Origin of the sequence: Pseudomonas sp. I8001 (assembly GCF_013385345.1) — a bacterium.
GTDB lineage: Bacteria > Pseudomonadota > Gammaproteobacteria > Pseudomonadales > Pseudomonadaceae > Aquipseudomonas.
In genome coordinates this window covers 56570-114240 of record NZ_JACAQC010000011.1, presented here as the reverse complement: position 1 = coordinate 114240, position 57671 = coordinate 56570, and the positions used below count along the sequence as shown (strand labels likewise).

47 protein-coding genes and 5 tRNA genes (1 of these 52 cut by a window edge) are annotated in these 57671 nt (G+C 61.1%); 26 read left to right on the top strand and 26 right to left on the bottom strand.

The genetic code is table 11. The features are described 5' to 3' along the window. Positions 1-116: 116 nt before the first annotated feature. The 9 genes from HX839_RS11560 (at position 117) to HX839_RS11520 (ending at position 12720) form a co-directional block, all read left to right on the top strand. Complete coding sequence (locus tag HX839_RS11560; RefSeq protein ID WP_177067067.1) at positions 117-1718, top strand: ABC transporter substrate-binding protein; 1602 nt, start codon at positions 117-119, stop codon at positions 1716-1718. Positions 1719-1976: 258 nt separating this feature from the next. Beyond that, the gene (locus HX839_RS11555) at positions 1977-3605 is read left to right on the top strand and encodes an ABC transporter substrate-binding protein (RefSeq protein WP_003216000.1); all 1629 of its coding nucleotides are present in this window, start codon (positions 1977-1979) and stop codon (positions 3603-3605) included. 364 nt (positions 3606-3969) lie between these two features. Further along, on the top strand, positions 3970-5514 hold the full coding sequence (locus HX839_RS11550; RefSeq protein ID WP_371135981.1) for an ABC transporter substrate-binding protein: 1545 nt from the start codon (positions 3970-3972) through the stop codon (positions 5512-5514). A 171-nt stretch (positions 5515-5685) separates the two neighbouring features. Beyond that, entirely contained in the window at positions 5686-7083 is a 1398-nt protein-coding gene (locus HX839_RS11545; RefSeq protein ID WP_003215995.1) for an OprD family porin, read from the top strand. An 81-nt stretch (positions 7084-7164) separates the two neighbouring features. After that, entirely contained in the window at positions 7165-8763 is a 1599-nt protein-coding gene (locus tag HX839_RS11540) for an ABC transporter substrate-binding protein (RefSeq protein WP_102369916.1), read from the top strand. A gap of 74 nt (positions 8764-8837) precedes the next feature. After that, the gene (locus HX839_RS11535) at positions 8838-9848 is read left to right on the top strand and encodes an ABC transporter permease subunit (RefSeq protein WP_003215992.1); all 1011 of its coding nucleotides are present in this window, start codon (positions 8838-8840) and stop codon (positions 9846-9848) included. Between the two features lie 10 nt (positions 9849-9858). Beyond that, entirely contained in the window at positions 9859-10770 is a 912-nt protein-coding gene (locus HX839_RS11530) for an ABC transporter permease subunit (protein ID WP_003215991.1), read from the top strand. A gap of 10 nt (positions 10771-10780) precedes the next feature. Continuing rightward, entirely contained in the window at positions 10781-11749 is a 969-nt protein-coding gene (locus tag HX839_RS11525; RefSeq protein WP_003215989.1) for an ABC transporter ATP-binding protein, read from the top strand. Next, a complete protein-coding gene (locus HX839_RS11520) occupies positions 11749-12720 on the top strand; it encodes a peptide ABC transporter ATP-binding protein (RefSeq protein ID WP_003215987.1) in 972 nt (323 codons plus the stop codon). The genes HX839_RS11525 and HX839_RS11520 overlap by 1 nt, the downstream gene beginning before the upstream one ends. Before the next feature lie 113 nt (positions 12721-12833). Here HX839_RS11520 and HX839_RS11515 read toward each other — a convergent pair whose 3' ends face one another. Together HX839_RS11515 and HX839_RS11510 are read right to left on the bottom strand one after the other, a co-directional pair. Continuing rightward, a complete protein-coding gene (locus tag HX839_RS11515) occupies positions 12834-13109 on the bottom strand; it encodes a hypothetical protein (protein WP_003215984.1) in 276 nt (91 codons plus the stop codon). A gap of 168 nt (positions 13110-13277) precedes the next feature. After that, positions 13278-14861 (bottom strand): peptide chain release factor 3, encoded by a 1584-nt coding sequence (locus HX839_RS11510; protein ID WP_003215978.1) that lies wholly within the window; start codon positions 14859-14861, stop codon positions 13278-13280. A 331-nt stretch (positions 14862-15192) separates the two neighbouring features. Between HX839_RS11510 and HX839_RS11505 the strand changes: the two genes are divergently transcribed. The 5 genes from HX839_RS11505 (at position 15193) to HX839_RS11485 (ending at position 20298) form a co-directional block, all read left to right on the top strand. After that, complete coding sequence (locus tag HX839_RS11505) at positions 15193-15909, top strand: ABC transporter permease (RefSeq protein ID WP_003215977.1); 717 nt, start codon at positions 15193-15195, stop codon at positions 15907-15909. A 38-nt stretch (positions 15910-15947) separates the two neighbouring features. After that, positions 15948-16841: a glycine betaine ABC transporter substrate-binding protein gene (locus HX839_RS11500; RefSeq protein ID WP_177067066.1), complete on the top strand. Its 894-nt coding sequence runs from the start codon at positions 15948-15950 to the stop codon at positions 16839-16841. An 11-nt stretch (positions 16842-16852) separates the two neighbouring features. Then, entirely contained in the window at positions 16853-17506 is a 654-nt protein-coding gene (locus HX839_RS11495; protein WP_003215973.1) for an ABC transporter permease, read from the top strand. Further along, positions 17503-18660: a betaine/proline/choline family ABC transporter ATP-binding protein gene (locus HX839_RS11490; RefSeq protein ID WP_008437274.1), complete on the top strand. Its 1158-nt coding sequence runs from the start codon at positions 17503-17505 to the stop codon at positions 18658-18660. The genes HX839_RS11495 and HX839_RS11490 overlap by 4 nt, the downstream gene beginning before the upstream one ends. A gap of 474 nt (positions 18661-19134) precedes the next feature. Beyond that, a complete protein-coding gene (locus HX839_RS11485) occupies positions 19135-20298 on the top strand; it encodes a type III PLP-dependent enzyme (protein ID WP_003215969.1) in 1164 nt (387 codons plus the stop codon). A gap of 66 nt (positions 20299-20364) precedes the next feature. Here HX839_RS11485 and HX839_RS11480 read toward each other — a convergent pair whose 3' ends face one another. Together HX839_RS11480 and HX839_RS11475 are read right to left on the bottom strand one after the other, a co-directional pair. Next, a complete protein-coding gene (locus tag HX839_RS11480; RefSeq protein ID WP_177067065.1) occupies positions 20365-21165 on the bottom strand; it encodes a tetratricopeptide repeat protein in 801 nt (266 codons plus the stop codon). Between the two features lie 2 nt (positions 21166-21167). Then, positions 21168-21848, bottom strand: coding sequence for a Fe2+-dependent dioxygenase (locus HX839_RS11475; protein ID WP_003215964.1), 681 nt, complete (start codon positions 21846-21848; stop codon positions 21168-21170). A gap of 219 nt (positions 21849-22067) precedes the next feature. Here HX839_RS11475 and HX839_RS11470 point away from each other — a divergent pair, with 219 nt between their 5' ends. Together HX839_RS11470 and HX839_RS11465 are read left to right on the top strand one after the other, a co-directional pair. Beyond that, positions 22068-24362: a TonB-dependent siderophore receptor gene (locus HX839_RS11470; protein WP_087694615.1), complete on the top strand. Its 2295-nt coding sequence runs from the start codon at positions 22068-22070 to the stop codon at positions 24360-24362. 134 nt (positions 24363-24496) lie between these two features. Beyond that, positions 24497-27022 carry a sulfite reductase flavoprotein subunit alpha gene (locus HX839_RS11465; protein ID WP_177067097.1) on the top strand — a complete coding sequence of 842 codons (2526 nt, stop codon included), beginning with the start codon at positions 24497-24499 and terminating at the stop codon, positions 27020-27022. A gap of 149 nt (positions 27023-27171) precedes the next feature. On the opposite strand, the gene HX839_RS11460 is transcribed toward HX839_RS11465, so the two are convergent. The 4 genes from HX839_RS11460 to ptsP all read right to left on the bottom strand — a co-directional run bounded on the left by HX839_RS11460 (position 27172) and on the right by ptsP (position 34403). After that, positions 27172-28713: an alkaline phosphatase gene (locus tag HX839_RS11460; RefSeq protein WP_087694616.1), complete on the bottom strand. Its 1542-nt coding sequence runs from the start codon at positions 28711-28713 to the stop codon at positions 27172-27174. 186 nt (positions 28714-28899) lie between these two features. After that, positions 28900-30612 carry a PTS fructose-like transporter subunit IIB gene (locus HX839_RS11455; protein WP_003215951.1) on the bottom strand — a complete coding sequence of 571 codons (1713 nt, stop codon included), beginning with the start codon at positions 30610-30612 and terminating at the stop codon, positions 28900-28902. Positions 30613-30623: 11 nt separating this feature from the next. Further along, on the bottom strand, positions 30624-31544 hold the full coding sequence (pfkB, locus tag HX839_RS11450; RefSeq protein WP_177067064.1) for a 1-phosphofructokinase: 921 nt from the start codon (positions 31542-31544) through the stop codon (positions 30624-30626). Further along, positions 31545-34403: a phosphoenolpyruvate--protein phosphotransferase gene (gene ptsP, locus HX839_RS11445; RefSeq protein ID WP_177067063.1), complete on the bottom strand. Its 2859-nt coding sequence runs from the start codon at positions 34401-34403 to the stop codon at positions 31545-31547. Positions 34404-34697: 294 nt separating this feature from the next. Here ptsP and cra point away from each other — a divergent pair, with 294 nt between their 5' ends. Both cra and HX839_RS11435 read left to right on the top strand, forming a co-directional pair. Then, entirely contained in the window at positions 34698-35693 is a 996-nt protein-coding gene (gene cra, locus HX839_RS11440; protein ID WP_177020445.1) for a catabolite repressor/activator, read from the top strand. 5 nt (positions 35694-35698) lie between these two features. Next, complete coding sequence (locus HX839_RS11435) at positions 35699-36475, top strand: TatD family hydrolase (RefSeq protein ID WP_177067062.1); 777 nt, start codon at positions 35699-35701, stop codon at positions 36473-36475. A 32-nt stretch (positions 36476-36507) separates the two neighbouring features. On the opposite strand, the gene HX839_RS31830 is transcribed toward HX839_RS11435, so the two are convergent. The 4 genes from HX839_RS31830 to HX839_RS11415 form a co-directional block, all read right to left on the bottom strand. Then, the gene (locus HX839_RS31830; RefSeq protein ID WP_371132334.1) at positions 36508-37212 is read right to left on the bottom strand and encodes a methyl-accepting chemotaxis protein; all 705 of its coding nucleotides are present in this window, start codon (positions 37210-37212) and stop codon (positions 36508-36510) included. Between the two features lie 1485 nt (positions 37213-38697). Next, on the bottom strand, positions 38698-39534 hold the full coding sequence (ampE, locus tag HX839_RS11425) for a regulatory signaling modulator protein AmpE (protein WP_003215936.1): 837 nt from the start codon (positions 39532-39534) through the stop codon (positions 38698-38700). Further along, positions 39531-40094: a 1,6-anhydro-N-acetylmuramyl-L-alanine amidase AmpD gene (ampD, locus tag HX839_RS11420; RefSeq protein WP_003215934.1), complete on the bottom strand. Its 564-nt coding sequence runs from the start codon at positions 40092-40094 to the stop codon at positions 39531-39533. Before ampD ends, ampE begins: the two co-directional genes overlap by 4 nt. Before the next feature lie 61 nt (positions 40095-40155). Next, positions 40156-42315 carry a DUF1631 domain-containing protein gene (locus HX839_RS11415; RefSeq protein WP_177067061.1) on the bottom strand — a complete coding sequence of 720 codons (2160 nt, stop codon included), beginning with the start codon at positions 42313-42315 and terminating at the stop codon, positions 40156-40158. 282 nt (positions 42316-42597) lie between these two features. Between HX839_RS11415 and nadC the strand changes: the two genes are divergently transcribed. Next, positions 42598-43446 (top strand): carboxylating nicotinate-nucleotide diphosphorylase, encoded by an 849-nt coding sequence (nadC, locus tag HX839_RS11410; protein ID WP_008437288.1) that lies wholly within the window; start codon positions 42598-42600, stop codon positions 43444-43446. A 134-nt stretch (positions 43447-43580) separates the two neighbouring features. On the opposite strand, the gene HX839_RS11405 is transcribed toward nadC, so the two are convergent. From HX839_RS11405 to HX839_RS11390, 4 genes are all read right to left on the bottom strand, one after another. Beyond that, positions 43581-43886 carry a DUF6388 family protein gene (locus HX839_RS11405; RefSeq protein ID WP_008437299.1) on the bottom strand — a complete coding sequence of 102 codons (306 nt, stop codon included), beginning with the start codon at positions 43884-43886 and terminating at the stop codon, positions 43581-43583. 136 nt (positions 43887-44022) lie between these two features. Further along, a tRNA-Thr gene (locus tag HX839_RS11400) sits at positions 44023-44095 on the bottom strand. A 39-nt stretch (positions 44096-44134) separates the two neighbouring features. Next, complete coding sequence (locus HX839_RS11395) at positions 44135-45544, bottom strand: O-antigen ligase (RefSeq protein ID WP_177067060.1); 1410 nt, start codon at positions 45542-45544, stop codon at positions 44135-44137. Positions 45545-45630: 86 nt separating this feature from the next. After that, the gene (locus tag HX839_RS11390) at positions 45631-46044 is read right to left on the bottom strand and encodes a pilin (RefSeq protein WP_003215925.1); all 414 of its coding nucleotides are present in this window, start codon (positions 46042-46044) and stop codon (positions 45631-45633) included. A 201-nt stretch (positions 46045-46245) separates the two neighbouring features. Between HX839_RS11390 and HX839_RS11385 the strand changes: the two genes are divergently transcribed. Genes HX839_RS11385 through yacG form a run of 4 tightly spaced genes read left to right on the top strand, consistent with a single transcriptional unit; the run spans position 46246 to position 49146 of the window. After that, positions 46246-47454 carry a type II secretion system F family protein gene (locus tag HX839_RS11385; protein WP_003215923.1) on the top strand — a complete coding sequence of 403 codons (1209 nt, stop codon included), beginning with the start codon at positions 46246-46248 and terminating at the stop codon, positions 47452-47454. Next, positions 47451-48329 carry an A24 family peptidase gene (locus tag HX839_RS11380; RefSeq protein WP_371315629.1) on the top strand — a complete coding sequence of 293 codons (879 nt, stop codon included), beginning with the start codon at positions 47451-47453 and terminating at the stop codon, positions 48327-48329. Before HX839_RS11385 ends, HX839_RS11380 begins: the two co-directional genes overlap by 4 nt. Further along, positions 48326-48949, top strand: a complete 624-nt coding sequence (gene coaE / locus HX839_RS11375) for a dephospho-CoA kinase (protein WP_003215920.1) — start codon at positions 48326-48328, stop codon at positions 48947-48949. The genes HX839_RS11380 and coaE overlap by 4 nt, the downstream gene beginning before the upstream one ends. Beyond that, positions 48946-49146, top strand: a complete 201-nt coding sequence (gene yacG / locus HX839_RS11370) for a DNA gyrase inhibitor YacG (RefSeq protein WP_003215918.1) — start codon at positions 48946-48948, stop codon at positions 49144-49146. The genes coaE and yacG overlap by 4 nt, the downstream gene beginning before the upstream one ends. Here yacG and HX839_RS11365 read toward each other — a convergent pair. The 3 genes from HX839_RS11365 to HX839_RS11355 form a co-directional block, all read right to left on the bottom strand. Next, a complete protein-coding gene (locus HX839_RS11365) occupies positions 49143-49358 on the bottom strand; it encodes a hypothetical protein (RefSeq protein ID WP_177067059.1) in 216 nt (71 codons plus the stop codon). The genes yacG and HX839_RS11365 overlap by 4 nt on opposite strands. A 65-nt stretch (positions 49359-49423) precedes the next feature. After that, positions 49424-50113, bottom strand: coding sequence for an energy-coupling factor ABC transporter permease (locus tag HX839_RS11360; protein ID WP_087694626.1), 690 nt, complete (start codon positions 50111-50113; stop codon positions 49424-49426). After that, positions 50110-50577: an FAD/FMN-containing dehydrogenase gene (locus tag HX839_RS11355; protein WP_177067058.1), complete on the bottom strand. Its 468-nt coding sequence runs from the start codon at positions 50575-50577 to the stop codon at positions 50110-50112. The genes HX839_RS11360 and HX839_RS11355 overlap by 4 nt, the downstream gene beginning before the upstream one ends. 102 nt (positions 50578-50679) lie before the next feature. On the opposite strand from HX839_RS11355, the gene HX839_RS11350 reads away from it, so the two are divergent. The 3 genes from HX839_RS11350 (at position 50680) to HX839_RS11340 (ending at position 52931) form a co-directional block, all read left to right on the top strand. Beyond that, complete coding sequence (locus tag HX839_RS11350; protein WP_008437312.1) at positions 50680-51309, top strand: DUF1780 domain-containing protein; 630 nt, start codon at positions 50680-50682, stop codon at positions 51307-51309. Between the two features lie 89 nt (positions 51310-51398). Next, positions 51399-51572 (top strand): DUF3094 family protein, encoded by a 174-nt coding sequence (locus HX839_RS11345; RefSeq protein ID WP_010174986.1) that lies wholly within the window; start codon positions 51399-51401, stop codon positions 51570-51572. 60 nt (positions 51573-51632) lie between these two features. Next, entirely contained in the window at positions 51633-52931 is a 1299-nt protein-coding gene (locus tag HX839_RS11340; protein ID WP_003215906.1) for an NAD(P)/FAD-dependent oxidoreductase, read from the top strand. Positions 52932-53123: 192 nt separating this feature from the next. Here the strand turns inward: HX839_RS11340 and HX839_RS11335 are convergent. From HX839_RS11335 to rluD, 7 genes are all read right to left on the bottom strand, one after another. After that, positions 53124-53200 (bottom strand) — tRNA-Pro (locus tag HX839_RS11335). A 94-nt stretch (positions 53201-53294) separates the two neighbouring features. After that, a tRNA-Lys gene (locus tag HX839_RS11330) sits at positions 53295-53370 on the bottom strand. Between the two features lie 5 nt (positions 53371-53375). Next, positions 53376-53452 (bottom strand) — tRNA-Pro (locus HX839_RS11325). A 10-nt stretch (positions 53453-53462) separates the two neighbouring features. Continuing rightward, positions 53463-53538 (bottom strand) — tRNA-Asn (locus tag HX839_RS11320). A gap of 300 nt (positions 53539-53838) precedes the next feature. Then, the gene (clpB, locus tag HX839_RS11315; protein ID WP_177067057.1) at positions 53839-56403 is read right to left on the bottom strand and encodes an ATP-dependent chaperone ClpB; all 2565 of its coding nucleotides are present in this window, start codon (positions 56401-56403) and stop codon (positions 53839-53841) included. 151 nt (positions 56404-56554) lie between these two features. Further along, the gene (gene pgeF, locus HX839_RS11310; RefSeq protein ID WP_177067056.1) at positions 56555-57280 is read right to left on the bottom strand and encodes a peptidoglycan editing factor PgeF; all 726 of its coding nucleotides are present in this window, start codon (positions 57278-57280) and stop codon (positions 56555-56557) included. Beyond that, positions 57277-57671, bottom strand: the end of a protein-coding gene (rluD, locus tag HX839_RS11305) for a 23S rRNA pseudouridine(1911/1915/1917) synthase RluD (protein WP_003215899.1). The gene runs 568 nt beyond the window's last position; the window shows 395 of its 963 coding nt (coding positions 569-963); its start codon lies beyond the right edge, outside the window; its stop codon occupies positions 57277-57279. The genes pgeF and rluD overlap by 4 nt, the downstream gene beginning before the upstream one ends.

Below are 57671 nucleotides of genomic sequence, written 5' to 3'. Positions count from 1 at the left end.
CCCGGAGACACTGGGGTCTCGCATGCTTATCTCTACCTGAGTGACAAGAACGGCGGTAACCTCGGTGACTGCCGTTTTCGTTCGGGCAATATTTGCCTGCCACTTCAGGGGTCTCCATGGAAAGAATCACCTTAAAACCGCTGCTCCTTGCTGCCGGCCTGCTGGCATTCATGCCCATGGCCCAGGCAGCCGGCACCCTGGTCTACTGCTCCGAAGCCAGCCCTGCCGGCTTCGACCCCAGCCAGTACACCAGCGGCACCGATTTCGATGCCTCCGCCGAAACCGTGTTCAACCGCCTGACCCAGTTCAAGCGTGGCGGCACTGAAGTCGAACCCGGCCTGGCAACCAATTGGGACGTGTCCAAAGACGGCCTGATGTATACCTTCCACCTGCGCGATGGCGTCAAGTTCCACACCACCGACTATTTCACCCCGACCCGTGATTTCAACGCCGACGACGTGCTCTTCACCTTCCAGCGCCTGCTGGATCCCGAGACCTCGTTCCGCAAGGCCTATCCATCGGAGTCGCCCTACTTCACCGACATGGGCTTGAACACCACGATCAAGAGCGTCGAAAAACTCGACGAGCTTACCGTGCGCTTCAACCTGAACAACGTTGACGCCTCCTTCGTGCAGAACCTGGCCATGAGCTTCGCCTCGGTGCAGTCCGCCGAATATGCCGCGCAGTTGCTCAAGGAAGGCAAGGCCGCGGACATCAATCAGAAGCCGGTGGGCACCGGGCCATTTGTGTTCAAGCGTTACCAGAAGGATTCGCAGATTCGCTACAGCGCCAATAAACAGTATTGGAAGCCCGAAGATGTGAAGCTCGACAACCTGGTGTTCTCGATCACCCCGGACGCCGCCGTGCGCCTGCAAAAGCTCAAGGCCGGCGAGTGCCAGGTCAGCGGTTACCCGCGCCCTTCCGACATCGAAGTGATGAAGCAAGACCCCAACCTGCGGGTTCTTCAGCAAGCCGGCTTCAACCTGGGCTTTCTCGCCTACAACGTGACCCACCCGCCCCTGGACCAGCTCAAGGTGCGCCAGGCGCTGGACATGGCCATCGACAAGCCGGCAATCATCAAGGCGGTGTACCAGAGCGCCGGACAATTGGCGCAGAACGCCCTGCCTCCGGCCCAGTGGTCTTATGACCCGACAATCAAGGACGCGCCCTACGATCCGGCCAAGGCGCGGGCGCTACTAAAAGAAGCAGGGGTTGCACCAGGTACCACCCTAAACCTGTGGGCGATGACCGTACAACGCGCGTCGAATCCCAATGCCCGGATGTCGGCGCAGATGATCCAGCAGGATTGGGAAAAGATTGGCATCAAGGCCAATATCGTCAGCTATGAGTGGGGCGAGTACATCAAACGCGCCAAAGCCGGCGAGCACGACGCGATGATCTACGGCTGGACCGGCGACAACGGCGACCCGGATAACTGGCTCGGCGTGCTCTACAGTTGTGCCGCGGTGAAGGGCAGCAACTATGCAAAATGGTGTAACCCGGCCTACGACAAACTGGTACAGCAGGCCAAGGTCAGCAGCGACCGCGAGCAGCGCATCAAGTGGTATCAACAGGCACAAAAAATCCTTAAGGAACAAGTACCTATAACGCCTATCGCAAACTCGACGGTTTTCCAGCCCCTGCGAAAGGAAGTGCAGGACTTCAAGATCAGTCCTTTTGGACTCACTCCCTTCTACGGCGTCAGTCTGAATAAGTAACAGCCGCGCCCCAACCGAGTGCGCCAGACGCCTCGGTTGGGCATTCCTGGTGCAGCCCTCGCACCGAAAAAAACCCTCAAAAGTGCGTAAATGTGTCTGAACTTACACATATGCGACATTCGTGTACGTTCGTACCACTGTTTAGCCGTTGTAGGCTCTCAACATCTTGCATTGGGTATGGGCCCTGCATAAGTATCCGCAGGTCGACTCACGAGGTCGCCCTCACTACCAAAAATGACAACAAATCATGAGGCCAACATGCTTAAACACGCAGTCATTCCGTTATTAGTCAGCGCCGGTTTAATGGCTGCTGCACCTTTCGCCCAAGCGGCGAGCAACCTGGTGTTCTGCTCCGAAGGGAGCCCGGCCGGTTTTGATCCAGGCCAGTACACCACCGGAACAGACTTCGATGCTTCGGCCGAAACCATGTTCAACCGTCTGACCCAGTTCGAGCGCGGCGGCACCGCTGTTGTTCCTGGGCTCGCCACGACCTGGGACGTTTCCCCGGATGGCCTGACGTACACCTTCCACCTGCGTGAAGGCGTCAAGTTCCACACCACCCCGTACTTCAAGCCAACTCGTGAATTCACGGCTGACGACGTACTGTTCACCTTCAACCGGATGATCAATAAAGACGATCCGTTCCGTAAAGCCTACCCGACCGAGTTCCCGTACTTCACGGACATGGGTATGGACACCAACATCAAGAACATCGAGAAAGTCGATGACCACACCGTCAAGTTCACCCTTGGCACCGTGGACGCCGCCTTCATCCAGAACCTGGCAATGAGCTTCGCCTCCATCCAGTCGGCTGAATACGCCGCCCAGCTGTTGAAGGAAGGCAAGGCACAGGACATCAACCAGAAGCCAATCGGCACTGGCCCGTTCGTGTTCAAGAGCTACCAGAAAGACTCCAACATCCGTTACACCGGCAACAAGGATTACTGGAAACCTGAAGACGTGAAGATCGACAACCTGATCTTCGCCATCACCACCGACCCGTCGGTGCGTATCCAGAAGCTGAAGAAAAACGAATGCCAGGTGACCCTGTTCCCACGTCCGGCCGACCTCAAGGCGCTGGGTGAAGACAAGGACCTGAAACTGCCGCACCAGGCCGGTTTCAACCTGGGCTACATCGCCTACAACGTAATGCCGGTCCTCAAGGGCCAAACCGCGCCTAACCCGCTGTCCGACCTGCGCGTGCGTGAGGCCCTGGACATGTCGGTGAACAAGCAGCAGATCATCGACTCGGTGTACCAGGGCGCAGGCCAACTGGCTGTCAACGCCATGCCGCCAACCCAGTGGTCCTATGACACCACCATCAAGGATGCGCCGTTTGATGTGACCAAAGCCAAGGCTTTGCTCAAGGAAGCCGGCGTCAAGGAAGGCACCGAGATCACCCTGTGGGCGATGCCGGTCCAGCGTCCGTACAATCCGAACGCCAAGCTGATGGCCGAGATGCTGCAGAACGACTGGAAACAGATCGGCCTGAAAGTGAACATCGTCAGCTATGAGTGGGGCGAGTACATCAAGCGCTCCAAAGGCGGCGAGAACCAGGCCATGATCATTGGCTGGAGCGGCGACAATGGTGACCCGGACAACTGGCTGAACGTGCTGTTCGGCTGCGATTCCCTGGCCGGCAACAACTTCTCCAAGTGGTGCGACAAGAAATTCGACGGCATCGTGAAAGAAGCCAAGGCGACTTCCGACGTAGCCAAACGCACCGAGCTGTACAAGCAGGCGCAACATATCCTCAAAGATGCAGTCCCGATGACACCTATCGCGCACTCGACGGTGTATCAACCCATGCGCAACAACGTGCAGGACTTCAAGATCAGCCCATTTGGCTTGAACTCCTTCTACGGCGTGAGCGTAAGCGGCAAGTAAGGATCTCTGGCGGCGACGTTTCATAACGTCGCCGTTATTGCATCCGCCAAGACCGTAGGAAACAGACCACCTCTGCACACGCTGCCGTCCTACGGCAGCTAACTGCGAATCGCGGCTCCGTTACCTACAAGGTCTGTCAGATTCGTTGCATTTACTGCCCGGCTCCCGACCCATAACGTCGTGGTACGGCAGACGCATCGTCTCTGTAGGGCAACTGCCGTTGTGGGATCAGTGTTGTCGCAAGGTCGTGAATGACCTTGCGATTGCTCACTGACGAAAACAACAAACAAGGATCGGGATTGTTATGCGCCATACCACCGTTCTATCCGCGATATTTGGCACCAGCCTGCTGGCTGTGGCCTCGATGGGCCAGGCTGCCGAGAAAAAGAGCCTGGTGTTTTGCTCCGAAGGCAGCCCGGCGGGCTTCGACACCGCGCAATACACGACGGCCACCGATAACGACGCCGCCGAGCCTATCTACAACCGCTTGGCCGAGTTTGAAAAAGGCGCGACTAATGTCGTACCGGGCCTGGCAACCCGTTGGGATATTTCCGAAGACGGCCTGACCTATACCTTCCACCTGCGTGAAGGGGTGAAATTCCACGGCAACAAGGACTTCAAGCCGACGCGCGACTTCAACGCCGACGACGTGCTGTTCACCTTCAATCGCATGCTTGACCCCGAACACCCGTTCCGCAAGGCCTACCCCACCGAGTTTCCGTACTTCAACGGGATGAGCCTGAACAAGAATATCGCCAAGGTCGAGAAAACCGACCCGCACACCGTGGTGATGACCCTGAACACGGTCGACGCCGCGTTTATCCAGAACATCGCCATGAGCTTCGCCTCGATCCTGTCGGCTGAATACGCCGACCATTTGCTCAAGGTCGGCAAGCCCAGCGACATCAACCAGAAGCCGATCGGCACCGGGCCGTTCGTGTTCCAGCGCTACCAGAAAGACTCGCAGATTCGCTACACCGGCAACAAACAGTACTGGGACCCGAGCCGCGTGAAGCTCGACCAGCTGATCTTTGCGATCAACACCGACGCCTCGGTACGGGTACAAAAGCTCAAGGCCGGCGAATGCCAGATCACCCTGCACCCGCGCCCGGCCGACGTCGAAGCCCTGAAGGCCGACCCGAATCTGCAACTGCTGACCAAGCCGGGTTTCAACCTGGGCTACATCGCCTATAACGTGCGGCACAAGCCCTTCGACCAGCTCGAAGTGCGCCAGGCCCTGGACATGGCGGTGAACAAGCAGAGCATCCTCAACGCCGTGTACCAGGGCGCGGGGCAACTGGCGGTCAACGCCATGCCGCCGACCCAGTGGTCTTACGACGACACCATCAAGGACGCCGCCTACAACCCGGAAAAAGCCAAGGAACTGCTCAAGGCTGCCGGCGTGAAGGAAGGTACCGAGATCACCCTGTGGGCGATGCCGGTACAACGGCCGTACAACCCCAACGCCAAGCTGATGGCCGAAATGCTGCAAAGCGATTGGGCGAAGATTGGTCTCAAGGTGAAGATCGTCAGCTATGAATGGGGCGAGTACATCAAGCGCACCAAGAATGGCGAGCATGACATCAGCCTGATCGGCTGGACCGGCGACAACGGTGACCCGGACAACTGGCTGGGCACCCTCTACAGCTGCGACGCCATCGGCGGGAACAACTACTCCATGTGGTGTGACCCGGCGTACGACAAGCTGATCAAGCAAGCCAAGGTCGTCACCGACCGCGAACAAAGGACTGTTCTATACAAACAGGCGCAGCAACTGCTCAAGCAGCAGGTGCCGATCACGCCAGTCGCCCACTCGACGGTCAACCAGCCGTTAAGCGCCAAAGTCGAAGGTTTCAAAGTGAGCCCCTTCGGCCGCAACGTGTTCTCGGGCGTCAGCATCAACCCATAAAAAGATAACCGGATTGCGCAGGGCGAGCATTCGCCTTGCTGCAAACGTGCAGCCTTATTTCGGGTTTTACCCATGGGCAAACGTTTGCAAAGGCTTGAACGAGTTACACACCCAATAGCCGGTTCACCTAAAAAGACCGGCATTAAAAAGAGAACCAAAGGAGCTTCACCCATGAAACTGAGCAGCACCGCGCTACTGGCCCTGGCCATCAGCAGCATCACGGCTAACGCCTACGCTGATCCTGCAAGCCAGGACTTCGTTCCAACCACACTGGCCGGCACCAGCGCCCAAAGCGAGGCCAAAGGCTTTATCGATGGCGCAAGCCTGGGCGGTACAACCCGTAACTGGTTCTCCAACGAACAACGCTTCCGTGGCAGCAAGTTCACTTACCAGAAGCACGGCGAAGCCCGTACTGACAACTACCGTACCAACTGGGTGCAAGGCACCATCCTCAACGCTACCTCGGGTTTCACCCAAGGCACCGTTGGCGTGAGCACTGAAGTGGCGGTCTACAACGCTCTGGTCCTGGACCGCAGCAAGCGCGACATCAAGGGCGGCTCCAACCGTACCCTGGCCGACTCCGACGGCGACGCTGTAGACCAGTGGAGCAAACTGGGCCTGGCCAACGTCAAGTTCCGTGTCTCGAACACCACCTTGACCGCCGGTCGCCAGAACTTCAGCAGCGGCATCATCGACACCATCGGTAACCGTGCGCTGCCTTCGAGCTTCGAAGGTGTGAGCTTCAACAGCGAAGAGTTCAGCAACCTGTCCTTCCAGGGCGGCGTGTTCGACCGCGTTTCGCCACGGACCGAGCAGAGCCTGTCGAAATTCCGTACCGAATACGGCAATGGTCGCCAGGAAACCGACAAGGTCAACACCCTGGGCGTCAACTACCAGCCGTTCAAGAGCCTGAAGACCAGCCTGTTCGCCGCTAACGTGGAAGACTTCTGGAACCAGTACTACTTCGGTGCTACCCACGAGCTGGGTGACAGCCAGACCCTGTCCCTGACCACGGGCCTGAACTACTACAAGACCGTCGACGAAGGCAAAAAGTTGATGGGCAAGATCGACAACGACACCTACTCGCTGTCGTTCGGCCTGACCCACCAGGCTCACAGCCTGACCTTCTCCTACCAGGCCGTGAACGGCGACGAGTACTTCGACTACCTGCACGAAACCAACGGCATCTACCTGGCCAACTCCCTGACGTCCGACTTCAACGGTCCGAACGAGAAGTCCTTCCAGATCGCCTACGGCATCAACATGGCCGAATACGGCGTGCCGGGCCTGAAGTTCAACGTCTACTCGGCACGTGGCTGGGGTATCGACGGTACTCACTACACCGGCGACGGCGGCCGCGCTGGCTTTGCCTACAACGGCATTCAGGCCCAGGACGGCGAGAAGCACCAGGAATACGGTGTAGGCGCGGCTTACGCGATCCAGAGCGGCGCACTCAAGGCCACCACCATTCGTGGTACCTACGTGACTCACCGTGCCAGCGCCAACCAGGCTGACGGCAACCTGCGTGAGTTCCGCCTGGTGACCACCATCCCGTTCAACATTCTTTAATCAGCGCCAGGTCGGCGGCGGGCTCAGGACGAGCCCGCCGCCTACGCTTGTCTGGTCCAATCGATTGCAGAGGGCTCTTAGATGAAAATGCTCCCGTTACAAGCCGCCATTGCCGCTGCGCTGTTGAGCGTTGCTGTCGGCATCTCGGCCAAACCGTTGGTCGTCTGCACCGAAGCCAGCCCGGAAGGCTTCGATCCGGTCCTGTACACCACGGCTGTCACCGCCGACGCCGCGGCCGAAACCATCTTCAACCGCCTGGTGGACTTCAAGCCCGGCACCACCGAAGTGATCCCGGCACTGGCCAAAGACCTGCCCGAGATCAGCGCCGATGGCCTGACCTACACCTTTCACCTGCGTGACGACATCAAGTTCCACACCACCGACTACTTCAAACCCACGCGCAACATGAACGCCGACGACGTGCTTTGGAGCTTCCAGCGCCAGCTGGACCCGAATCACCCGTGGCACAAAAAGTCCAACGTGGGCTACCCATACTTTGAAAGCATGGGCTTCAAGGAACTGCTCAAGAGCGTAGAGAAGACCGATGACCACACCGTGGTCTTCACCCTGACCCGCCCTGAAGCACCGTTCCTGGCCGACCTGGCCATGGCGTTTTCCTCGATTCACTCCGCCGAATACGCCGACCAGTTGCTCAAGTCCGGCAAGACCGACGACCTGAACGCCAAGCCCATCGGCACCGGCCCGTTCATCTTCACCCGCTACGCCAAAGACGCCCAAGTGCGCTTCAAGGCCAACCCGGAGTACTTCCGTGGCAAGCCGCCGGCTGACCCGCTGATCCTGGCCATCACCACCGACAACAACGTGCGCCTGCAAAAGCTCAAGGCCAACGAATGCCAGATCGCGCTGTATCCGAAACCGGATGACGTGCCGAGCATGAAGGCCGACCCGAACCTGAAGGTGGCGGAACTGGCGGCGATGACCACCGCTTACACCGCCATGAACACCACCCACAAGTACATGAGCGACGCGCGGGTGCGTCACGCGATCAACATCGCGTTCGACAAGAAGGGCTACAACGAATCCCTGTACGGCAAAGGCAACGCGGTCGACGCCACCGGCCCGTACCCGCCAACCCTGCTGGGTTTCAGCGACAAGCTGAAAAACCCGCCCCGCGACCTCGACAAGGCCCGCGCCCTGCTCAAGGAAGCCGGCGTACCGGAAGGCACCGAGTTCACCCTGTTTACCCGCAACGGCGGCGGCCCGACCAACCCCAACCCAATGCTCGGCGCCCAGCGCATGCAGGCGGATCTGGCGCAGATCGGCCTGAAAGTGAACATCAAGGTCATGGAATGGGGCGAAATGCTCAAGCGCGCCAAGAATGGCGAACATGACATGGTCTCCGCCGGCTGGGCGGGGGATAACGGGGACCCGGATAACTTCCTCACCCCGAACTTGAGTTGCGATGCAGCGAAAAACGGCGAAAACTACGCCCGCTGGTGTAACAAGGAGTTTCAAGACTTGATCGACAAGGCGCGCGCCATCGCTGAACCCACCCAGCGCGCTGCACTCTATGAACAAGCAATGGACGTTTTCGACAAGGACCAACCATGGATTCCCATGGCTTACCCGAAAATGTTCACCGCCATGCGTAAAAACGTCGAGGGTTATACCCAAAGCCCTCTGACCACAAATAACTTCGCCACCACCCAGGTGAAGTAGATAAGAGACGCTCGGCACCGTCGACATTGACGGTGCCGAACCTGCCTAACCGGCTGATTGAGGTACACAACAAGATGTTTAGTTTTATTGCCCGCCGATTGGGGTTATTGATCCCCACGTTTTTCGGCATCACCTTGCTGACCTTCGCGTTGATTCGCATGATCCCTGGCGACCCCGTCGAAGTCATGATGGGCGAACGACGAGTCGACCCCGAGATGCACGCTCAGGCAATGGAACGCCTTGGTCTGAATAAACCGCTCTACGCGCAATACCTGGATTATGTCGGCAAGCTCGCCCACGGCGACCTCGGCGAATCCCTGCGCACCCGTACCAGCGTGTGGACTGAATTCACCGCCCTTTTCCCTGCGACCCTGGAACTGTCCATGGCCGCCCTGTTGTTCGCCGGCATCCTGGGGCTGTTAGCCGGGGTGATCGCGGCCTTGAAGCGAGGATCCCTGTTCGACCATGGGGTGATGGGCATCTCCCTGGCGGGATATTCGATGCCGATCTTCTGGTGGGGCCTGATCCTGATCATGTTCTTCTCCGTCAGCCTGGGCTGGACGCCAGTCTCCGGACGGATCGACCTGCTCTACGACATCGAGCCGCGCACCGGCTTCATGCTGATCGACACCCTGCTGGCCGACGAGCCGGACGCATTCTGGGATGCCCTGCACCACCTGATCCTGCCGGCCATCGTGCTCGGTACCATCCCGCTGGCCGTTATCGCGCGGATGACCCGTTCGTCGATGCTCGAAGTACTGCGCGAAGACTACATCCGCACCGCCAAGGCCAAGGGCCTGTCGCCGGCGCGCGTGGTGTTCGTCCACGGCCTGCGTAACGCCTTGATCCCGGTACTCACCGTGGTCGGCCTGCAAGTCGGCACATTGCTGGCCGGTGCGGTCCTGACCGAAACCATCTTCTCGTGGCCCGGCATCGGCAAATGGCTGATCGAAGCCATTGGCGCACGGGATTATCCCGTGGTGCAAAACGGCATCCTGTTAATCGCCTGCCTGGTGATTCTGGTGAACTTCGTGGTGGATATCCTCTACGGCTTCGCCAACCCACGCATCCGTCACCAGCGCTGAGATCATGACCATGACCACACCTACTCCCGCGGTAGCAGTCGATCAAAGCCTGCTGTACCCGTCCCCGTACAAAGAATTCTGGCAAGCCTTTTCCAAGAACAAGGGCGCCGTTGCCGGCCTGCTGTTCATGTTGCTGGTGGTGTTTTGCGCGCTCTTCGCCCCTTGGGTGGCCCCGCATAACCCGAGCGAGCAATACCGTGACTTCCTGCTGACCCCTCCGGCCTGGCTGGAAGGTGGGCAGATCCAGTTCCTGCTGGGCACCGATGAACTCGGGCGTGACCTGCTGTCGCGCCTGATCCAGGGTTCGCGCCTGTCGTTGCTGATCGGCTTATCGTCGGTGGTGATGTCGCTGATCCCGGGGATCCTGCTGGGCCTGTTCGCCGGTTTCTTCCCGCGCCTGCTCGGCCCGACCATCATGCGCCTGATGGACATCATGCTGGCCCTGCCGTCGCTGCTGCTGGCTGTGGCGATTGTCGCGATCCTCGGCCCTGGCCTGATCAACACCGTGATTGCGATCGCGATCGTGTCGCTGCCGTCCTATGTCCGTCTGACCCGCGCTGCGGTGATGGGCGAACTGAACCGTGACTACGTGACTGCCGCCCGCCTCGCCGGCGCCGGCCTGCCGCGCCTGATGTTCGTCACCGTGCTGCCGAACTGCATGGCGCCGCTGATCGTTCAGGCCACCCTGAGTTTCTCCTCGGCGATTCTCGATGCTGCAGCCCTGGGCTTCCTGGGCCTTGGCGTACAACCGCCAACCCCTGAGTGGGGCACCATGCTGGCCTCGGCCCGCGACTACATCGAACGCGCCTGGTGGGTCGTGAGCCTGCCTGGCTTGACCATTTTGCTCAGCGTGCTGGCAATCAACCTGATGGGCGACGGCCTGCGCGATGCGCTGGACCCGAAACTCAAGAACGCCGCCTGAGGAGATTCCCATGTCACTGCTAGAAATCAAGAATCTCAATGTCCGCTTCGGCGACAAGACCGCCGTGCCGGTGGTCGATGGCCTCGACATCTCCGTCGACAAAGGCGAAGTACTGGCGATCGTTGGCGAGTCGGGTTCGGGTAAATCCGTGACCATGATGGCGTTGATGGGCCTGATCGAGCACCCCGGCATCGTCACTGCCGACGCCCTGAACTTCGACGGCAAGGACATGCTCAAGCTGAGCAACCGCCAGCGTCGGCAGATCGTCGGCAAAGACCTGGCGATGGTCTTCCAGGACCCGATGACCGCCCTGAACCCCAGCTACACCGTGGGTTTCCAGATCGAAGAAGTGCTGCGCCTGCATTTGAAAATGTCCGGCAAGCAAGCGCGCAAGCGTGCCATCGAACTGCTCGAAAAGGTGGAAATCCCGGGCGCAGCCAGCCGTATGGATGCCTACCCGCACCAGCTGTCCGGTGGTATGAGCCAACGTGTGGCCATCGCCATGGCGATTGCCGGCGAGCCGAAACTGCTGATCGCCGATGAACCGACTACTGCGCTCGACGTGACCATCCAGGCCCAGATCATGGACCTGCTGCTGGCCTTGCAGAAAGAGCAGAACATGGGCCTGGTGCTGATCACGCATGACCTCGCGGTAGTGGCCGAAACCGCCCAGCGCGTGTGCGTGATGTATGCCGGCCAGGCCGTGGAAGTCGGCCAGGTGCCGCAGTTGTTCGACATCCCGGCGCACCCGTACAGCGAAGCGTTGCTCAAGGCGATCCCCGAGCACAGCCTCGGCGCCACGCGCCTGGCCACGCTGCCGGGTATCGTTCCCGGCCGCTATGACCGCCCGCAGGGTTGCCTGCTGTCGCCGCGGTGCCCGTATGTGCAGGAGTCCTGCCGCGCCCAACGCCCGGGCCTTGACCCGAAAAGCCACAGCCTTGCCCGCTGCTTCTACCCGCTGAATCAGGAGGTGGCGTAATGGCCGTCGTACTTACCGCCCGCGACCTGACCCGTCACTACGAAGTGTCCCGTGGCCTGTTCAAGGGCCATGCCCTGGTGCGCGCACTCAACGGTGTGTCGTTCGAGCTCGAAGCCGGCAAGACCCTCGCGGTCGTAGGCGAGTCCGGTTGCGGCAAATCCACCCTGGCCCGCGCCCTGACCTTGATTGAAGAGCCGTCTTCCGGCTCGCTGAAAATCGCCGGGCAAGAAGTCGCCGGTGCCGACAAGGCCCAGCGCAAGCAACTGCGCAAAGACGTGCAGATGGTGTTCCAGAGCCCTTACGCCTCGCTGAACCCGCGCCAGAAGGTCGGCGACCAACTGGGCGAGCCGCTGCTGATCAACACCAACCTGTCTGCCGCCGAGCGCCGGGAAAAGGTCCAGGCGATGATGAAGCAAGTGGGCCTGCGCCCTGAGCATTATCAGCGCTACCCGCACATGTTCTCCGGCGGCCAGCGCCAGCGAATCGCACTGGCGCGGGCGATGATGCTGCAACCCAAGGTGCTGGTGGCGGATGAACCGACCTCGGCGCTGGACGTATCGATCCAGGCCCAGGTGCTGAACCTGTTCATGGATTTGCAGCAGGAATTCAACACCGCCTACGTGTTCATCTCCCACAACCTCGCGGTGGTGCAGCACGTCGCCGACGACGTAATGGTGATGTACCTCGGCCGCCCGGTTGAAGTCGGTCCAAAGGAAGACATCTATGCGCGCCCGCTGCACCCGTACACCCAGGCGTTGCTGTCGGCGACCCCGACCATTCATCCGGACCCGAACAAACCGAAGATCAAAATCGTCGGCGAGTTGCCCAACCCGTTGAACCCGCCATCCGGCTGCGCCTTCCACAAGCGCTGCCCGTACGCGACCCAGCTGTGCAGTACCGATGAACCGGTGCTGCGACCACTCGACAACCGCCAGGTGGCTTGCCACTACGCGGAGCAATTTGTGGTCTGACGTGCAAAAAAAATGCTCTGGAGGGTGAGTCCAGAGCATTCCAGTGTTCTACAGCCCTGCTTGTCGGATAGCGCATCTGTTCGGCAAGCGGGGCTTTCTTTTGCCTGCGTTACTTATGTATCGCTGTCGCCATCGTTGTAGGTGTCGCTGTCTTCGCCATCATTGTCCGGGTTCTCGGCATCGTCATCGTCCTTGGAACCGCCCTGGTTTTCGTCACCGGGCTCGGATTCACTCTTGGCCAACTGCAAGCCACCCGCCTGCACCGTCTTCGCCGCCACAAACCCCGTGCCATGGCTTTGCACAGCCGTATTGGCCCACGCGGCAGACATGCCCAATGACATCATCACCAGCACTTTGAGCAACAGCACCACACGTTGAAAGATACTCATGGTCGAATTCCGCCCAGTCAGGAGTTGAACTGCGTACGACAGCTGTCCACCGTCGCCTTGCTTCAAACTAGTCCCGAACTGAAGTTTTCGCCAATGAAACAACCTGAATAGCAGCCAAAGAAAAAGGCGAAGCCATCACAGCTTCGCCCTCTCTTATATCGCTAACCCTTAGTGATGCTCACGGGTCGCGCGGAATTTCACATCCGGCCAGCGCTCTTCCATCAGCGCCAGGTTGACCCGAGTCGGGGCCAGGTAGGTCAGGTGACCACCGCCGTCGATCGCGAGGTTTTCCACGGCCTTGATCTTGAACTCTTCCAGCTTCTTCTTATCGCTGCAGTCGATCCAGCGCGCGGAGTACACGGTGATCGGCTCATAGGAGCATTCCACCTTGTATTCCTCTTTCAGGCGACTGGCCACTACATCGAACTGCAGCACACCGACGGCGCCGAGGATGATGTCGTTGCTGCGTTCCGGGAAGAACACCTGGGTGGCACCCTCTTCCGCCAACTGCTGCAAACCCTGGCGCAGTTGCTTGGATTTCAGCGGGTCACGCAGGCGTACGCGGCGGAACAGTTCCGGGGCGAAGTGCGGGATACCGGTGAAGCCCAGCACTTCGCCTTCGGTGAAGGTGTCACCGATCTGGATGGTGCCGTGGTTGTGCAAGCCGATGATATCGCCGGCATACGCTTCTTCCAGCTGCTCACGCTCGGAGGAGAAGAAGGTCAGGGCGTCGCCGATGCGCACGTCCTTGCCGGTACGCACGTGGCGCATCTTCATGCCTTTTTCGTATTTGCCGGAGCAGATACGCATGAAGGCGATACGGTCGCGGTGCTTGGGGTCCATGTTCGCCTGGATCTTGAACACGAAGCCGGCGAATTTCTCTTCCACAGGCTCCACGGTACGCTCGTTGGCAACCCGGGCCAGCGGCTTGGGGGCCCAATTGACCACGGCATCCAGCACGTGATCGACACCGAAGTTGCCCAGGGCGGTACCGAAGAACACCGGCGTCAGCTGGCCGTCGAGGAACTCCTGCTGGTTGAACTCGTGGCAGGCGCCCTGCACCAGTTCCAGCTGGTCGACAAACCGGTCGTACTCGTCACCCAGGTGGGCGCGGGCTTCGTCGGAGTCGAGCTTCTCGATGATTTTCACATCGGTACGTTCGTGGCCGTGGCCAGCGGTGTACACAATGATGTAGTCGTCGGCCAGGTGGTACACGCCCTTGAAGTCGCGGTAGCAACCAATCGGCCAGGTGATCGGCGCGGCCTTGATCTTCAGGACGGCTTCGATTTCGTCCAGCAGTTCGATCGGGTCGCGGATGTCACGGTCGAGTTTGTTGATAAAGCTGACAATCGGCGTATCCCGCAGGCGGCACACGTCCATCAGCGCGATGGTGCGGGGCTCGACGCCTTTACCGCCGTCGAGGACCATCAGCGCCGAGTCCACCGCCGTCAGGGTGCGGTAGGTGTCTTCGGAGAAGTCTTCGTGGCCCGGGGTGTCGAGCAGGTTGATCATGTGGTCGCGATACGGGAACTGCATGACCGACGTGGTAATGGAAATACCACGCTGCTTTTCCATTTCCATCCAGTCGGAGGTGGCATGGCGGTCGGATTTACGGGATTTCACCGTGCCGGCCACCGCGATCGCCTTGCCCATCAGCAACAGCTTTTCGGTGATGGTGGTTTTACCGGCATCGGGGTGGGAAATAATGGCGAAAGTGCGGCGTTTCGCGACTTCGGCGGCCTGGTGGGTCATGGGAAATCGCCTGGCAGGTGAGTCAAAAAAGGGCGGCGAGTATAGCGCAAACCCGGGGTGACGGACCACCGTTCACCCCATTGGGGGTGGCTAATTGCTGCCAAGTATGGAACCTTTTAAAAGGTAGAGACGTCCACTCCCCTGCTATCGCACTCGTAACAGGGGCTGAAAAATCAGCAAGTTAGCCTGACGAGGCTGCGCTCATGGCTCGACCGCATACCGCGTTGCCGGTAGGGGCGAGCTGCTATTCGCGACCACATTCGCCGACAGCCAGGAATGGCATTGCCGCTCGGAAATGTGTTCGCCGACAAAAGAAAAAAGGAGTCCGCCTGTGGCTATTCGCTATGGCAAAGGGCTGATAGGAGGAGCGGTTGTCGTCGCTCTCCTGGCCCTGCTGGTCCACTGGATCGGCATCAACACGATCGAACTGTACCGCGACGATTTGTTGTTTTACCTGCAAGCTCACTTGATCCTCGTCCTTGTTTCGATGCTGGCCGCCCTGATCGTAGGGATTCCCGCCGGTATCCTGCTGAGCCGACCCAACATGGTCGGGCGCGCAGAACGCTTCATGCAGATCTTCAACATCGGCAATACCGTCCCTCCCCTGGCCGTACTGGCCATCGCCCTCGGTGTCCTTGGCATCGGCAGCGGCCCCGCGATCTTCGCGCTGTTCCTCGCCTCGTTGCTGCCCATCGTGCGCAACACCTATGAAGGCCTGAAAAACGTTCAAGGTTCCCTGAAAGAAGCCGCCGTCGGCATCGGCATGACGCCGCGCCAGGTGCTGTTTCGCGTGGAATTGCCCAACGCCGTGCCGATCATCATCGGTGGTGTACGCGTGGCCCTGGCGATCAACGTCGGTACCGCGCCCCTGGCGTTCCTGATTGGCGCCAACAGCCTGGGCAGCCTGATCTTCCCCGGCATCGCCCTGAACAATCAGCCGCAACTGCTGCTCGGCGCCGCATGCACCGCGCTGCTGGCCTTGCTGCTCGACGGTCTGGTGACCATGGCCAGCCGCCTTTGGCTGGAACGCGGGTTGCGTCCGTCTTAAGGCTTTGGCCCCGTCTTGGGCCTGAAACAGGAATTCACATGAAAAAACTGACATTGATATTGAGCTGCGTCCTGCTGTTCGCAGGGTTTGCGCAAGCCGCTGAAAAACCGGTCATCCGCATCGGTGCCCGGGTGTTCACTGAACAGACCCTGCTCGCCGAAATCACCTCCCAGTACCTGCGCACCAAGGGCTACGACACCCGTGTGACCGGCGGCCTGGGCAGCAACCTGGCACGCAGTGCCCAGGAAAGCGGGCAACTGGACCTGATCTGGGAATACACCGGCGTGTCGCTGGTGGCCTACAACCACGTCGACGAGAAGCTCGACAGCGAACAGTCCTACGCCCGAGTGAAAGAACTCGACGCGAAAAAAGGCCTGGTCTGGCTCTCTCCGTCGAAATTCAGCAACACCTACGCCCTGGCCCTGCCAGAGAACGTGGCCAAGGAATTCCCGCAGATCAACAGCATCAGCGACCTGACCGCGGCACTGGCCGAGAAAACCAAGGAAAACCGCCTGGTGGCCCTGGACACCGAGTTCGCCAACCGTTCCGACGGCATGGCCGGCATGGTCAAGCTGTACGACATGAACCTGACCCGCAAGAACACCCGGCAGATGGACGCCGGCCTGGTGTACACCGCGCTGCGTAATGGCCAGGTGTTTGGCGGCTTGGTCTACACCACCGACGGTCGCCTGAACGCCTTCAAATTGAAGCTGCTGGAAGACGACAAGCACTACTTCCCGGACTACACCGCCGCGCCGGTGGTGCGTCAGGTTTACCTCGATGCCCATCCGCAACTGGCCGCTGATCTCAAGCCACTGGCTGCGCTGTTCGACGACGAAACCATGCGCCAGCTGAACGCGCGGGTCGACGTCGACCACGAAAGCCCGTCCGCCGTGGCCGCAGATTTCCTGCGCCAGCATCCGATCAACTAAGAGGAGAAGACATGGAATTCCTGAACGCCTTTTCCCATCTTGATTGGGCCCAAGTCCTGCACCTGACCTGGCAGCACATCACCCTGGTCGGCATTGCAGTGATCCTCGCAATCGTCGTAGGCGTGCCCCTGGGTGTGCTGATGACCCGCTTCCCGACGCTCGCCGGCCCATTGCAAGCCAGTGCCACGGTGTTGCTGACCGTGCCGTCGATTGCCTTGTTCGGCCTGCTGCTGCCGTTCTACTCCAAATTCGGCCAGGGCCTGGGGCCGATGCCGGCGATCACCGCCGTGTTCCTCTATTCCCTGCTGCCCATCATGCGTAACACCTACCTCGCCCTCACCGGCGTTGAGCCAGGCATTCGCGAGGCCGCCAAAGGCATCGGCATGACCTTCGGCCAGCGCTTGCGCATGGTCGAGCTGCCGATTGCCGTACCGGTGATCCTCGCCGGTGTGCGCACCGCCGTCGTCATGAACATTGGTGTGATGACCATCGCCGCCACCATCGGCGCCGGTGGCCTGGGTGTACTTATTCTGGCTTCCATCAGCCGCAGCGACATGTCGATGCTGATCGTTGGCGCCGTGCTGGTCAGTCTCCTGGCCATCTTCGCCGACCTGCTTCTGCAATGGCTGCAACGCACGCTGACTCCAAAAGGACTGCTCAAATGATCGAACTTCAAAACCTGACCAAGACCTTCCAAAGCAACGGCAAGACCATCACCGCCGTTGATTCCGTAAGCCTGACCGTCAACGAAGGCGAAATTTGCGTATTCCTCGGCCCCTCGGGCTGCGGCAAGAGCACCACGCTGAAGATGATCAACCGCCTGATCAAGCCGACCTCCGGCAAGATCCTGATCAACGGCGAGGACACCACCGACCTCGACGAAGTGACCCTGCGTCGCAACATCGGCTACGTGATCCAGCAGATCGGTCTGTTCCCGAACATGACCATCGAAGAGAACATCGTGGTGGTGCCCAAGCTGCTGGGCTGGGACAAGCAGAAATGCCACGACCGCGCCCGCGAGTTGATGAGCATGATCAAGCTCGAACCCAAGCAGTACCTGCATCGCTACCCGCGTGAGCTGTCCGGCGGCCAGCAACAGCGGATCGGCGTGATCCGCGCCCTGGCGGCGGATGCACCGTTGCTGCTGATGGATGAGCCGTTCGGCGCGGTCGACCCGATCAACCGCGAGATGATCCAGAACGAGTTTTTCGAGATGCAGCGCGCGCTGAACAAGACCGTGATCATGGTCAGCCACGACATCGACGAAGCCATCAAGCTGGGTGACAAGATCGCGATCTTCCGCGCCGGCAAGCTGCTGCAGATCGACCACCCGGACACCCTGCTGGCCCACCCTGCCGACGAATTCGTCAGCAACTTCGTTGGCCAGGACAGCACCCTCAAGCGCCTGCTGCTGGTGAAGGCTGAAGATGCGGCGGACAACGCGCCGTCGGTCAGCCCGGAAACCCCGGTGGCGGATGCCCTGGAGCAGATGGATGAGCTGGACCGTCGCTACGTGGTGGTCACCGATGCCGAGAACAAGGCGCTGGGTTATGTGCGACGTCGCGACCTGCATCGTCAGACCGGTACCTGCGGCCAATACCTGCGGGAATTCAACGCCACGGCGGCGTACGACGAGCATTTGCGCATCCTGTTGTCGCGCATGTACGAGTTCAACCGCTCGTGGTTGCCGGTGATGGATGCGGAGCGGGTGTTCCTGGGGGAAGTCACCCAGGAGTCGATTGCCGAGTATCTGAGTTCCGGTAAGTCCCGTGGGGGCAAGACCAGCATTGTGTCGCCTGCCGAGACAGCACTGGCCTGACCTGACACACAGCGGTCAAAATGTGGGAGCGGGCTTGCTCGCGAAGGCGGAGTGTCAGTCACCGGATGCATTGGCTGATACACCGCATTCGCGAGCAAGCCCGCTCCCACATTGGATCTTCACTGTACCCGCAACACCTCAAATTGCCCCTACCGGGGAACATCAATCCGTCATACCGGTCGGTTACATAAGTAGCTGCACACGGCCGCACGACGAACGCGTGCAAAAACGCGACATTTTTAGTTGATCTATAGCCCCTCACGTCCTAAAGTTCGCGCCGAACGTCCATGCTGGAAACGATCCATCCGGCTCAAGTACTGACGACGAGACAGCAAGGCCAAGGGAAGCGGTTGATCCCATGGCCTTTTTGCTTTCGGCGACATGCCTTGGGAAGTAGGCGAACCAAAGTGGGGATACGGAGGACGTTCATTTGCACCCATTGATCAATCTAGTTTGCCAGTAGGAGTTCCCAGCATGTCGATCCAGGTCGAAGACTATTTCGCGCGCGCCACTTTTGACAAAATGAAGGCGTTCGCCGACACCCAGGAAACCCCGTTCGTGGTGATCGACACCGCGATGATCAGCCAGGCCTACGATGACCTGCGCGCCGGTTTCGAATTCGCCAAGGTGTATTACGCCGTCAAGGCCAACCCGGCCGTCGAGATCATCGACCTGCTCAAGGACAAGGGTTCGAGCTTCGACATCGCGTCGATCTACGAGCTGGACAAGGTCATGGACCGCGGCGTCAGCCCCGACCGTATCAGCTACGGCAACACCATCAAGAAATCCAAGGACATCCGCTACTTCTACGAGAAGGGCGTGCGGCTGTTCTCCACCGACTCCGAAGCCGACCTGCGCAACATCGCCAAGGCCGCCCCGGGTTCGAAAGTGTATGTGCGTATCCTCACCGAAGGCTCGACCACGGCCGACTGGCCGCTGTCGCGCAAATTCGGCTGCCAGACCGACATGGCCATGGACCTGCTGATTCTCGCTCGCGACCTGGGCCTGGTGCCTTACGGCATCTCCTTCCACGTCGGCTCGCAACAGCGTGACATCAGTGTGTGGGACGCGGCGATCGCCAAGGTCAAAGTGATCTTCGAGCGCCTGAAGGAAGAAGACGGCATCCACCTGAAGCTGATCAACATGGGCGGCGGCTTCCCGGCCAACTACATCACCCGCACCAACAGCCTGGAAACCTACGCCGAGGAAATCATCCGCTTCCTCAAGGAAGACTTCGGTGACGATCTGCCGGAAATCATCCTGGAGCCGGGCCGTTCGTTGATCGCCAACGCCGGGATCCTGGTCAGCGAAGTGGTACTGGTTGCGCGTAAATCCCGCACCGCCGTCGAGCGTTGGGTCTACACCGACGTCGGCAAATTCTCCGGCCTGATCGAAACCATGGACGAAGCCATCAAGTTCCCGATCTGGACCGAGAAGAAAGGCGAGATGGAAGAAGTGGTCATCGCCGGCCCGACCTGCGACAGCGCCGACATCATGTACGAGAACTACAAGTACGGCCTGCCGCTGAACCTGGCGATTGGTGACCGGATGTACTGGTTGTCCACCGGTGCGTACACCACCAGCTACAGCGCAGTTGAATTCAATGGCTTCCCGCCGTTGAAATCGTTCTACCTGTAAACGCACGCCCTGATCGTTCCCACGCTCTGCGTGGGAACGCATCCGGTGACGCTCTGCGTCACGCCGTTAGAGCGGACGCAGGGCGTCCAGGGCGGCATTTCCACGCAGAGGGTGGGAACGATCAAGTTCAATCGCATGCTCTTGATAGATCTCGGCCATTGCCCGTATCTGCGGCTCATTGGCGGCACACAACGCCTTGTGCGCCACCCGCAAGAACTTCAAATTCCCGCCCGCCAGTGCCTTGTGCAACCATTCCAGTGCCGTTTCTATCTCGCCCCGGTCCGCCAACACCGCCGCATAACTGAACTGCCCGCGAAAATCCCCGCCTTCTGCTGACTGGCGATACCACGCCACCGCCGCCTCCAGATCCCTCGGGCAGTACTGCCCTTCTTCCAGATAACGCCCCACCAGGTTCATCGACTTGGCATGGCCCAGTTCCGCCGCCTGTCGATAACACGCCAGCGCCTGGGCTTGATCCTCGGCAACCCCGCGCCCGGTCGCCAGCAGGTTGGCGTAGTTGTACAAACCCCAATCCAGCCCGGCCTCGGCCGCCCGACGATATTCCCGGGCCGCCGCCACGGCATCCGCCTCGCAACCCCAGCCATGCTCCAGGCAACGCCCGAGCATATTGCGCGCCATCAAATGCCCGCCCTGGGCGGCAATGCGGAACCAGCGCATCGCCAGTGCTTCATCGCGCTCGATGCCGCGCCCTTCCAGCAGGATTTGTCCGAGCAGCGCCTGGGCATCCACCACGCCCTCTTTCGCGGCGATCAAAATCGCCTGGGCGGCGCGCACCGGGGAGTCGTCGAGCATGCTCTGCAATTGCTCAACGTTGAGTACTTCTTCACGGCGCAATAAAAAGCCCACGGTCAGACCTCAACCCAGCGGCGCAGCAGGTTGTGATAGGTGCCGGTGAGCTGGATCAGCGCGGGGTGGTCGGGCACGTCGCGGCTCAGTTGCTGGATCGCCCCGTCCATCTCGAACAGCAAGGTGCGCTGGCTGTCCTCGCGCACCAGGCTTTGGGTCCAGAAAAACGAGGCGTAGCGCGCGCCGCGGGTCACGGCGTTGACCTTGTGCAGGCTGGAGCCGGGGTACAGCACCATGTCGCCCGCCGGTAACTTGACCCGCTGCAGGCCGAAGGTGTCCTGGATTTCCAGCTCGCCGCCGTCGTAGTCGTCGGGGTCGCTGAAAAATACGGTGGAGGAAAGGTCAGTGCGCACCCGCTCGTGGCTGCCCTTGGACTGGCGCACGGCGTTGTCGATATGGAAGTCGAAACTGCCGCCGGCGGTGTAACAGTTGACCAATGGCGGGAAGACCTTGTGCGGTAACGCCGCTGACATGAACAGCGGATTTTTCCACAGTCGATCGAGGATCGCCGCGCCGATTTCCTTTGCCAGCGGGTGGCCTTCCGGCAGTTGCAGGTTGTGTTTGGCCTTGGCCGATTGGTGCCCGGCAGTGATTTTGCCGTCGGCCCACTCGGTGTGCGCCAGGGCTTCGCGGATGCGCAGCACTTCCTCGCGAGAGAACAGGCCGGGAATGTGCAGCAACATGGAGGCATTACCTGAAAACAGTGAGACGCCAATGGTAGTGATTCTTATTGACTGTGTACAACCCTACTCCCGCCCAAAGGACGAACGAGATCGTCAAAACCGTAAGCAAAAAGTGTAAAGAACGTAAATTCAGTGCGAATAGTAATGTATCGCAATTGATATGAAGTCTTGTTCTCCCTATATTCCGCGGCCTCACCTCCTTGGGGAAAGGACACACTCATGCCGCGCACTTCGATAAAAACACCTGCCAGTTCACCACGTTTGCTGGCCTCGGCCATCGGCGTTGCCATCAGCGCCAGCGCTGCCGCCCAAATGGCGCAAGCTGCTGAAGACACCGAGCAGAAAGGCGAGCGCAACAGCATTTCCCTGGGAGCCACCAGCATCACCGGCCAGGAACAGGACAGCACGTCCTACCAGGTCGAAAAAGCCTCCTCGCAGAAGTACACCGCGCCGCTGGTAGATACTCCGCGCTCGGTCACCGTGGTGCCGCAGCAAGTGCTCAAGGACACCGCCGCCACCTCGTTGCAGGACGCCTTGCGCACCGTGCCGGGGATTACCTTCGGCGCCGGTGAAGGCGGCAACCCGCAGGGCGACCGTCCGTTCATTCGCGGCTTCGACGCCCAGGGCGATACCTACCTCGACGGCGTGCGCGACACGGGCGGCCAGAGCCGCGAGATCTTCGACATCGAATCCATCGAAGTCAGCAAAGGCCCCAACTCGTCATTCGGCGGCCGCGGCTCGGCCGGCGGCAGCCTCAACCTGGTGAGCAAGACGCCACAGGCGCGGGACTTCACCAACGGTGGCTTCACCTACGGCTCCGACCAGACCCGCCGCTATGTGCTCGACGTCAACCGTCAGTTCCTCGACAGCGCGGCCTTCCGCCTGAACCTGATGAGCCACGAACAGAACGTCGCCGGGCGTGATGCCGTCAACTACGACCGCTGGGGCGTGGCGCCGTCGCTGACCTTCGGCCTGGGCACTCCGACCCGCGTCAACTTCAGCTACTACCACATGGAAAGCAACGACCTGCCGGATTCGGGCATTCCGTATGGCTACAGCAACAGCGGCGCAAGAGCCGCCCACGTGCATGACAAGCCAACCGACGGCGGCGACAGCAACAACTTCTACGGCCTCAAGGATCGCGACTTCCGCAAGACCCGCGCCGACATCAGCACGTTCTCCATCGAGCACGACCTGAACGACAACATGACGCTGAAAAACACCCTGCGCCACGGCAACACCGGCCAGGACTATATCGTCACCCAACCCGACGACAGCCAGCACAACGTCAACCAGTTCGGCACCGTGTGGCGCCGCGCGAACACCCGCGTGTCCACCACCGAGACCACCACCAACCAGACCGATCTGTTTGGCAGCTTCCAGGCGCTGGGCTTCAAGAACACCTACTCCACCGGGCTGGAATTCACCGGCGAAGAAACCCGCTACAGCGGCTACACCGTCAGCCCGAACAGCAACCCCGGTTGCCCGGCGCCCGGCAAAGGCGGCCAGTGCACCTCGCTGGGCAACCCGAACCCGGACGATGCCTGGACCGGCAGCATTGCGCGCAACTACAACGGCACCAACACCAAGGCCACCAGCCGTGCCGCCTATGTGTTCGACACCATCGAGCTGGACCCGAAATGGCTGCTGAACGTCGGCCTGCGCTACGACACCTTCGACACCGTGGCCAACACCAATGCGGTGCCGACCGCCACCGTCAAGGCCCGCAGCAAGATCAAGAACGACAGCCAGTTCTTCAACTGGCAGGCGGGCCTGGTCTGGAAGCCGGTTGAAAACGGCAGCATCTATGCCTCCTACGCCACCTCAGCCTCACCGGCCGGCGGCCTGGTAGGTGAAGGCGCCGACGGCAACCCGCTGTCTGCCGGCGCCGCCACCAGCGACCTGAAACCGGAAGAGACCGTCAACTACGAGCTGGGCACCAAGTGGGACATGTTCCACGACCGCCTGTCCCTGACCGCCGCGGTGTTCCGCACCGAGAAGAAAAACACGCGAATCCTGGTGGACGCGCTGACCTATGAAAACGGTGGCGAATCACGCGTCGACGGCCTGGAGCTTTCCGCCAGCGGCAAGCTGACCGATCAATGGCAAGTGTTCGCCGGCTACAGCTACCTGAAAAGCGAACTGGTGGACCCGGGCCTGAACGGTCGTAACGGTGTCGTCAGTGCCGGCTCGAACAAAGGCAACCAGATGCCCAACACGCCGAAGAACACCTTCAGCCTGTGGACGACGTATGACGTGACACCGAAGCTCACCATCGGCGGCGGCGCGTTCTATGTCGACGAGGTCTACGGCGATGCGGGCAACACCGTCTACGTGCCGTCCTACACCCGCTACGACGCCATGGCCAGCTACAAGCTGACCAAGAACGTCGACCTGCAGTTGAACGTGCAGAACCTTACCGACAAGACCTACTACGACAAGGCCTATGCCTCGCATTTTGCCAACCAGGCGGCCGGTCGTACGGCCCTGCTGACCACCAGTTTCCATTTCTAAACCGATACAAATGACTGCACGAAACCCCACGCATCGGATGCGTGGGGTTTTTGCGTGTAAAAAAGAATCTTTCTCGACAACTCGCGGCATAATGCGCGCCGTGAACACCTAACCTGATGACGAGGCCGTACGACGTGTTGAAGAAAACCCTGTTCCAGTTGCATTGGTTCTTCGGCATTACCGCCGGGCTGGTGTTGGCCTTGATGGGGATCACCGGCGCAACGGTGTCGTTCCAGGATGAACTCATCGAGTTGCTGAACCCGACGGTGTTGACGGTGGAAAAGCGTCCGGCCGGGGTACTGCCGCCCGCTGAACTGGTGCACCTGCTGGAAGCCCGTGAAGGCAAAGTCGTGTCGATGCTCACGGTGCAGCCCGACAGCACCAACGCAGCCAAGGTCTGGTTCACCCCACCGCCCGGTGAACGCCGCGGGCAGATGCGCTACTTCGACCCGTACACCGGCGATTACCTGGGCGATGCCGTCGGCCAGGACTTCTTCGGCTTCGTGCTGCAACTGCACCGTTTCCTCGCCATCGGCGACACCGGCCGGCAAATCACCGGCGCCTGCACGCTGATCCTGGTGTTCTTCTGCCTTTCGGGCCTGTACCTGCGCTGGCCGCGCCAGGTGGCAAGCTGGCGTGCATGGCTGGCGGTGGACTGGCGCAAGAAAGGCCGCAGTTTCAACTGGGACCTGCACTCGGTATTCGGCACTTGGTGCCTGCTGTTCTATCTTCTGGCGGCACTGACCGGACTGTTCTGGTCCTACGAGTGGTACAGCAACGGCATGACCAGACTGCTGTCCGACGCGCCGCAGAACGAACGCGTACGCAAGCGCGGCCCGGCCCCCGAAGGGCCTGCGCCGGTGGCCAATTACGCCGCGATCTGGAGCAGCATCTACAGCAACGCCGGCCCCGGCTTGAGCGGCTACAACATCCGCATGCCCGCGGTCGCCGGCCAACCCGCCACCGTCTACTACCTGCTGAAGACCTCGCCCCACGATCGCGCGCTGAACCAGATCAACCTCGACCCGGCCACCGGCGAAGTCAAATCCCATGACACCTACGCCGGCAAAAGCTTCAAGGCGCAGATCCTGACCAGTATCTATGCGCTGCACACCGGCAGCTACTTCGGCCTGCCCGGCCGGATCATCCTGACGTTCAGCGCGCTGCTGATGCCGCTGTTCTTCATCACCGGCTGGCTGCTGTACCTGGACCGCCGCCGCAAGAAACGCCAGGTGCGCGATGCCCGCAAAGGCCTGACCGGCAACCACAGCGACGCGCCGGCCTGGCTGATCGGCTTTGCCAGCCAGAGCGGCTTTGCCGAGCAACTGGCCTGGCAGACCGCCGGGCAGTTGCAGGCCGCCGGCGTGCCAGTGAACGTGCAGTCGCTGGGCAGCGTCAGCGAAGAGGATTTGCGCCAATCGAGCCATGCGCTGTTCGTGGTCAGCACCTTCGGCGACGGCGAGGCACCGGACAGCGCCCGCGGTTTCGAGCGCAGCGTGCTCGGCCAGGACCTGTCCCTCAAGGGCCTGAACTACTCGGTGTTGGCCCTGGGTGATCGCCAGTACCAACACTTCTGCGGCTTCGCACGGCGCCTGCATTTCTGGCTGACCAACCAGGGCGGCAACCCGCTGTTCGCCCCGGTGGAAGTCGACAGCGGCGACACCGATGCGTTGCTGCACTGGCAACAACAACTGGGCCAACTGACCGGCCATGCACCCGCTGCGGCATGGGCCAGCGCGACCTATGAAAACTGGACCCTGAAGCAACGCACCCTGCTCAACCCGCACAGCAGTGGCTCCGGCGTCTATTTGCTCGGGCTCACCCCGCCAGCCCCCCGAGACTGGCTGGCCGGCGACCTGGTGGAAGTGCTGCCACGCAATTGCCCATGGGCCATCGAACACTTCCTGGAAGGCCTGGGACTGGCCGGCAGCGAAGGTGTGGTAGTCGACGGCCTTGCACACACCCTCGACCAGGCCCTGGCCGGCCGCCAACTGCCGGACAATCGCGCACACCTGGTGGGCCTGCATGCCCAGGCGCTGGTCAATGCACTGGTGCCGCTGGGCATGCGCGAATACTCCATCGCCTCGATTGCCAGCGACGGTGTGCTGGAGCTGATCGTGCGCCAGGAGCGTCACCCCGATGGCAGCGTGGGCGTGGGTTCCGGCTGGTTGACCGAACATGCACCGCTGGGTTCGACCATCAGCCTGCGAGTGCGGCGCAACAGTGGTTTCCATCTGCCGACCGAGCCGCTCCCGATGATCCTGCTGGGCAACGGCACCGGCCTTGCCGGGTTGCGCAGCCTGCTCAAGGCGCGGGTTGCCGACGGCCAGCAGCGCAACTGGCTGCTGTTTGGCGAACGCAATATCGCCCATGACTACCACTGCCAGGACGAGCTGCAAGGCTGGCTGGCCAGCGGTGACCTGGCGCTACTGGACCTGGCCTTTTCCCGGGATCAGGCAGAGAAAATCTACGTGCAGGATCGCCTGCGTGAGTCGGCGGATGTGCTGCGTAAATGGGTGGCGGATGGCGCCGCGATTTACGTCTGCGGCAGTTTGCAGGGGATGGCGGCGGGTGTGGATCAGGTGCTGCATGAGGTGCTGGGCAGCGAAGCCGTCGAACGCTTGATCGAGCAGGGCCGCTACCGCCGGGATGTTTACTGACCCCCTGAAGATACACCGATCAAAATGTGGGAGCGGGCTTGCTCGCGAAGGCAGTGGATCAGTCCATACATCTGTTGACTGACACACCGCCTTCGCGAGCAAGCCCGCTCCCACATTGGATCTTCTTCAGTAGGTAGATTGCATTGCAATCACACTGGCGCCAGCTTCTGCTCAAACACCGAAACCCCATCCAGGTCCCGCAAAATCACCGTCAGCTCCGCCGTCTGCCCGTCAATCTGCACCTCGCCAAAAAACTGGAACCCGGCAAACGGCGAGCTGTTCTGCACCGTCGGCGCCTTCTCGAACACCACTTCCGGGCCAAAGGTTTTATCCAGCGGATTAGGCCCGAAACTCCCGGCATTCAACGGCCCGGCGACAAACTCCCAGAACGGCTCAAAATCCTGAAACGCCGCCCGATCCGGATGGTAATGATGGGCCGCGCAGTAATGCACATCCGCCGTCAGCCACACGTGATTACGCACCTGCTGCGCCCGCAGAAACGCGAGCAGTTCAGCAATTTCCAACTCGCGCCCCTGGGCCGGGCCCGGGTCGCCGTTGGCGATCGCTTCCCAACGCGGCACGCCGGGGCTGACCTCACCGTCGGGCACGCCCAGGCCAATGGGCATGTCGGCGGCGATGACTTTCCACTGCGCCTGGGAGGCCTTCAATTCGCGCTTCAGCCAGTCCAGTTGCTCACGCCCAAGGAACGGTTTTTCACCGCCAAGGTTGTCATCGTTCGGCCCGCGATAGCTGCGCATGTCCAGCACAAACACATCCAGCAACGGGCCGTAGCTGAGCTTGCGATAAATCCGCCCGCCCTGGTCGGCGCTTTGCCGGCGCATCGGTGAATATTCCAGCCAGGCCTGGCGCGCACGGCCTACCAGGGTATTGATGTCGCGAGTCTTGTAGCGTTCATCCAGTTGCTTGCTCGGCGACCAGTTGTTGATCACCTCGTGGTCGTCCCACTGCCAGATCTGCGGCACTTCGGCGTTGAAGCGACGTACGTTCTCGTCCATCAGGTTGTAGCGGTAGTTGCCCCGGTATTCATTCAGGGTTTCAGCGACTTTGCTTTTGGCTTCGGTGGTGATGTTGCGCCAGATGCGTCCGTCCTCGGTGGTCAGTTGCGCGGGCACCGGGCCGTCGGCGTAGATGGTGTCGCCGCTGTGAATGAAGAAGTCCGGCAGACGCAGGCGCATGGCTTCGTAGATGCGCATGCCGCCGATGTCCGGGTTGATGCCGAAGCCCTGGCCGACGGTGTCGCCGCTCCACACAAAGCGGATATCCCGGCGCTGCTGCGGCACGCTGCGCAGGTGACCGAACCAGGGCTCGCTGGCCACGCCGGTCTGGGCATCTTCAAAGTGCACACGGTAGAAAATCGCCTGGTCGACGGGCAGGCCGGTGAGTTCGACACGGGCGGTGAAATCGGTGCGGCTGTCGGCCAGGGGCGAGACGAATTTGCGCGGGTTGCTGAATACGCTACGGGTGTCCCACTCCACTACCATCCGGGCCGGGCGGTCGCTGCGGCTCCAGATCATCGCGCGGTCGCCCAGCAGGTCGCCGGACTGCACGCCGTCGGTGAGTTGCGGGCGATCCTTGACCGAGGCGATCACCGCAGGCGCGAGGCCCGGCAGCAACAGGCCGGCGCCGACGGCTTGCATCACGCGGCGGCGGCCGAGATTGAAGTGGCTCATGCGGGTTCCCTCTCGAGCAGCAAAAGGGAAACTTAAGCATGACGGGATGAACGAGTTATGACACCGGCCTTATTGCTCACGGAGGTCAAATGTGGGAGCTGGCTTGCCTGCGATAGCCTCATCTCGGTTGCGCTGACACACCGAGGTGCCTGCATCGCAGGCAAGCCAGCTCCTACATGAACCGCGTTATGCCTGGGCGGGTGCGACAGAAAGTTCTACGGTCTCAGGGCGCTTGAGGAATGCATACACCACGGCAGTCAACAAACTGCCCGCCACGATCGCCAGCAGGTACAGCAGCGCATGGTTGATCGCATTCGGGATCAGCATCACAAACAATCCACCATGGGGCGCCATCAGCTTGCAGCCGAAATACATCGACAGCGCACCGGTCAGCGCACCGCCGGCGATGCTTGCCGGGATTACCCGCAGCGGGTCCTTGGCAGCAAACGGAATCGCGCCTTCAGAGATAAAGCACATGCCGAGGATCAGCGCGGCCTTGCCGGCTTCACGCTCGGTCTGGGCGAACTTGCGCCGCGCCAGGAAGGTGGCGATGCCCATGCCAATCGGCGGCACCATGCCGGCAGCCATGGTCGCGGCCATGGGTGCACCGCTTTGCGCTGCCAGCAGGCCGACGGAAAACGCGTAGGCTGCCTTGTTGATCGGGCCACCGAGATCGACGCACATCATGCCGCCCAGCAAGATGCCCAGCAGCACGGCGTTGGTGGTGCCCATGGTGCTGAGAAAATCCGTGAGGCCGGTGAGCATCTTCGCCACCGGCGGCCCTACCAGGTAAATCATCGCCAGGCCGGTGAACAGACTCGCCAGCAACGGGATGATCAGGATCGGCTTGAGGGCTTCCAGGCTCTGGGGCAAACGGATCGCGCGGCTGATGAATTTGACGCAGTAGCCGGCGAGAAAGCCGGCGAAGATCCCGCCGATAAACCCCGCGCCCAAGGTGCTGGCCAGCAGGCCACCGATCATGCCGGGGGCCAATCCAGGACGGTCGGCAATCGAGTAGGCGATGTAACCCGCCAGCAGCGGCACCATCAGCATGAACGCCTGGTCGCCGACGGTTTTCAGCGCTGCGGCAAGAGTGCCTTTTTCTTCAAAGGCATGAATGCCGAACACGAATGACAGGGCGATCAGCAGACCGCCCGCCACCACCATCGGCAGCATGAACGACACGCCGGTGAGCAAGTGTTTGTAGACACCGGTCTTCTCCGGTTTGGCAGCGGCACCACTGGCAGCGGATTCCTGCTTGCCTTCGGCCAGCGCCTTGTTGAGGGTCGCCTCGGATTGCTTGAGCGCGATCCCGGTGCCGCAGCGATAGATTTTCTTGCCGGCAAAGCGCTCGGTGGCGACTTCGATGTCGGCGGCGAGCAGCACCACGTCGGCGTCACGAATCGCCTCGGGACTCAGCGGCGTGCGGGCGCCCACGGAGCCCTGGGTTTCCACCTGCAAGTCATACCCGAGGCGCTTGGCGGTTTGCTGCAACGCTTCGGCAGCCATGAAGGTGTGGGCGACGCCGGTCGGGCACGCGGTGATCGCGACGATACGCGGCGTGCTTTTCGCCGGTGCCGCGTCAGCTACCTGCACCTGGGCCTCCTCGGCTCCGCGACGCAACACCGCGTCCACATCCTGCAACGCCTGGGCTGGCGTGCTGCGGAATACGCGTTTGCCGACAAAACGCTGCATGTCCACCGGCGTGCTGCTGACCAGCAATACCCACTCGGCGGCTTCAAGGGTGGCCGCCGACAATTGGCGTTCCGGATGCTGCACGTCGACCACTTCGACGCTGGTGCTCCAGCCCTGGCGTTGCGCGGCGGCATCCAGCAAGCGGGCGCACAGCACACTGGTGACCATGCCGTTCGGGCAGGCAGTAACAATGGCTAACTTCATGACCAACCCTCTTATTGTTCTGTCAGCGGCCGCACGTGGACGCCGCTCTGCAAAGTCTCAAGCTGCGCTTCGTCGGTGATGCCAAAGCCGATCTGCGTGACCGCCATCGCGGCAATGGCGGTGGCGCGGCGCAGGGTCTGCTCCGGCGTGTCGCCACTGAGCAAACCGTGAAGCATCCCGGCCAGCAGCGAGTCGCCGGCGCCTACGGTACTGGCCACGGTTACCTTGGGCGGGGTGGCGTGCAGCGCGGTATCCGGGCTGTACCAGCTCACACCCGCGGCACCGTCGGAGACCACCACATGCTCCACACCTTGCCGATGCAGTTGGCGGATGGCATCTGTGGAATGACCAAGGGCATCGGCCAGTTCTTCGGTATTGGGTTTGACCAACCACGGGCCGGCGTTCAATCCGGCGCGCAGCGCTTCGCCGCTGGTGTCCAGGGCGACTTTCAAGCCGAGGTTTTTCAGTTGCTGCAGCAGGCCCTGGAACCACTGAGGGGTGATGCCGCGTGGCAGGCTGCCGGCCACGACGACGGCGTCGTAGCCGGGAGCAATCCGCGCCAGTTGCTCAAGCAGTGCGTGTTGCGCCTGCTCGCTGACCAACGGGCCCGGCGCATTGACATCCGTGACCCGCCCATCCTGCTCGGCGATCTTGATATTGCTGCGGGTTTCTCCCGGCACCCGAATAAACGCATCGGTAAAACCACGACGGGCAATCAGCATCTCGAATGCCTGGGGATTGTCCTCTCCAAGAAAGCCGCCCACGGTCACCTGATGACCAAGGTCCGCCAGCACCTGCGCGACGTTCACGCCCTTGCCGGCAGCGTGGGTGATCATCGCTTCGCTGCGATTGACCTCGCCCGGTTCCAGGCGCGCCAGGCGCACCGTCAGGTCCAATGCCGGGTTCAGCGTCAGGCTTAAAATCCTTGCCATTTACACGGCCTCCACAAGCGCACGCACTTCGGCGGGAGAACCCACCGCCAGGGCTTTTTGTGCCAGGCCCTGGGCCTCGCTCAGACTGAATTCACGCACCCGTGCCTTGACCTCGGGGATGCTGCGCGCAGACACGCTCAGCTCATCCACCCCCAGGCCGACCAGCACCGGAACCGCCAACGGGTCGGCTGCCAACTCGCCGCAAACGCCGACCCATTTACCATGGGCATGGGCGGCGCGCACGGTGATGTCGATCAGTTGCAACACGGCCGGATGCAGGCCGTCAGCCTGGGCCGACAGCGTCGGGTGGCCACGGTCGATGGCCAGGGTGTACTGGGTCAGGTCGTTGGTGCCGACGCTGAAGAAGTCCACTTCCTTGGCCAGTACCGGCGCCAGCAACGCGGCCGACGGCACTTCGATCATGATCCCCAGTTGCAGGTCGGCCACCGGGATTTCCAGGCGCAGGCGCTCGGTCATGGTCCGAGCCTGTCGCCACTCGTCAACACTGCCAACCATGGGGAACATGATGCGCAGTGGACGGTTGTCTGCCGAACGCAACAGCGCGCGCAATTGCGCTTCCATGATCTGCGGGCGTTGCAGGGTCAGGCGAATGCCGCGCACGCCGAGGAAGGGGTTTTCTTCCTTGGCGATCGGCCAGTACGGCAGCGGTTTGTCGCCGCCCACATCAAGGGTGCGCACCACCAGCGGCCGGCCGCCGAGGCCGTCGAGCACGCGGCGGTATTCGGCTTCCTGGGTGGCTTCGTCGGGCGCTTGTTTGTGGGCCATGAAAATCAGTTCGGTGCGCAGCAGGCCGATACCTTCGGCGCCCTGCTCCACCGCGCCGGCAACCCCGGCGCTTTCGCCGATATTGGCGAACACTTCGACGGCATGGCCATCGCGGGTCAGGGCCGGTTCATGGCGTTGCGCGGCGGCGGCTTTCAAGCGTTGTTCGCGGGTGTCGCGTTCGACGGTGGCGCGCTGCAAGGTGGCGGCGTCGGCGTCCACATGCAGGCGACCGCGCTGGCCATCCAGCAACAACGGCGTGCCCGAAGCCAACAGCAATACAGCAGGGCCTGCCCCCACCAGCGCGGGAATGCCCAAAGCACGGGCGACGATGGCGCTGTGGGCGGTGGCGCCGCCACGGGCAGTGAGGATGCCGGCGACACGCACCGGGTCCAGGCGCGCCACGTCCGAGGGACCCACTTCGTCCATCACCAGGATGTAGGGTTCGTCGGGCTCCTGGGCGGTTTCGACGCCGCACAGTTGCGCCAGCACGCGGCGGCCAATGTCACGCAGATCGGCGGCGCGCTCGGCAAGCAAGGCGTCCTGCAACGATTCCTGCTGTTTGGCGGCGGCTTCGATCACGCTCATCCACGCGGCTTCGGCGCTTTCGCCCTGCTTGAGGCGCGTCTCGACTTCGTCGGTCAGTTCCGGGTCGTCGAGCATCTCCTGGTGGGTGATGAAGATCTCGCGGATGGCCTTGGACTTGCTGCGCTCGATCAGGCCCTGGATGTCCCGACGCACGTCGGTCAATGCCGCGTGCAGGCGCTGGCGCTCGATCACCGGCGACTCGCCGCGCAGCGGGTATTCGAAAGGTTGCAGCACCTGGATATGCGCCGGGCCAATCGCAATGCCGGGGGCGGCGGCGATGGCCTGGATCAGGCTGCCGGACACTGGCGCGCTGATGACCGGTTCGATCTCGACCACGGCTTGTTGGGCGCTGACTGCCGGCAGCGGCTCGACTTCTTCGCCGAGGCCGTCTTCCACTGCCGCCAGCAAGGCGGGCAAGGCGTCACCGGCAATGGTTGGCTCGGCGACAAACTCCAGTACCTGGCCGCGACGCGCACCGAGGCTGAGCAACTTGCTCAGGCTTTTTACCGATACCGCGCCGACGTCTCCATCGACGATGCGCACACGGATTTCACCGGCAAAACTTTTCGCCAATTGCGCGAGGATCTTCGCCGGGCGCGCATGCAGCCCGTGGGCGTTGGCCAGGGCAATGCGCACGCTTGGCCAGTCGGCGGGCAGTTCACCGCCGAGCACTTCCAGTACGGCCCGGCTGCTGGTGGCGCGGCCGAGTTCCTGGCCACGGCCTTCGATCAGCAAGGCACACAGGCGTTCGAGCAAGGTCTGGTGGGCCTCGCCGAGGCTGGCCAGGCAGAACAGGCCGCTCAAGGGCTGGCCCAGGTAACGCATGGGTTTGTCCGGAGTGACAAAGGCCAGGCCGGGACGCTTCACCGTCTGCTCGCTGTGCAACCACCACAGGCCATCGCCCAGGGGCAGCGCGTCGACTTGTTGCAGCACGGCGGCAAAGCCATTGCTCACGCAATCGGCCTGGCGCAACAGGCGTGCGCCTCTCCACACCAGTTCTTCGAAATCATCAGCCGACACGCCCAGGCCAATCATCTGTGCGTCCAGCGCCAGCTCCTGCGGCGCACCTTGCAGCAGTTTCAGCAAGGCCTCGGCAGAACTGGCGCGACGCAGGGCCTGGCCCAGGTCGGTCTCGCCGAGGGCACGGGTCAGCAGTTGCAGCAGGCGCAGGTGTTCGTCGGATTTGGCGGCAATGCCGATCGCCAGGTAGACGATCTGGCCATCGCCCCAATCCACGCCGTCGGGAAATTGCAGCAGGCGCACGCCGGTGGCGAACACCTGGTCGCGTGTTTCGGGGGTGCCGTGGGGGATGGCGATACCCTGGCCGAGAAAGGTCGAGCCTTGGGCTTCACGCGCTTGCAAGCCACTGAGGTAACCCTCGGCGACCAGGCCATCGGCCACCAGTTTTTCAGCGAGCAGTTGCAAGGCAGCAGACTTATCCACAGCCGTCTGGCCCATGGATATCTGCTCGTGGGTGAGCTCAAGCATGCCGTTCTCCTAGTTAGTGCGGCGGGCGCACTAGGTATTATTTTGAATAAATCAGTGCAAAAGCGTTCGAATAAAATTGACTGAGTGGTCAGTTGGCAGGACCACACTCGTCGCGATAATCGTAAAAATACGCTTGCTGAAACGTTTAATCTAGAATTTATGGCAGATTACGCGTTAATTTCCCATGATTGAAGAGCCACTCGGCTGTTGAGTTGCGACAATGGTCGCCTGCAGTAATCGGTTACGATTGGACAAAATGTCGGGGCAAGCTCTAAAAAACAAGGAAATCCCGGTTTGAAACTCAGTGATATCGCGCGCATTGCCGGTGTGTCTGTGACCACCGCCAGCTACGTCATCAATGGCAAGGCCGAACAGCAACGGATCAGCACCGCAACCGTCGAACGGGTGCGCGCCGTGGTTGAAGAACATGGCTTTACGCCCAACCCCCAGGCCGCCGGGCTGCGCAGCCGGCACACCCGTACTTTGGGTTTCATCCTGCCGGACCTGGAAAACCCCAGTTACGCACGCATCGCCAAGCTGCTCGAACAAGGCGCCCGTGCCCGCGGCTATCAATTGCTGATCGCCAGCTCCGACGACGACGCCAACAGTGAGCGGCAACTGCTGCAATTGTTCCGCGCCCGCCGTTGCGATGCGCTGTTTGTCGCCAGCTGCCTGCCGGCCACCGACGACAGCTACCGCGAACTGCAAGCCAAGGGTTTGCCGGTGATCGCCATCGACCGGGTGATGGAGTCTACGCAGTTTTGCTCGGTGGTCAGCGATGATCGCCAGGCCTGCCAGCAATTGACCAGCAGCCTGCTGCACCCGCTGCCCAAGCAGATCGTGTTGATCGGCGCGCGGCCAGAGCTGAGCATCAGCCAGGAACGTACCGCCGGTTTCAAGCAAGCGCTGAAAGACTTCAGCGGCGAAGTGCTGATCGAACAAGGCGAGTCGTTCAGCCGCGACTGTGGCCGACAGCTGATGGAGCAGTTGCTGCAAAGCCTGGGGCATTTGCCTGACGCACTGGTGACTACGTCCTACGTCCTGCTGCAAGGGGTGTTTGACGCGCTGCATGACTTCCCGCTCAAATCCCGGCCACTGCGACTGGGGACGTTTGGCGACACCCAACTGCTGGATTTCCTGCCGCTGCCGGTGAATGCCATGGCCCAGCAGCATCAGTTGATTGCCGACACCGCGCTGCGCCTGGCGCTGGCGGCCATTGAAGAACAGCACTACGAACCCGGCGTGCATGCCATCGGCCGAACGTTCAAGCAGCGGATTCACTCGGAGTAAGCGGTGTGGAGCTGATCGACAGCCACACCCATCTGGATTTTCCGGACTTCGATACGGACCGCCGCGAAGTCCTGAGCCGCAGTCGCCGCCTGGGCGTGCGCAGGATGGTGGTGCTCGGGGTCTATCAGCAGAACTGGCAACGGTTGTGGGACCTGGTGCAAACCGACGCGGATTTATTCGCCGCCTTCGGCCTGCACCCGGTGTATCTCGACGACCATCGCCCCGACGACCTAACGGAGCTGGGCGACTGGCTGACCCGCCTGAACGGCCACCGGCAACTGTGCGCGGTGGGCGAAATCGGCCTGGATTATTTCCTCGAACAGCTGGATCGCGAACGCCAGCAAAGCCTGTTTGAAGCGCAACTGAAGCTGGCGGTGGACTTCCAACTGCCGGCGCTGCTGCATGTGCGCCGCAGCCACGCTGCCGTGATCGCCACCCTCAAGCGCATTCGGCTGCCACGGGGTGGAATCATCCACGCGTTTGCCGGCAGCCAGGAAGAGGCCCGCGAGTACATCAAGCTCGGCTTCAAACTGGGCCTGGGCGGCGCGGCCACGTGGCCGCAAGCCCTGCGCATGCACAAGGTGATCGCCCGGCTGCCGCCGGAAAGCGTGGTGCTGGAAACCGACTCACCGGACATGGCCCCCGTGATGTACCCCGGCCAGCGCAACAGCCCCGAACACCTGCCAGACATCTGTGCCGCCCTGGCGGAGCGCATGGGCATCAGTTCCTCAGCGCTGGCCGAGGCGAGCACCCGCAATGCCTGCGAGCTGTTCAACTGGTAGGCGCCCATCCCCGATGCATGCCTGGCCATGCCTCACACTCGAAAGGCCCCGATCAACTGCTTCAGCTCGATCACTTGCAAGGACAACTGCCGGCTGGCCTCTTCAGTCTGGTGCGCGCCCTGCGCTGCATGTTCACCGGCGCGATTGATCTCGACGATGTTCTGATCGATGTCATGGGCCACGGCAGTCTGCTGTTCGACGGCGGCGGCAATCTGCTGGTTCTGGTCGACGATCATGCCTACCGCGCCGAGGATGTTTTCGAGGGCCTGCTGGACTTTTTCCGACTGCCCCACCGTGCCATTGGCCATCTCGTGGCTGGTGCCCATGGCCTTCACCGCAGCGCCGACACCGCTGTGGAGCTTGGCAATCATCTGCTCGATTTCCTCGGTGGAGTGCTGGGTGCGTCGGGCCAAAGTGCGCACCTCATCGGCCACCACGGCGAAACCGCGTCCTTGCTCACCGGCGCGCGCGGCCTCGATGGCGGCATTCAACGCCAGCAGATTGGTCTGTTCGGCAATGCTCTTGATCACTTCCAGCACGCGACTGATGGATTGGCTGTCGATAGCCAATTGGTTGATGACCCGTACCGATTGATCGATCTCCGAAGCCAACGCCGCGATACTGCCTTGCTGGGACTGCACCAGGCCGCGTCCGCTGACGGTTTCATCGTTGACGCTGTGGGCGCTGCTGACCGCCGCCGCCGCGCTGCGCGCCACTTCCTGGGCAGTGGAGGACATCTGGTTCATGGCGGTCGCCACTTGCTCGATCTGGCTGCGTTGGCCGGACACGGCTTGGTTGCTGCTGGCCGAGACTGACTCCACTTGTCCGGCCTGGTGTTCGACCTGGTTGACGGTGTGCCCTACCCGCTCGATCAGGTCATGGATCTTGGCCACGGTGGCGTTGAACACCTGGCCCAAATCCCCCAGTTCGTCGCGGCTGTGGGCGATGAAGGTGACGGTCATGTCACCGGCCGCCACCTTGTCCATCGTCGCCCCCAGGCGGCGCAAGGTGGTGCGGGTGGAGGCGTAGAAACCGGCATACAAATAGAAGATCAGCAAAAACACCGACGCCAGTGCCGCCACCAATCCGATCATGTGCGTGCGGTTTTCCGACAGGCGTTGCTCCAGTTGCTGCTCGAGAAAGGTCAGGGTGGCTTCGTCGAGCTGATAGGTCTTGGCCATCAACGTGCTGACGTCGTCGTAGAAGTCTTGCCATGGGGCGTCGAGGGTTTCGGCCATGACGACCTGCTCTTCGAACAACTCACTGCCTTGCTTGAGGCTGGCCTTGCTCGCGTCCGCCAGGCTCGCCAATGCTGCGTGGGCGGGCTTGCTGGAGCCGAGGGCATCCTGCAGTTTCAGGCCGTATTCCGCCTGGAGCTTTTCCAGTTGCTGCAGCAGCTCGTCAAAACGAGTGCTGGACGACGAATTGAGAAAACCCTGGCCCAACGAATAAGCCCCCATGGCCCGGCCTTCCCCCAGGGTCTGGGTGACTTGTGGGGTAACGCTGGTGATCAGTTCACTGAGTTGGCGCAGGTCGCCCTGGGGGTCACGGCTCAAACCCGACTGGCTGGCGATGATCTGGCTGAGCATCTGCGCCTTGTTGAGGAGTTTGCCGATCAGCGCGCTTTTGCTGAGCAGTGAAGTTTCCTGTTGCTGGGCCTTGAAGGCGGCGATCATTTCATCGCGCTTGGCTTCGAAGGCGGCGGCCTGTTCTGGGTCGGCGGACAGGGCGTGGAAGCTTTGCAGGCGCTGCAGCAGGCTGTCTTCGAGGGCGATGATTTTGTTTTCGATATCACCGGCCTTGCCTGATTGGCCGAGGGTTGCGTTGATCTGTACCTGGTTGTTCAGGGTTTCCAGGTCACGGCGCAGGGCCAGGCTGCTGCCCAGCAGGTCGAGGCTTTGCAGCTCGATGCGAGTGCCCTGGAATTCACGCCAGGAATCGCGCACCAGGTAGTAGTTGGTGGCCAGCATCGGCAACAGGAACAGCACGCTGATAAGGCTGAACTTCATGCCGAAGGTCAGGCGGTTCATGAACGCGACGGCGGGATAGAGCAAGCTCTTCACAGGTGAACTCCCTTTTCTTTTATTTTTATTGAGGGCGCAGGGCGGCGGCAGATAGCCACTATTTGGCGCTCTGTCTGTATAGCTCAATTCGAAAAGGAGGTTTGTAACTTAAGGTTAACGAGGTAGGAGCGAGCTTGCCCGCTCCTACAGGGAGGCAAATCAGGGCAGCACGGTCCAGATGGCAAAGCCGGCGTACCACAGCACGGCGGCACGCAGCAGCAACTCCCAGATACGATCAAGGCTGTTGATGCCCTCGGCGCCTACCACCGGTGGCGGGATCTCCGCGGCCACCAGGCCCACCTTCTCCACCAGTTGCGCAGCACTGATGTCCCAGCTCAGCAGCTCATGCAGCATCACCCGGCCGACCGCCACAAAGTTGCCGACCAGGGCGAAACTCGCCGCCAGCAAACGTACCGGCAACCAGTCGAAGGCATGGCGCAATTGCCCGGCACGCTCGGCCACCAGTGGGTTCTTGCTGTTCTCGGTCGCCAGCGCCAGCAGACGGTAGGCCAGGGCGGCCACCGGCCCGAGGAGGAAGTACCAGAAAATCACCGCGAAGAAGCTTTGGTAGGCCTGCCACAACAGATGGCCCTGGACCCGCTCCAGCAACTGCTCACCGCTGTCGGCGCTGATGCTCAAGTCACGTTCGGCCACATGTTCGGCCGCTTGCAGGTCACCCCGGCGCCAGGCATCACGGAACGGGCCCAATCCGGCCAGGAGATCGCCACGGCCCAGGCTGTAGATCACCACCAGCAGGTGCACCGGCAGCGCCAACAGGCCATAGGCCACTGGCTCCAGCACCAGCAACAACAACGCAAGCAAGGCCACCGGCAGCAGCACCAGCAATGTGAGGATCAGCCACGGCTGCTTGCCCAGGCTGGCGCTCGACTCCAGCTTGGCCAGTTCCCGCAACCAACCGCCATCACGTTGTATACGATGACGCAGGGCCGAGAACTTCTCGATCCATACCGCCAGCACCAACACCAGAAAACTCATTGTGCGTGTCCTCCATCCTGCAAGGCGCTGCGAAAGCGCGCCCAATCAAATTCGGGTCCGGGGTCGGTCTTGCGTCCCGGGGCGATATCGCTATGGCCACAAATGCGCTGGCGGGTAATGCCCGTGTACGCCGCCAGCAACTGGCGCGTCAGGGCGATCAGGGATTGATACTGGGCATCGGTGAAGGGCAGGTCATCAGTGCCCTCCAGCTCGATCCCCAGGGAAAAGTCGTTACACGTCTCACGCCCCTCGAAGCTCGATACCCCGGCATGCCAGGCCCGGTCCCGGCACGAGACAAACTGCGTCACCGCGCCATCACGCTCAATCAGAAAATGCGCAGAAACCCGTAGGTCGGCAATACCTTCAAAGTAGGGATGTTCCGTGACATCCAGGCGATTCTGGAAAAACTCGTGCACCTTGCCGGTGGCGAATTGCGCCGGTGGCAGGCTGATGTTGTGCACCACCAACAGGGAAATCTCGCCACCGGGGCGCTCGTTGAAGTTGGGCGAGGGGCAATGGCGAATGCCCTGGCACCAACCGCTGGCGGGGTCCAACTGCATACTGGTTCCTTGAACGAGGCTGGGGTGACTCAGTATGCCGCGTTCCGCTGTCTGGTTGCGATCACTTGGCGCGATGAAGTTGGCGCAGGTTGCCAATCACCGAAGCCAGGGCGCGGTCGAACAACAGCGCATCATCCAGGGTTCGCACCGCGCCACGCTTGAACTCCAGGGCCAGTTCAAGCGGATTTTTTTCCAATACCTTGAGGCCGGTTCGATTGACGAAAATGCAGGTATTGCCCGGCGCAATAATCGCCGTCAGCTTGCAACGCAGGGTGTTTTCGGCGTCTTCCTGAAATTCCACCCAGCAACCGATCCGCAGTTGGCGAACCTTGAGCAGGTCGGGATCATCTTCCGGCAGGCTCGCCTCGATGGCCGGTGCCGCGGGACTGAGGACGAATGCCTCGCGCACCTCGACTTGCGACAGCGACGGTTGTTCCTCGGCACTGCCCCGGAACGACTGGACATGCAGGGTTTGCAAGCGGGTGAAAAATTCCCGGGTAATGAAGGGATCGAATGCCGCGCCGCTCAACCCATCGCGCAAGGCTTTCAGCAAGCCTGGCAACTGCTCCAGCAGGTGCCGGCCGGCTTCGGTGTCTTCGCTGAGGCCGACACTCCAGATCAACTCGTCCATGGTGCGCAACCCGGCCAGCCATTGTGGCGAGTGCTCGCCATGCTTCAGGCACGCCAGCAACAGCACCTGGCTCCAGGCCTGTTGCAGGAACTGCACCACGACCTCGGGCAGTACTTTGCCCAGCAACCGCAGATTGAGGGCTTCGGCTACACGCTGACGAGCGATTTCGGTACGGGCGCGCCCTTCTTCCGCATCGCGGGTACGTTGCTCCAGCAATTCGCTGCGGCGTCGCTCGTCATGGGTAAACGCGGTGAACTCGGTCAGTAACTGGGAAAAGATTGCCGGATCATCCACAAAATCATTCAACAACCGCTGCACCACCTGCTCGATGTGCAGGTACAGGCTGTCGCGCTGATAATCGTCGCGCTGGCTCCAGCCCATGGCCGCCGAAGCGATTTCATTGAGCAAGCGTCGCGCCGGGTGATTGGTGCGGCTGAAAAAACTCTTGTCCAGCACCGCCACTTTCAGCATCGGAATCTGCAGGCGCGCGATCAGCGCCTTGAGGGACTCGGGCACCGTACCGTCATTGAGGATGAACTCGAACAGCATGGCGATCAGGTTGATCACATCCTCGTCCGCATCCTCCACCACCCGCGACTTGCCGCTCTTGACGCTGACCCGGGTCAGCAGTTGTTCAAGCTGGTTGCGCAGGTCGAAATCATCCTCGACCTCAGGCTCAGGCACATATTGCTGCAAATGGGAGAGCAGGCGCAGCAGGTCACGGGTGGAGATGGGCTGGGTCTCGGCGCTGGCTTCCAGCGTGGGTGCCACGCTGCCGCGCACTGCCGACAGCAATTCCTGCAACGCCGCGAAAACTTCCTGGCCGCTGTCGTCTGCCGGGTGGCCGGCAATCGGCGGGGTGTCTTCAGGCAACTCGGCCGTGGCGACGGCGCGCCGCGATGGCACGGCCTTGAGTTCGGGCAATACGCCGGTGGCGATCAGCAACTGATTGGCTTCGCCGTACAACAGATCAGCGTCACTGAGCACGTATTTCTCAAACAGCTTGAGAATGATCAGCTTGACCCGGATTTCCACGCCAAGGCTGCGTCCTGCTTGCAGAAAAAACGCGCACAGCATTGCCGGGCCCAGGGGGTTGCCCCGATCATCCAGGCGTTTGTCGAGCAAGGCATTGAGCCGGGCTGTCAATTGCCCAAGGGCGAGCCCGTCACGGCGCAGCACCTTGCCCAGCATGGCCTCGAGCGCGACGGCTTTTTCCAGCTCATCGCCCGAGACCCCGGGCGCCGCGGTGTAGGACACCACCGGAATCAGTTGCAGCTCACCGCGCTCCACGTTGCCAAGATTGGCAAACGCTTCGTAGAGTTGCTCCATGAAGCCACGCTCGAAATTCTTGCGCTTGAGGCGCAGGTCGCGCATGGCCTCAAAGAAAATACCGTGGTCGACGTTACTGCGGGTCTTGTCGGCCATTTCGAACAGGGTGTCGTCGGCGTTATCAAACAGCTCCTGCAGTCCCTGCCTGAGTTGCTGCGCCGCCTTGTCACGGACCTGGAGCAACACCACCGGCAGGCGGGCGAGCGGCGATGGCGTCGCCCGTGCCTTATTGATCGGCACCACCTTCCCGTCATTGTGCATCCTGGCCTCCTGAAACGGCGGTATTCGATTGTGTGAAGGATCGGTGCAGCAACGGCGCGAAGCACGCCGGGGCACTGCGAAAATCGGGCTATCACCGTGACGTCAAAGCTATGACGCCAATTGCAAGGCGCGAGATTATCTTGCAAATGAGGGTTGTTGCGCCAGCGAACTCTGTGATTGCCGTGTAAATGAACATCGCGCACCGCACCCGTGGTGCCAGTTGCCTTGGGTTCAGGCCCGCCCTGCCCCTATAATCCAGGCACTTTGTTTGTGGAGCCTGTTATGCCCAATCTTCGTCTAGCCGACCTGACCGCCGAAATCGAAGCCAATGTGCGTCGCGCATTGCTGGAAGACATCGGCAGCGGGGATATCACCGCACAACTGATCCCCGCCGAACGCCTGGCCAAGGCCACGATCATCACGCGCGACGCCGCCGTCATCAGCGGCACGGCCTGGGTGGAAGCGGTGTTTCGCCAATTGGACCCACGCGTCGCGGTGCATTGGCAGGTGCGCGACGGCGAACGTGTCAGCCCCAACCAGGCGCTGTTTCACCTCGAAGGCCCGGCCCGCTCGCTGCTCAGTGGCGAGCGTTGCGCGCTGAATTTCCTGCAACTGTTGTCAGGGGTTGCCACCCGCGCCCAATACCTGGCGGACTTTGTCGCGTCCACCCAGGTCAAGCTGCTGGATACTCGCAAGACCCTGCCCGGCCTGCGCCTGGCGCAAAAATATGCAGTGACCTGCGGCGGTTGCCACAACCACCGCATCGGCCTGTATGACGCGTTCCTGATCAAGGAAAACCATATCGCAGCCTGTGGTGGCATTGCCCAGGCGATCAGCGCCGCCCACAAGATCGCCCCGGGCAAGCCGGTGGAAATCGAAGTGGAAAGCCTGGAGGAACTGCGTGAGGCACTGGCGGCGGGCGCCGATATCATCATGCTGGATGAGCTGAGCCTGGATGACATGCGCGAAGCAGTGCGCCTGAACAACGGCAAAGCCAAGCTGGAGGCCAGTGGCGGGATCAACGAAAGCACCCTGCTGCCCATCGCTGAAACCGGCGTGGACTACATCTCCATCGGGGCGATGACCAAGGATGTGAAGGCGGTGGATTTGTCGATGCGGCTTAGTCTCTGAAACGCCCTTGAATGTAAGCGCATGCTTTTGTGGCGAGGGAGCTTGCTCCCGCTGGAGTGCGCAGCGCTCCAAAGGTTTTTGGGGTCGCTTGGCAACCCAGCGGGAGCAAGCCCCCTCGCCACATTAAACTTGTGTCAGATCGCGAGATTGTTCATCCCGCAATACTCATTCCAGTCGACACCCAGCACCTCGGCCGCTTCCTTGTGCAAAGCCAGGCGAGCCGCCTCGAACGCTTCGGGGGTGGAGGTGTACTTCAGGGTCAGTTCCCATGGCTGCAGGCCCTGGGCCTCGGCCTCATCCTCAAACGCCCATTGGATCTGGTCCCTTTGATCATCGGCGCTCAGGTCCTTGATCTCATCCAGCAGTTCCGGCGACTCCGCGACGTACTTTTTGAGGGCTGCTTCGTGCCGCGCTTCCTGGGTCATTTCTTGTGTGGTCATGTCGTTCTCTTAGATCGAGGAATGGGGATGCATCTGGGTCATCAAGGTCGCGCAGATACAAAAGAACAGGCATGAATACCGGTTCGTCTGGCCTTCAGAACCATTCTGGGATCATCTGAAAACTGTGTTGCCTTTGTGCCCGAGACAGGAATCGAACCTGCGACCTTCGCGTTACGAGTGCGCTGCTCTACCGGCTGAGCTACACGGGCGGTGGGCTAAAGCTAGCACTGCCTTGGACGTCCGGCAACTCACTGCATTTCGAGGGCAATCACACCTTGCACCCAAAAGCGTGGCTGCAGGTGACCGTTACTCAGGCCCATGTAGTGCTCGCTGCGCTCCGTGAGTCGGGGCACATCACGAATCGCGACGAACACCAGCAAGCCGACGGCCACGACGCTCGCGGCCATCCACACCCTGTACAACGCCGGTACCGGGGCGACCGATGGAACGCGCCACACATGCAATCCCATCAGCCAGCCAACCACCAGCGCCAGCCAGAGTTGCGACACCGGCATCACGATTACCCCATCCACCTGTGCCTGGGTCAGTGCACCGATCAGCGAGGCAAACAGGCACAGGCGCAGCAGGTCCACGGGCGCCAATGACAACGCACGCTTACGCAACACGTCCAAGGTTGACCAACCCGCCCACGCGACCAACGCAATCACGCACAGCGTCGACGGTACGCCCCATTCGCTGGCCCACTGCAGAATCGCCTGGTGAGGGTGAGCGGCAATGTCATTGGCGATGTCGGCAAAATGCATCGGCCCGAAACCCAGCCAGGGCCGCTCGATAATCATGCTCCAGGCCTGCCACCATATCGGCCCACGCCCCGAGAGGCTGGTGGTCAGTCGATCTACGGCACCATTGGAAATTACAATCCCCAAGTACCCTGCCAGCACCGTGAAGACCAACCAATACAACACTAACCCACAGGCCAGTGCCGCCAACTGCCAGCCCAGCCAACGGCGCCCCTGCGGCCCCAGGAACATCAGCACGCAGCCGGCAGCGCCCATACCGAGCCAGGTGCCGCGGGTACCGCCACCGATCGCGATCAGCCACCAGACACACAGCAGGGCGAACACTGCGCCCCGCGCTGGACGAGCGACGTTTGAAACCAGCAAGGGAAGCGCCAGCAGCGGCAGGGTGAAGGTCTGGAACTGACCGTAGAAACGTTTATTGGAGAACCCGGACAACAGCAAATCGGTATTCACGATTGCTTCGCCGCTGGTGAAGGCGAGGACCCCGGCGTGCAGATATTGAATGCTTTTAACCATGCACAGCAGCAATACGAACAGGACCAATACACGATCCAGGGACTCATCCCCATTGCGCCTGGCCCGGCTGAAAGCCACAGCAGTGGCGCAACAACTGATGAGCAGCGCCAGCTCGGTCAACGCCCAGAGTGGCTGGTGGGCCAACAGGGCCGAAACCAGCCCCGCGCCCCCGATCAGCGACACCCCGAGCGCTGTCGACCTGTCTACGCATCGCTCTGCCTGCGGCAAGCACAGCCCATACACCACCGCACACAGCGCCACCGATATCTGCACCGCACGTTGCCAGTCATGACTACTGAAAGGCGCGCAGATCGCCAGCATCAGCAGACACATAACCACGACGAGGAATATGTTCCCCCGCTGCTGGACAGACGACGTCATCGGCAACCTCTACTTCCTTGTGATGGGCGTAGAGCGGTTTACACACACGCTCTTCCTTGCTGCGTAAACAGTAGACGACCTGATGATCACGCGCCGCCGGAAGCACAACCTTTAGCGGCGTATTGGTCTTCTGCCGTGGTGGTGCACTTCCAGCCGGTTGTGGCGCTACGGGTCAAGGTGATGATCTTGCCCAGGACCGGCGCGGGTGCGTCGAGGATTTCACAGGCAATCGTGCCAGCACCGGTGGCGATGTCGCCGGTCACGTCAATCCTGCAGTTGGCCGTTGGGCTGGTCCCGCCAATCAACGCCAGGGTCGGTGGCGTCCCCTGGTTCAGCGTGTCTTCAAAGCCCGCCTTCAACGCGGAGACTTCGGCCAGCCCTGCGGTGAACTTGGCCTTGGCCTGGTGCTTGGTGTACATGGGCAGGCCGATGGTGGCCAAAATGCCGATGATTGCCACGACGATCAACAATTCGATCAAGGTAAAACCTTTCTGACGCATCACATTCACTCTCCAGAATAAAACCTTTCGCGAGGCGCATCCTGCACCCCGTCTCGGCAACCGCGCCAGTGTACTCACCCCCGCGCAACCAATGCTGAACAAGACGCACAAACTGACATTTTTTCGCTCACGGCGAGCCTGCCCGAATCCGTCACCTGACTAAGCTATAAATCTTCCACTGTCTGTGTGCGGAACCGTGAAATGAATGATGTTTCAGCGATCTATGCCTGGGAAGGCGTCAACCGCAAAGGGCGCAAGGTATCCGGAGAAACCCGCGGTCACAATCCCGCCCTGATCAAGGCACTGCTGCGCCAGCAAGGTATCAATCCTGGGCGCGTACGCAAGAAATTCGCCGGTTGGCCGAGCCTCGCCCTGCCGGTCAAACCGGCAGAGATCGCCCTCTTCACCCGCCAATTGGCGACGCTGCTGAAGGCTGGTATCGCACTTTTACAGGCGCTGGATATCATCGCCGAGGGCTTCGACAACCGGCATATGGGGGCGCTGGTACAAGGCTTGAAGCAGGAGATCGCCGCCGGCAGCAGCCTGGCTGTCGCCTTGCAGAAATACCCACGCTACTTCGATGATCTGTACTGCAACCTGGTTGCGGCGGGTGAACAGGCGGGCGCACTCGAAGCGCTGCTGGAAAGGGTGGCCATTCACCTGGAAAAAAGCGAACAGCTGAAAGCCAGAATCAAGAAGGCCATGACCTATCCCGTGACGGTACTGGCAGTCGCCACCGCTGTCAGCGCAATCCTGCTGATTCATGTGGTGCCGCAGTTTCAGGGGTTGTTTGCCGGCGTCGATGCACAACTGCCGGGCTTTACCCTGGGCGTCATCAGCCTGTCGGAGTTCATGCAGCAAAGCTGGTGGATGCTGATCCTGGCCGCGGGTGCCGGTTTCGCAGGAATGCGCAAAGCCTATCGCTCGTCCACAGGCTTTCGCCACTGGCTCGATGCCAGTTTGTTGAAAGCTCCCGTGGCAGGCACACTGCTGAAAAAATCGGCGGTCGCCCGCTACGCTCGCACGCTCTCGACCACCTTTGCGGCGGGCGTTCCATTGGTGCAGGCATTGGATTCCGTGGCCGGCGCCACGGGTAACGGGCAGTTCAAACAGGCAATCAATCGTATGCGGCACGACGTTGCAACCGGAATCCAGCTGAATGAATCCATGGCCATAAGCGGCCTGTTTCCAGGCATGGCGATCCAGATGACGGCTATCGGCGAGGAGTCGGGCACCCTCGATAACATGCTGGAAAAAGTCGCCTGCCACTACGAGGCTGACGTCGATAACCTGGTGGACAACCTTACCAGCCTCATGGAGCCGCTGATCATGGTGGTACTCGGCGGCATCGTCGGGGCATTGGTGCTGGCCATGTACCTGCCGATCTTTCAACTCGGTACAGCCTTTTGAGCACGCCACTGACTGAGATCCTCGTTTATCAGCCGTGGGTGTTTGTGTCAGGCGCGTTGCTGCTGGGCTTGATTGTCGGCAGTTTTATCAACGTGCTGGTATGGCGCCTGCCGAAGATGCTGGAGCGCGAATGGCGAGCCCAGGCCCATGAGGTCCTCGGCCTTCCCGCCGAGCCCATCGCGGCTCCCTATAACCTGATGCGCCCCAACTCCTGTTGCCCACACTGCAGCCACCCGATTCGCCCCTGGGAGAATATTCCGCTGCTCAGTTATGTACTGCTCAAGGGACGTTGCTCAAGTTGCCATCAATCTATTGGCGCGCGTTATCCCATCACTGAACTGGCGTGCGGGCTGATCTCGGCGGTTGTCGCCTGGCATTTCGGTTTTGGCTGGGCAGCCGGAGCGGTGTTGTTGTTGAGTTGGGGCTTGCTGGCGATGAGCCTGATCGATGCAGACCACCAACTGCTGCCGGATGCGTTGGTGCTACCGTTGCTCTGGCTGGGGTTGATCCTCAACAGCTTTGGCGTTTTTGTTTCATTGCACGATGCGCTGTGGGGCGCGGTAGCCGGTTACATGAGCCTGTGGTCGGTGTTCTGGGTGTTCAAGCTGATTACCGGCAAGGACGGGATGGGGCACGGGGATTTCAAGCTGCTGGCCATGCTCGGTGCCTGGGGCGGCTGGCAGATCCTGCCGATGACGCTGTTGCTGTCTTCCCTGGTGGGTGTGATGGGAGGCCTGATTCTATTGCGCCTGCGCAAAGCCCACGCATCCACTCCAATGCCTTTTGGTCCGTATCTGGCAATTGCCGGCTGGATTGCATTGCTCTGGGGTGGTCAAATAACCGACTTCTATTTGCAGTCTGTCGGTTTCAGATGACCACTTCTGTCGCAACACCCTGGATTCTTGGCCTCACTGGCGGCATCGGCAGTGGCAAAAGCGCGGCCGCCGAACACTTCGTCCGGCTTGGCGTGGACTTGATTGACGCCGACCACGCCGCGCGCTGGGTAGTCGAACCCGGGCGCCCTGCCCTGGCGCAGATTGCCGGGCATTTCGGTGCGGATGTGCTGCAGCCTGACGGGCAACTGGACCGCGGCGCGTTGCGCAAGCTGATCTTCGAAGTGCCCGACGAGCGCCGCTGGCTGGAGGCGTTGCTGCACCCGCTGATCGCCGAGGAGATTCGCAGCCACCTGGCGCGTGCACAATCGCCTTACGCGATCCTGGTGTCACCGCTGCTGATCGAGTCCGGCCAGTACACCATGACCCAGCGGGTGCTGGTGATCGACGTGCCGCAATCGTTGCAGATACAGCGTACCCTGCAACGCGATGGCATCAGCGAAGCGCAGGTGCAGGCGATTCTCAAGGCCCAGGCCACCCGTGAAGACCGCCTGCGCCATGCCGATGACGTGCTGGTCAATGACCAGGACCTGGCCCGGCTGCACGCCGAGGTCGAGCGACTGCACCACTTTTACCTTACTTTGCGTGGAGGCCGATCATGAGCCAACCCTTGAACGTCGAATGCCCAACCTGCGGCGCACCTGTGGAATGGAAAGCAGAAAACGTCAACCGTCCCTTCTGTTCGGACCGTTGCAAACTGATCGACCTGGGCGCCTGGGCGTCCGAGGAACACAAGATCCCGGTCAGCCCGGACGCCGAGGACGACCTGTTCTCCGAAGACTTTCAGCCCAAACACTAAGGCCGCATAAAGCCATAGTCCTGCTGGTCGTCGAGATTCTCTGCAAGGTACTGCAGCTCGTCGGCCAGGTCTTCAAAACTGCGCACGCCCTTGCTCTGCTGCACCACCGCACTGAGCATGGCGCGCAGGGTCAAGCCCGGGTCAAAGCCGATTTCCTGCGCCGCGCCCTGGCTTCTGCGTAACTCCTGCCGTGCCCACTCGTACACACTCATGATTCCGTGCTCCTGGAAATTTTGCAGAGCATGCGACCACTTGCGTGTGCGGCATTTGACCTGGATCAAGGCCGCGGATCGTCATCCTTCCAGGGCGCCGAGAGGTAGCGAGTGCGGTTGAATGTCTCCAGCCACTCGGGGCAGAACACCACCAGGGCGCTGATCACCATGCCGTTGATAAAGGCCTCGGGGAAAATGATCAGCCACAAGTAGCCGACAAAATCCTCGATCCATTCCGGCATCGCAAAACGGCCATCGAACCACAGCAGCCCCAGGCCTGCCAGCAGGCACAGCAAGGCCGACAGTGCGGCGGCGAAAAAGCCCGAACAGAAGATATACACAAAGGGATTGCGTGGCTTCGCCCGCTCCACCAGCAGCGCACAACCCTCGGTGACCAGCACCGGCAACAGGATCAGCAGCATGCCGTTGATCCCCACGGCGGCCAGGTCCTGGCGGCCGAGCAACACCAGGCCGAGTTGCGCGGCAAAGCCTCCGACAATCGCCAGGGGCCAATCGAGCAACAAGGTCACGGCGGTCATGCCGATGAAGTGATAGGACACCCCGGTGTCGAAATCCCGGCGCACCAACCACAACATGAACAGTGCGAATACGGTGCCGAACAGCAAGTGCTGGCGTCGGCGGTCGGCAAACAGCTCGACCCACGGCGAACGCAGGAGCGCCCACATCACCACCGGCGCATACAGCAGCCAGCCGATGCTGAGGGTTTCCGGAGCCAACACCGCTGCGCTGATCACGGCTGCACCTGCTCCAGGGCCTGGCGCAGTTCAGCGGCGGAGTCGTATTCGTGCTGCGCCACCAGCTTCCCGTGATCCAGTTGCAGCCACAGCACTTTATCCACAGGTGCGGGATAGCGCGGGGTAACACGGGCATCGCGGTCGAGCATGACGCGATAGTTGTAGGCCTGCATCGCCGGCACCGCGAACATCTTCGCGATCAGCCGGGGCATGCGCTGGATATCGGCGAGAAACACCGCATGCCGAGCCTCCAGGTAACCCTTGGGCTGGCCTTGCAGCGCCGCATCGACGATCTTGGCGGCGTCCATGCTGCGCGCTACGAGCAAGGTTTGCGCCTGGTCATCCAGGGTGTAGGCCTGGTCGAACTGATCAAGCAACGTCCAGGGTGCAACGCGCTCACCCACTTCGACGGCTTGGGCCCACACGGGCAAAAGACTCAAGAACAGCACCACAAAACACTTCACTGCATACTCCTCATGCCACGGGAAACTGTCGAGTGGCCAGTCTACACCGACCTTTTGACGCGGGACTTCCTGCGGTCATCATTTGGACGCTAAGCTGGTGACATGGATGACTCAGATTACTTGCGCCTGCTTACCGTAGCGGCCGAACAAGCCAATGCTTTCCTGTCCAATGCCCGCAAATGGGAGCGTGAGCGTTGGGTCTGCCAGCGCCTGTTGCAAGGCTTGAACGTGCCCTATCGCGCCGAAGAATTCCACGCCGCCGGGCAAGAACCGCCGGACGTGCTGTTTCGCGACGCCAGTTTCGAAGTGTTTTTCGTACTCGATGAAGGCCGGCGCCTGAACGATGAATGGCGCGACGAACTGCTGCGGCGGCGCAGCGCGTTTTCCCTGAGCCAACTGGTTCGGCGAGAAGCCAAGCCCCGGCGCATTCCCGCCCACGAATTCCTGCTACGCCTGGCGCCGACCCTGCGCAAGAAGGCCCACAACTATAAAGAACGCGGGATGGACCTGGGGGAGCTGGACCTCATCGCCTTCGCCAGCCTCAAGCGCGAAGTACTGGACCTCAACAGTCACTTCCCTCCTCCCACCGAGTACCTGCGCCAGGGCTGGCGCTCGCTGTCCCTCGTGGGGCCGACCTTCGCCCGCGTACTGTTCGCGCACCCGGACGCACCGGACTTCTTGCGCAACAATCTGGGGCGCAGCATAGTGTTCGATGTGGGCATCAGCCTGTGATCGGGTTGGCGACTATGCTTCAGGCAATGCCGCCAATCACCCGACTGTAACGTGGCGCCCTTCAGCAACGTCTACCTGACGAGGCCTTTATGACCAGCCGCCTGAACCCCGACGACCAACAGCATGTCGAAGAGTACCTGCAACTGTCCCAGAACCAAGTCGAGCGCAAGCCTTTCCGGCCCTGGCTGCTCCTTGCGGTGGTGCTGGTTGCAGTGATCGGCCTGGGTTTGCTGAGCCGCCTTTTGAGTTACCTGACGCTATGAGCTGCCTGGCGCTCGCTCGGGTAACTGCACCGATTTCCTTTAGCCTTGCGAGATATCCCCATGACCCATCGTATTATTATCGTCGGCGGCGGCGCCGGCGGCCTGGAGTTGGCTACCCGCCTGGGTAAGACTCTGGGCAAGCGCGGCATCGCCAGCGTCACCCTGGTGGATGCCAACCTCACCCACATCTGGAAACCCTTGCTCCACGAGGTGGCGGCCGGCTCGCTGAACTCTTCGGAAGACGAACTCAATTATGTTGCCCAAGCCAAATGGAACCACTTCGAGTTCCAGCTGGGGCGCATGAGCGGGCTTGATCGCGAGCAGAAAAAAATCCAGCTGGCCGCCACCCTCGACGAGGAAGGCCGGGAACTGGTGCCCGCGCGCGTGCTGGGCTACGACAGCCTGGTGATCGCCGTCGGCAGCACCACCAATGACTTCGGCACCGAAGGCGCGGCGCAACACTGCCTGTTCCTCGACACCCGCAAGCAGGCTGAGCGTTTCCACCAGCAATTGCTTAATCACTATCTGCGCGCCCATGCCGGGCAGACGGACGTGGTAGAGCAGATCAGCGTCGCCATCGTCGGCGCCGGTGCCACCGGCGTCGAGCTGGCCGCCGAGCTGCATAACGCCGCACATGAACTGGCCGCCTATGGCCTGGACAAGATCAAGCCGGAAAACATGCACATCACGCTGATCGAAGCCGGCCCACGGGTGTTGCCTGCCCTGCCGGAGCGGATCGGCGGGCCTGTGCATAAAACCCTGGAGAAACTCGGGGTGACCGTCCTGACCAACTCCGCCGTGAGTGAGGTGACGGCCGACGCCCTGATCACCAGCAGCGGCCAGGTAATCCCGGCCAGTCTCAAGGTCTGGGCCGCCGGGATTCGTGCGCCAGGCTTCCTCAAGGACATCGACGGCCTGGAAACCAACCGTATCAACCAACTGCAAGTGCTGCCGACCCTGCAAACCACCCGCGACGAGAACATCTTCGCCTTTGGTGACTGCGCGGCCTGCCCGCAACCCGGCACCGATCGCAATGTGCCGCCACGGGCCCAGGCAGCTCACCAGCAGGCATCGTTGCTGGCCAAGTCGCTGAAACTGCGGATCGAGGGCAAGGACCTGCCGTCGTACAAGTACACCGACTACGGCTCGCTGATCTCGCTGTCGCGCTTCTCGGCGGTGGGTAACTTGATGGGCAACCTGACGGGCAGCGTGATGCTGGAAGGCTGGCTGGCGCGGATGTTCTATGTGTCGCTGTATCGCATGCACCAGATGGCGCTATATGGCTTCTTCCGCACGGCGATGCTGATGCTGGGGAGCAAGATCGGGCGAGGGACAGAGCCGCGCCTGAAACTGCACTGACAGCACGTTCCGGGATAGGACTCGGTGAGTGTGGGAGCGGGCTTGCTCGCGAAAGCGGTGGTTCAGTGCCAGATGCACTGGCTGACACACCGCTTTCGCGAGCAAGCCCGCTCCCACACTTGTTTTGTGGTGAGGCCAGGATTCCGCGCACAAAAAAAATCCCCGTATCTTTCGATACGAGGATTTTTAATATGGTCGGGGTAAGGGGATTCGAACTCCTGACATCCTGCTCCCAAAGCAGGCGCGCTACCGGACTGCGCTATACCCCGGTAAAAAAAAGGCGACCTCTCAGTCGCCTTCTTCGATCAGCGCTTTTGGCCTCTGATCTTAAGATTCGATTCCAGCGTTAACTGGTCTCAAAAATGGTGGGTCGTGTGGGATTCGAACCTACGACCAATTGGTTAAAAGCCAACTGCTCTACCAACTGAGCTAACGACCCAAATATGGTCGGGGTAAGGGGATTCGAACTCCTGACATCCTGCTCCCAAAGCAGGCGCGCTACCGGACTGCGCTATACCCCGGTTTTGAAATTGGCTCCGTGACCAGGACTCGAACCTGGGACCCAATGATTAACAGTCATTTGCTCTACCGACTGAGCTATCACGGAACTACATATTTCAAAGTGTTACGTTGTTGCATGTTACCTTCTCTTCGACGCTTCCGTATCGCTACGTTAGTGTCTCTGAGGCGCGCTATTCTACAATCTTAAAAACCCCTGTCAACCCTTTAAATTGCTTTTAAGACAATGATTTGCGCTTCTTTCTGATTTCTCCTTGGGGAGAAGAAACCGTTGGGCTGACGTTGCTGCGGGGCGCACTTTACAAGCCTTTGCCTTACAGTTCAACGCCCTATCGAAAAAAAAGGCCCCGCAATGCGGGGCCTCTTCTTATAGCAGTACCGCTTGGGCTTAGTGGAAGACGATTTCGTCGTTCTCCACCGTTGCCTCGACGCTGGTGCCCGGCATAAAGCTGCCCGACAGGATCAGCTGCGCCAACGGGTTCTCGATCCAGCGCTGGATCGCACGTTTCAACGGCCGTGCGCCATAAACCGGGTCGTAACCAACCGCGATCAGCTTGTCCAACGCCTCGCGGCTCAGCACCAGTGACAACTCGCGCTCCGCCAGACGGCTGCGCAGGCGGCCCAACTGGATCTCGGTAATGCCCGCGATCTGATCCCGCGCCAGAGGCTCGAAGATCACCACTTCATCGACCCGGTTGATGAACTCCGGCCGGAAGTGGCTGGTCAGCGCGTCCATTACCGCTGCACGCTGGGCTTCACGGTCACCCACCAGCTCCTGAATCTGTACCGAGCCCAGGTTGGAGGTCATCACGATCACCGTATTGCGGAAGTCCACGGTACGCCCGTGACTGTCCGTCAGGCGGCCATCTTCCAGCACTTGCAGCAACACGTTGAACACATCCGGGTGGGCCTTCTCGACCTCGTCCAGGAGGATCACCGAGTAAGGCTTGCGCCGTACCGCTTCGGTCAGGTAACCGCCTTCCTCGTACCCTACATAGCCTGGTGGCGCCCCGATCAGGCGAGCCACGGAATGTTTCTCCATGAACTCGGACATATCGATCCGCACCATCGCCTCTTCGGTATCGAAGAGGAATTCGGCCAGGGCCTTGCACAACTCGGTCTTGCCCACGCCGGTCGGGCCGAGGAACATGAACGAGCCGCTCGGACGGTTCGGGTCGGACAACCCGGCCCGCGAACGCCGCACCGCGTTGGACACCGCGACCACCGCCTCTTCCTGGCCGATGACGCGCTGGTGCAACAGGCTTTCCATCTTCAGCAGCTTGTCGCGCTCGCCTTCGAGCATTTTCGACACCGGGATACCGGTCCACTTCGAGACGACTTCGGCGATTTCTTCCTCGGTCACCTTACTGCGCAGCAGCTGGTTCTCGGGCTTGCCGTGCTGGTCGACCATCTGCAGGCTACGCTCCAGGTCCGGGATCACCCCGTACTGCAACTCGGCCATGCGGTTCAGGTCGCCTTTACGGCGGGCTGCTTCCAGTTCCTGACGGGACTGCTCGATCTTTTGCTGGATCTGCGCAGAACCCTGCACTTCGGCTTTTTCCGAGGTCCAGATTTCTTCGAGGTCCGAATACTCGCGTTCCAGGCGAACAATTTCTTCCTGAAGTTTTTCCAGGCGTTTCTTCGCCGGCTCGTCTTCTTCTTTCTTCAGGGCCTGGGATTCAACTTTCAGCTGAATCAGGCGCCGATCCAGACGGTCCAGCACTTCGGGCTTCGAATCGATCTCCATCCGAATGCGGCTGGCCGCTTCGTCGATCAAGTCGATGGCCTTGTCCGGCAACTGCCGATCAGTGATGTAGCGATGGCTCAGTTTCGCCGCCGCGATGATCGCACCGTCGGTGATCGCGACTTTATGGTGGACCTCATACCGCTCTTTCAAACCACGCAGGATCGCGATGGTGTCTTCTTCGCTCGGTTCTTCCACCAATACTTTCTGGAAGCGACGCTCAAGGGCCGCGTCCTTCTCGATGTACTGGCGGTATTCGTTCAGCGTGGTCGCACCCACGCAATGCAACTCGCCCCGCGCCAGTGCCGGCTTGAGCATGTTGCCCGCATCCATCGAGCCTTCACCTTTACCGGCGCCGACCATGGTGTGCAGTTCGTCGATAAACAGAATGATCTGCCCTTCCTGCTTCGACAGTTCGTTCAGCAGGGATTTGAGGCGCTCTTCGAACTCGCCACGGAACTTGGCGCCGGCAATCAGCGACCCCATGTCCAGGGACAGCAGGCGCTTGCCTTTAAGGCCGTCCGGCACTTCACCATTGATGATGCGCTGGGCCAGGCCTTCGGCAATCGCGGTTTTACCCACGCCAGGTTCGCCGATCAGCACCGGGTTGTTCTTGGTGCGACGCTGCAGGACCTGGATGGTGCGACGAATTTCGTCGTCACGGCCGATCACCGGGTCAAGCTTGCCTTCTTCGGCGCGCTTGGTCAGGTCGACGGTGTATTTGTCCAGGGCCTGGCGGGACTCCTCGTGGTTAGGGTCATTTACCGCCTCGCCGCCGCGCAGGTTGTTGATGGCGTTTTCCAGGGCTTTTTTGCTCACGCCCTGGCCCAGCAACAACTTGCCGAGTTTGCTGTTGTCGTCCATCGCGGCGAGCAGCACTACTTCACTGGAGATGAACTGGTCACCCTTTTGCTGCGCCAGTCGATCCGCCTGGTTAAGCAGACGCGCCAGATCCTGGGACATGTTCACGTCGCCAGTCGGGTTTTGGATTTTCGGCAGTTGGTCGAGCTCTTTGCTCAACTCCTTGCGCAGGCTGTTGACGTCGAAGCCCACCTGCATCAGCAAGGGTTTGATGGAACCGCCTTGCTGCTCCAGGAGCGCTTGCATCAAGTGCGCAGGCTCGATGGCCGAATGATCCAGGCCAACCGCCAGAGATTGGGCATCGGATAAAGCCAACTGCAATTTGCTGGTTAAACGATCAATACGCATTAGTCACCTTCCTTTTGAGCAGGCCGGAGCTATGAACAAACACATCCTGAATGAAGAAACCTGCCAGATACCCTTATAGATGGGGTGGATTCTGGAAGATTCAAGCGGGCGACCGCTGACTTGCGTCAGGATTGACCCAAGTCAAAGGAGTCTAGCGTTCAAGCCAGACAAGGGAGGCAAACCGACCGGTGCGCGGGCTGCGACGGTAGGAATAGAAGCGGGGATCCGTCACGGTGCACAAGCCGCCACCGTACACGGCAGTGACGCCGCGGGCGGCAAGCCGCAGGCGGGCCAGCTGATAAATGTCGGCCATGAACTTGCCCGGGTTCTGACTGGGCACGAACGCCTCAATCGTTTCCGGAAGTTGCTGCATAAAGGTTTCACGCACTTCCGGGCCGACTTCAAAGGCTTGCGGACCGATGGCCGGCCCCAGCCACACCAGTACGTCGGCAGGCTCGGTATCCAGGCTTTCAACGGTCGCTTCCAATACGCCAGCGGCCAGGCCACGCCAGCCGGCATGGGCTGCCGCGACGCGGGTACCGGCGCGATTGCAAAACAAGGCAGGCAGGCAATCAGCCGTCATCGAAGTGCAGGCGATGCCGGGAGTGCTGGTCCAACTGCCATCGGCTTCGGCAGTCCGGCCGGGATCCGCCTCGACGACAACCACACCGTGAACCTGGCGCAACCAGGCGGGCTGGATATTGAAGGCAGCGCAGAGACGACGGCGATTTTCGAGCACGGCATCGAGGCTGTCCTCGACATGATCGCCGAGATTTAGGCTGTCGAACGGCGCCACGCTGACGCCGCCCGCACGGGTGGTAACGCAGGCTTTCACCCCGGCCGGCGCGGGCCAGTCAGGAATCAGCCAGTCACTCATCCGATAAACGCCTCGCGATCCTGCTTGAGCAGCGACAACAACCAGACAAAATCGTCTGGGAGTGGCGATTCCCAGCTCATCCGTTTACCGCTCGTCGGATGATCCAGCTCCAGGAAGCGTGCATGCAGCGCCTGGCGCGGGAAGGTTTTCAGCGAATCAACCATGGTTGCACTGGCCGCCGGCGGAATGCGGAAGCGGCCACCGTAGGCCGGATCTCCGACCAACGGGAAGTTGATGTGCGCCATGTGCACCCGAATCTGGTGGGTACGACCGGTTTCCAGCTTTACCCGCACGTGAGTGTGGGAGCGGAAACGCTCAAGCACGCGGTAGTGGCTGACGGCTTGCTTGCCGCCTTCCATCACCGCCATGCGCTGGCGCTGCTGGCCGTGGC

Coding starts and splice junctions, on each gene's coding strand:
- ptsP (WP_177067063.1), bottom strand. CDS start 34,403: ATGCTTGAGCTCACCCACGAGCAGATATCCATGGGCCAGACGGCTGTG.
- yacG (WP_003215918.1), top strand. CDS start 48,946: ATGAGCCAACCCTTGAACGTCGAATGCCCAACCTGCGGCGCACCTGTG.
- HX839_RS11340 (WP_003215906.1), top strand. CDS start 51,633: ATGACCCATCGTATTATTATCGTCGGCGGCGGCGCCGGCGGCCTGGAG.
- HX839_RS11390 (WP_003215925.1), bottom strand. CDS start 46,044: ATGCGTCAGAAAGGTTTTACCTTGATCGAATTGTTGATCGTCGTGGCA.
- HX839_RS11515 (WP_003215984.1), bottom strand. CDS start 13,109: ATGAGTATCTTTCAACGTGTGGTGCTGTTGCTCAAAGTGCTGGTGATG.
- HX839_RS11520 (WP_003215987.1), top strand. CDS start 11,749: ATGGCCGTCGTACTTACCGCCCGCGACCTGACCCGTCACTACGAAGTG.
- HX839_RS11540 (WP_102369916.1), top strand. CDS start 7,165: ATGAAAATGCTCCCGTTACAAGCCGCCATTGCCGCTGCGCTGTTGAGC.
- HX839_RS11490 (WP_008437274.1), top strand. CDS start 17,503: ATGATCGAACTTCAAAACCTGACCAAGACCTTCCAAAGCAACGGCAAG.
- HX839_RS11455 (WP_003215951.1), bottom strand. CDS start 30,612: ATGAAGTTAGCCATTGTTACTGCCTGCCCGAACGGCATGGTCACCAGT.
- HX839_RS11385 (WP_003215923.1), top strand. CDS start 46,246: ATGAATGATGTTTCAGCGATCTATGCCTGGGAAGGCGTCAACCGCAAA.
- HX839_RS11470 (WP_087694615.1), top strand. CDS start 22,068: ATGCCGCGCACTTCGATAAAAACACCTGCCAGTTCACCACGTTTGCTG.
- HX839_RS11550 (WP_371135981.1), top strand. CDS start 3,970: ATGGGCCAGGCTGCCGAGAAAAAGAGCCTGGTGTTTTGCTCCGAAGGC.
- pgeF (WP_177067056.1), bottom strand. CDS start 57,280: ATGAGTGACTGGCTGATTCCTGACTGGCCCGCGCCGGCCGGGGTGAAA.
- ampE (WP_003215936.1), bottom strand. CDS start 39,534: ATGAGTTTTCTGGTGTTGGTGCTGGCGGTATGGATCGAGAAGTTCTCG.
- HX839_RS11415 (WP_177067061.1), bottom strand. CDS start 42,315: ATGCACAATGACGGGAAGGTGGTGCCGATCAATAAGGCACGGGCGACG.
- HX839_RS31830 (WP_371132334.1), bottom strand. CDS start 37,212: ATGTCCTCCACTGCCCAGGAAGTGGCGCGCAGCGCGGCGGCGGCGGTC.
- HX839_RS11530 (WP_003215991.1), top strand. CDS start 9,859: ATGACCACACCTACTCCCGCGGTAGCAGTCGATCAAAGCCTGCTGTAC.
- HX839_RS11365 (WP_177067059.1), bottom strand. CDS start 49,358: ATGAGTGTGTACGAGTGGGCACGGCAGGAGTTACGCAGAAGCCAGGGC.
- HX839_RS11345 (WP_010174986.1), top strand. CDS start 51,399: ATGACCAGCCGCCTGAACCCCGACGACCAACAGCATGTCGAAGAGTAC.
- HX839_RS11350 (WP_008437312.1), top strand. CDS start 50,680: ATGGATGACTCAGATTACTTGCGCCTGCTTACCGTAGCGGCCGAACAA.
- HX839_RS11560 (WP_177067067.1), top strand. CDS start 117: ATGGAAAGAATCACCTTAAAACCGCTGCTCCTTGCTGCCGGCCTGCTG.
- HX839_RS11500 (WP_177067066.1), top strand. CDS start 15,948: ATGAAAAAACTGACATTGATATTGAGCTGCGTCCTGCTGTTCGCAGGG.
- pfkB (WP_177067064.1), bottom strand. CDS start 31,544: ATGGCAAGGATTTTAAGCCTGACGCTGAACCCGGCATTGGACCTGACG.
- HX839_RS11545 (WP_003215995.1), top strand. CDS start 5,686: ATGAAACTGAGCAGCACCGCGCTACTGGCCCTGGCCATCAGCAGCATC.
- HX839_RS11475 (WP_003215964.1), bottom strand. CDS start 21,848: ATGTTGCTGCACATTCCCGGCCTGTTCTCTCGCGAGGAAGTGCTGCGC.
- HX839_RS11495 (WP_003215973.1), top strand. CDS start 16,853: ATGGAATTCCTGAACGCCTTTTCCCATCTTGATTGGGCCCAAGTCCTG.
- HX839_RS11485 (WP_003215969.1), top strand. CDS start 19,135: ATGTCGATCCAGGTCGAAGACTATTTCGCGCGCGCCACTTTTGACAAA.
- HX839_RS11555 (WP_003216000.1), top strand. CDS start 1,977: ATGCTTAAACACGCAGTCATTCCGTTATTAGTCAGCGCCGGTTTAATG.
- HX839_RS11525 (WP_003215989.1), top strand. CDS start 10,781: ATGTCACTGCTAGAAATCAAGAATCTCAATGTCCGCTTCGGCGACAAG.
- nadC (WP_008437288.1), top strand. CDS start 42,598: ATGCCCAATCTTCGTCTAGCCGACCTGACCGCCGAAATCGAAGCCAAT.
- HX839_RS11510 (WP_003215978.1), bottom strand. CDS start 14,861: ATGACCCACCAGGCCGCCGAAGTCGCGAAACGCCGCACTTTCGCCATT.
- HX839_RS11535 (WP_003215992.1), top strand. CDS start 8,838: ATGTTTAGTTTTATTGCCCGCCGATTGGGGTTATTGATCCCCACGTTT.
- ampD (WP_003215934.1), bottom strand. CDS start 40,094: ATGCAGTTGGACCCCGCCAGCGGTTGGTGCCAGGGCATTCGCCATTGC.
- HX839_RS11460 (WP_087694616.1), bottom strand. CDS start 28,713: ATGAGCCACTTCAATCTCGGCCGCCGCCGCGTGATGCAAGCCGTCGGC.
- coaE (WP_003215920.1), top strand. CDS start 48,326: ATGACCACTTCTGTCGCAACACCCTGGATTCTTGGCCTCACTGGCGGC.
- clpB (WP_177067057.1), bottom strand. CDS start 56,403: ATGCGTATTGATCGTTTAACCAGCAAATTGCAGTTGGCTTTATCCGAT.
- HX839_RS11395 (WP_177067060.1), bottom strand. CDS start 45,544: ATGACGTCGTCTGTCCAGCAGCGGGGGAACATATTCCTCGTCGTGGTT.
- HX839_RS11405 (WP_008437299.1), bottom strand. CDS start 43,886: ATGACCACACAAGAAATGACCCAGGAAGCGCGGCACGAAGCAGCCCTC.